46 protein-coding genes (1 of these 46 running past the window's edge) are annotated in these 57671 nt (G+C 73.8%); 17 read left to right on the top strand and 29 right to left on the bottom strand.

Features of this window, described 5'->3' with window-relative positions; translation table 11 throughout:
* The 6 genes from tkt to pgl form a co-directional block, all read left to right on the top strand.
* Window positions 1–2057, top strand: partial view of a transketolase gene (tkt, locus tag LQ51_RS29050; RefSeq protein ID WP_046571219.1) — the 3' portion only. The gene continues 82 nt to the left of window position 1, outside the view; only the last 2057 of its 2139 coding nucleotides appear in the window; its start codon lies off the left edge, out of view; the stop codon is at window positions 2055–2057.
* Window positions 2058–2073: 16 nt separating this feature from the next.
* Window positions 2074–3252 (top strand): transaldolase, encoded by a 1179-nt coding sequence (gene tal, locus LQ51_RS29045; protein ID WP_046571257.1) that lies wholly within the window; start codon window positions 2074–2076, stop codon window positions 3250–3252.
* Between the two features lie 145 nt (window positions 3253–3397).
* On the top strand, window positions 3398–5041 hold the full coding sequence (locus LQ51_RS29040) for a glucose-6-phosphate isomerase (RefSeq protein ID WP_046571255.1): 1644 nt from the start codon (window positions 3398–3400) through the stop codon (window positions 5039–5041).
* Window positions 5042–5103: 62 nt separating this feature from the next.
* A complete protein-coding gene (zwf, locus tag LQ51_RS29035) occupies window positions 5104–6654 on the top strand; it encodes a glucose-6-phosphate dehydrogenase (protein WP_046571253.1) in 1551 nt (516 codons plus the stop codon).
* A gap of 82 nt (window positions 6655–6736) precedes the next feature.
* Complete coding sequence (locus tag LQ51_RS29030) at window positions 6737–7753, top strand: glucose-6-phosphate dehydrogenase assembly protein OpcA (RefSeq protein WP_046571218.1); 1017 nt, start codon at window positions 6737–6739, stop codon at window positions 7751–7753.
* Window positions 7754–7832: 79 nt separating this feature from the next.
* Window positions 7833–8603, top strand: coding sequence for a 6-phosphogluconolactonase (gene pgl, locus LQ51_RS29025; RefSeq protein WP_046571216.1), 771 nt, complete (start codon window positions 7833–7835; stop codon window positions 8601–8603).
* A 779-nt stretch (window positions 8604–9382) separates the two neighbouring features.
* On the opposite strand, the gene LQ51_RS29020 is transcribed toward pgl, so the two are convergent.
* The 8 genes from LQ51_RS29020 to rapZ all read right to left on the bottom strand — a co-directional run bounded on the left by LQ51_RS29020 (window position 9383) and on the right by rapZ (window position 16454).
* Window positions 9383–9727, bottom strand: a complete 345-nt coding sequence (locus tag LQ51_RS29020) for an RNA polymerase-binding protein RbpA (RefSeq protein ID WP_046571214.1) — start codon at window positions 9725–9727, stop codon at window positions 9383–9385.
* Window positions 9728–9861: 134 nt separating this feature from the next.
* Window positions 9862–10122: a preprotein translocase subunit SecG gene (secG, locus tag LQ51_RS29015; RefSeq protein ID WP_046571212.1), complete on the bottom strand. Its 261-nt coding sequence runs from the start codon at window positions 10120–10122 to the stop codon at window positions 9862–9864.
* Window positions 10123–10216: 94 nt separating this feature from the next.
* On the bottom strand, window positions 10217–11008 hold the full coding sequence (tpiA, locus tag LQ51_RS29010; protein WP_046571211.1) for a triose-phosphate isomerase: 792 nt from the start codon (window positions 11006–11008) through the stop codon (window positions 10217–10219).
* The gene (gene pgk / locus LQ51_RS29005; protein WP_046571209.1) at window positions 11009–12208 is read right to left on the bottom strand and encodes a phosphoglycerate kinase; all 1200 of its coding nucleotides are present in this window, start codon (window positions 12206–12208) and stop codon (window positions 11009–11011) included.
* Entirely contained in the window at window positions 12205–13209 is a 1005-nt protein-coding gene (gene gap / locus LQ51_RS29000; protein WP_046571207.1) for a type I glyceraldehyde-3-phosphate dehydrogenase, read from the bottom strand. The genes pgk and gap overlap by 4 nt, the downstream gene beginning before the upstream one ends.
* Before the next feature lie 267 nt (window positions 13210–13476).
* The gene (gene whiA, locus LQ51_RS28995; RefSeq protein WP_043967505.1) at window positions 13477–14457 is read right to left on the bottom strand and encodes a DNA-binding protein WhiA; all 981 of its coding nucleotides are present in this window, start codon (window positions 14455–14457) and stop codon (window positions 13477–13479) included.
* Window positions 14458–14511: 54 nt separating this feature from the next.
* Window positions 14512–15546 (bottom strand): gluconeogenesis factor YvcK family protein, encoded by a 1035-nt coding sequence (locus LQ51_RS28990; RefSeq protein ID WP_046571204.1) that lies wholly within the window; start codon window positions 15544–15546, stop codon window positions 14512–14514.
* Entirely contained in the window at window positions 15543–16454 is a 912-nt protein-coding gene (rapZ, locus tag LQ51_RS28985) for an RNase adapter RapZ (RefSeq protein WP_046571251.1), read from the bottom strand. Before rapZ ends, LQ51_RS28990 begins: the two co-directional genes overlap by 4 nt.
* A gap of 349 nt (window positions 16455–16803) precedes the next feature.
* Between rapZ and recQ the strand changes: the two genes are divergently transcribed.
* Window positions 16804–18645, top strand: a complete 1842-nt coding sequence (gene recQ, locus LQ51_RS28980) for a DNA helicase RecQ (protein ID WP_046571203.1) — start codon at window positions 16804–16806, stop codon at window positions 18643–18645.
* A gap of 86 nt (window positions 18646–18731) precedes the next feature.
* On the opposite strand, the gene LQ51_RS28975 is transcribed toward recQ, so the two are convergent.
* The 5 genes from LQ51_RS28975 to rsgA form a co-directional block, all read right to left on the bottom strand.
* Window positions 18732–19382 carry a C39 family peptidase gene (locus LQ51_RS28975; RefSeq protein ID WP_046571201.1) on the bottom strand — a complete coding sequence of 217 codons (651 nt, stop codon included), beginning with the start codon at window positions 19380–19382 and terminating at the stop codon, window positions 18732–18734.
* Between the two features lie 1508 nt (window positions 19383–20890).
* On the bottom strand, window positions 20891–22831 hold the full coding sequence (gene uvrC / locus LQ51_RS28970; protein ID WP_046571200.1) for an excinuclease ABC subunit UvrC: 1941 nt from the start codon (window positions 22829–22831) through the stop codon (window positions 20891–20893).
* A gap of 278 nt (window positions 22832–23109) precedes the next feature.
* On the bottom strand, window positions 23110–23601 hold the full coding sequence (locus LQ51_RS28965) for a Rieske (2Fe-2S) protein (protein WP_046571198.1): 492 nt from the start codon (window positions 23599–23601) through the stop codon (window positions 23110–23112).
* 231 nt (window positions 23602–23832) lie between these two features.
* The gene (gene uvrA / locus LQ51_RS28960) at window positions 23833–26778 is read right to left on the bottom strand and encodes an excinuclease ABC subunit UvrA (RefSeq protein WP_046571197.1); all 2946 of its coding nucleotides are present in this window, start codon (window positions 26776–26778) and stop codon (window positions 23833–23835) included.
* A 208-nt stretch (window positions 26779–26986) separates the two neighbouring features.
* Complete coding sequence (gene rsgA / locus LQ51_RS28955; protein WP_046571195.1) at window positions 26987–28066, bottom strand: ribosome small subunit-dependent GTPase A; 1080 nt, start codon at window positions 28064–28066, stop codon at window positions 26987–26989.
* A 228-nt stretch (window positions 28067–28294) separates the two neighbouring features.
* Between rsgA and LQ51_RS28950 the strand changes: the two genes are divergently transcribed.
* Both LQ51_RS28950 and LQ51_RS28945 read left to right on the top strand, forming a co-directional pair.
* Entirely contained in the window at window positions 28295–29011 is a 717-nt protein-coding gene (locus LQ51_RS28950; RefSeq protein ID WP_046571194.1) for a maleylpyruvate isomerase family mycothiol-dependent enzyme, read from the top strand.
* Window positions 29012–29018: 7 nt separating this feature from the next.
* The gene (locus tag LQ51_RS28945) at window positions 29019–29672 is read left to right on the top strand and encodes an MBL fold metallo-hydrolase (RefSeq protein WP_046571192.1); all 654 of its coding nucleotides are present in this window, start codon (window positions 29019–29021) and stop codon (window positions 29670–29672) included.
* 55 nt (window positions 29673–29727) lie between these two features.
* On the opposite strand, the gene LQ51_RS28940 is transcribed toward LQ51_RS28945, so the two are convergent.
* Both LQ51_RS28940 and LQ51_RS28935 read right to left on the bottom strand, forming a co-directional pair.
* Window positions 29728–30351, bottom strand: a complete 624-nt coding sequence (locus tag LQ51_RS28940; RefSeq protein ID WP_046571191.1) for a DedA family protein — start codon at window positions 30349–30351, stop codon at window positions 29728–29730.
* Between the two features lie 93 nt (window positions 30352–30444).
* Window positions 30445–31119 (bottom strand): class I SAM-dependent methyltransferase, encoded by a 675-nt coding sequence (locus LQ51_RS28935; RefSeq protein ID WP_046571248.1) that lies wholly within the window; start codon window positions 31117–31119, stop codon window positions 30445–30447.
* Between the two features lie 179 nt (window positions 31120–31298).
* On the opposite strand from LQ51_RS28935, the gene LQ51_RS28930 reads away from it, so the two are divergent.
* Entirely contained in the window at window positions 31299–31502 is a 204-nt protein-coding gene (locus LQ51_RS28930) for a cold-shock protein (RefSeq protein ID WP_013287480.1), read from the top strand.
* Window positions 31503–31552: 50 nt separating this feature from the next.
* Here LQ51_RS28930 and LQ51_RS28925 read toward each other — a convergent pair whose 3' ends face one another.
* The 4 genes from LQ51_RS28925 to LQ51_RS28910 form a co-directional block, all read right to left on the bottom strand.
* A complete protein-coding gene (locus LQ51_RS28925; RefSeq protein ID WP_046571189.1) occupies window positions 31553–32827 on the bottom strand; it encodes an MFS transporter in 1275 nt (424 codons plus the stop codon).
* Window positions 32824–33399, bottom strand: a complete 576-nt coding sequence (locus LQ51_RS28920; protein ID WP_046571188.1) for an ArsR/SmtB family transcription factor — start codon at window positions 33397–33399, stop codon at window positions 32824–32826. The genes LQ51_RS28925 and LQ51_RS28920 overlap by 4 nt, the downstream gene beginning before the upstream one ends.
* A 94-nt stretch (window positions 33400–33493) precedes the next feature.
* The gene (locus LQ51_RS28915) at window positions 33494–34363 is read right to left on the bottom strand and encodes a hypothetical protein (RefSeq protein ID WP_046571187.1); all 870 of its coding nucleotides are present in this window, start codon (window positions 34361–34363) and stop codon (window positions 33494–33496) included.
* A gap of 459 nt (window positions 34364–34822) precedes the next feature.
* Window positions 34823–35365, bottom strand: coding sequence for a MarR family winged helix-turn-helix transcriptional regulator (locus LQ51_RS28910; protein ID WP_046571185.1), 543 nt, complete (start codon window positions 35363–35365; stop codon window positions 34823–34825).
* Window positions 35366–35502: 137 nt separating this feature from the next.
* Here LQ51_RS28910 and LQ51_RS28905 point away from each other — a divergent pair, with 137 nt between their 5' ends.
* Entirely contained in the window at window positions 35503–37638 is a 2136-nt protein-coding gene (locus LQ51_RS28905; protein ID WP_046571184.1) for an MMPL family transporter, read from the top strand.
* Window positions 37639–37797: 159 nt separating this feature from the next.
* Here the strand turns inward: LQ51_RS28905 and LQ51_RS28900 are convergent, their stop codons facing one another.
* On the bottom strand, window positions 37798–39240 hold the full coding sequence (locus LQ51_RS28900) for a DedA family protein (RefSeq protein WP_046571182.1): 1443 nt from the start codon (window positions 39238–39240) through the stop codon (window positions 37798–37800).
* Window positions 39241–39371: 131 nt separating this feature from the next.
* On the opposite strand from LQ51_RS28900, the gene typA reads away from it, so the two are divergent.
* Together typA and LQ51_RS28890 are read left to right on the top strand one after the other, a co-directional pair.
* The gene (gene typA / locus LQ51_RS28895; RefSeq protein WP_046571180.1) at window positions 39372–41240 is read left to right on the top strand and encodes a translational GTPase TypA; all 1869 of its coding nucleotides are present in this window, start codon (window positions 39372–39374) and stop codon (window positions 41238–41240) included.
* A gap of 219 nt (window positions 41241–41459) precedes the next feature.
* Window positions 41460–42320 (top strand): serine hydrolase, encoded by an 861-nt coding sequence (locus LQ51_RS28890; protein ID WP_046571247.1) that lies wholly within the window; start codon window positions 41460–41462, stop codon window positions 42318–42320.
* A 64-nt stretch (window positions 42321–42384) separates the two neighbouring features.
* On the opposite strand, the gene LQ51_RS28885 is transcribed toward LQ51_RS28890, so the two are convergent.
* On the bottom strand, window positions 42385–43182 hold the full coding sequence (locus LQ51_RS28885; RefSeq protein ID WP_046571179.1) for a tyrosine-protein phosphatase: 798 nt from the start codon (window positions 43180–43182) through the stop codon (window positions 42385–42387).
* 44 nt (window positions 43183–43226) lie between these two features.
* On the opposite strand from LQ51_RS28885, the gene LQ51_RS28880 reads away from it, so the two are divergent.
* Both LQ51_RS28880 and LQ51_RS28875 read left to right on the top strand, forming a co-directional pair.
* Complete coding sequence (locus LQ51_RS28880) at window positions 43227–44324, top strand: mandelate racemase/muconate lactonizing enzyme family protein (protein WP_046571177.1); 1098 nt, start codon at window positions 43227–43229, stop codon at window positions 44322–44324.
* A 6-nt stretch (window positions 44325–44330) separates the two neighbouring features.
* A complete protein-coding gene (locus LQ51_RS28875) occupies window positions 44331–45299 on the top strand; it encodes a C40 family peptidase (RefSeq protein ID WP_231605920.1) in 969 nt (322 codons plus the stop codon).
* Between the two features lie 208 nt (window positions 45300–45507).
* On the opposite strand, the gene LQ51_RS28870 is transcribed toward LQ51_RS28875, so the two are convergent.
* The 3 genes from LQ51_RS28870 to pnuC form a co-directional block, all read right to left on the bottom strand.
* A complete protein-coding gene (locus tag LQ51_RS28870) occupies window positions 45508–46506 on the bottom strand; it encodes a TerC family protein (RefSeq protein WP_046571175.1) in 999 nt (332 codons plus the stop codon).
* A gap of 489 nt (window positions 46507–46995) precedes the next feature.
* Complete coding sequence (locus tag LQ51_RS28865; protein WP_046571173.1) at window positions 46996–48075, bottom strand: AAA family ATPase; 1080 nt, start codon at window positions 48073–48075, stop codon at window positions 46996–46998.
* Complete coding sequence (pnuC, locus tag LQ51_RS28860; protein WP_046571171.1) at window positions 48072–48725, bottom strand: nicotinamide riboside transporter PnuC; 654 nt, start codon at window positions 48723–48725, stop codon at window positions 48072–48074. Before pnuC ends, LQ51_RS28865 begins: the two co-directional genes overlap by 4 nt.
* 102 nt (window positions 48726–48827) lie before the next feature.
* Here pnuC and LQ51_RS28855 point away from each other — a divergent pair, with 102 nt between their 5' ends.
* Window positions 48828–49121 (top strand): antibiotic biosynthesis monooxygenase family protein, encoded by a 294-nt coding sequence (locus LQ51_RS28855; RefSeq protein WP_046571169.1) that lies wholly within the window; start codon window positions 48828–48830, stop codon window positions 49119–49121.
* Window positions 49122–49409: 288 nt separating this feature from the next.
* Here the strand turns inward: LQ51_RS28855 and LQ51_RS28850 are convergent, their stop codons facing one another.
* The 4 genes from LQ51_RS28850 to uvrB all read right to left on the bottom strand — a co-directional run bounded on the left by LQ51_RS28850 (window position 49410) and on the right by uvrB (window position 53907).
* Window positions 49410–50324 (bottom strand): helix-turn-helix domain-containing protein, encoded by a 915-nt coding sequence (locus LQ51_RS28850; RefSeq protein WP_046571168.1) that lies wholly within the window; start codon window positions 50322–50324, stop codon window positions 49410–49412.
* A 203-nt stretch (window positions 50325–50527) separates the two neighbouring features.
* The gene (locus LQ51_RS28845; protein ID WP_046571166.1) at window positions 50528–50896 is read right to left on the bottom strand and encodes a VOC family protein; all 369 of its coding nucleotides are present in this window, start codon (window positions 50894–50896) and stop codon (window positions 50528–50530) included.
* Between the two features lie 24 nt (window positions 50897–50920).
* Complete coding sequence (locus tag LQ51_RS28840; protein WP_231605919.1) at window positions 50921–51796, bottom strand: helix-turn-helix domain-containing protein; 876 nt, start codon at window positions 51794–51796, stop codon at window positions 50921–50923.
* A complete protein-coding gene (uvrB, locus tag LQ51_RS28835; RefSeq protein WP_046571165.1) occupies window positions 51796–53907 on the bottom strand; it encodes an excinuclease ABC subunit UvrB in 2112 nt (703 codons plus the stop codon). Before uvrB ends, LQ51_RS28840 begins: the two co-directional genes overlap by 1 nt.
* A 497-nt stretch (window positions 53908–54404) precedes the next feature.
* Between uvrB and LQ51_RS28830 the strand changes: the two genes are divergently transcribed.
* Window positions 54405–56018 carry a hypothetical protein gene (locus tag LQ51_RS28830; RefSeq protein WP_156313273.1) on the top strand — a complete coding sequence of 538 codons (1614 nt, stop codon included), beginning with the start codon at window positions 54405–54407 and terminating at the stop codon, window positions 56016–56018.
* 88 nt (window positions 56019–56106) lie between these two features.
* Here the strand turns inward: LQ51_RS28830 and coaE are convergent, their stop codons facing one another.
* Complete coding sequence (coaE, locus tag LQ51_RS28825; RefSeq protein WP_046571240.1) at window positions 56107–57285, bottom strand: dephospho-CoA kinase; 1179 nt, start codon at window positions 57283–57285, stop codon at window positions 56107–56109.
* Window positions 57286–57671 lie beyond the last annotated feature (386 nt).

Genomic DNA, 57671 nt, shown 5'->3' with positions numbered 1-57671 from the left:
CCATGGACGCCGTGGAGAAATCCGGCAACGGCCACCCGGGCACGGCGATGAGTCTCGCCCCGGCGGCGTACTTGCTCTTCAACCGGGTGATGCGGCACAACCCGGCGGACCCGAACTGGCCCGGCCGGGACCGCTTCGTCCTCTCCGCCGGCCACTCCAGCCTCACCCTCTACATCCAGCTCTTCCTCTCCGGCTACCCGCTGGCGCTGGAGGACCTCAAGGCGCTGCGCCAGTGGGGCTCGCTCACCCCCGGCCACCCGGAGCACGGCCACACGCCGGGCGTGGAGACCACCACCGGCCCGCTCGGCCAGGGCCTCGGCAACGCGGTCGGCATGGCGATGGCGGCCCGCCGCGAGCGCGGCCTGTTCGACCCGGACCCGGACTTTGGGCGGTCCCCCTTCGACCACGACATCTGGTGCATCGCCTCCGACGGCGACATCGAGGAGGGCATCAGCCACGAGGTCAGCTCCCTCGCCGGCCACCAGCAGCTCGGCAACCTCTGCGTGATCTACGACGACAACGAGATCTCGATCGAGGACGACACCCGGATCGCCAAGAGCGAGGACGTGGCGGCCCGCTACGCGGCGTACGGCTGGCACGTGCAGACGGTCGACTGGCGCCGCGGCGACGCCGACCAGGGCAACTACCACGAGGACGTGGAGGCGCTGTACCAGGCGCTGCTGGCCGCCAAGGCGGAGACCGGCCGCCCCTCCTTCATCGCGCTGCGCACCATCATCGGCTGGCCCGCGCCGAACAAGCAGAACACCGGCAAGATCCACGGTTCGGCGCTCGGCGCCGACGAGGTCAAGGCCACCAAGGAGATCCTCGGCTTCGACCCGGAGCGCACCTTCGAGGTCGACGAGGAGGTGCTCAAGCACGCCCGCCAGGTGATGGAGCGCGGCGCCGAGGCGCAGGCGGAGTGGACCACCTCGTTCGACGCCTGGGCGCAGGCCAACCCGGAGCGCAAGGCGCTCTGGGAGCGGATGTCGACCCGTACCCTCCCGCAGGGCTGGGCCGACAACCTGCCGACCTTCCCGGCCGACGCCAAGGGCATCGCCACCCGGGCCGCCTCCGGCAAGGTGCTGGAGGCGCTCGCCCCGGTGCTGCCCGAGCTCTGGGGCGGCTCCGCCGACCTCGCGGAGAGCAACAACACCACCATGAAGGGCGAGCCGTCGTTCGTCCCCGCGGTGCACGCCACCAAGGACTTCCCGGGCGACGAGTACGGCCGCACCCTGCACTTCGGCATCCGCGAGCACGCCATGGGCGCGATCCTCAACGGCATCGCCCTGCACGGCGGCACCCGCCCCTACGGCGGCACCTTCCTGGTGTTCAGCGACTACATGCGCCCCTCGGTGCGGCTGGCCGCGCTGATGAAGCTGCCCGTGGTCTACGTCTGGACGCACGACTCGATCGGCCTCGGCGAGGACGGCCCGACCCACCAGCCGGTGGAGCACCTGACCGCGCTGCGCGCCATCCCCGGCCTCGACGTGGTCCGCCCCGCCGACGCCAACGAGACCGCCTGGGCGTGGAGGCAGGCCCTGGAGCACACCGACCGGCCGACCGCGCTGGCGCTCAGCCGGCAGGCGCTGCCCACCCTCGACCGCACCGAGCTGGCCGGCGCCGAGGGCGTCGCCAAGGGCGGCTACGTGCTGGCCGAGGCGTCCAACGGCAAGCCGCAGGTGATCATCGTCGGCACCGGTTCCGAGGTGCAGCTCTGCCTCACCGCGCGGGAGCGGCTGGAGGCCGACGGCACCCCCACCCGGGTCGTCTCGATGCCCTGCCAGGAGTGGTTCTTCGAGCAGGACGAGGCGTACCGGGAGTCGGTGCTGCCGCGCGGGGTAAAGGCACGGGTGAGCGTGGAGGCGGGAATCGCCATGTCCTGGCGGGGCATCGTCGGGGACAGCGGCGAGAGCGTGAGCCTGGAGCACTACGGGGCGAGCGCGCCGCACACCGTGCTGTTCGAGCAGTTCGGGTTCACCCCCGACCGGATCGTGGCCGCCGCGCACGCGGCGCTGACCCGGGTGGGCGACATCACCGGTTTCACGACCGGCAACTGAGGGGAGCGTGGACGTCATGACGGACCGGCTGAGCGAGCTCCAGGCCACGGGTGTGGCCATCTGGCTCGATGATCTTTCCCGGGTACGACTCAGCTCCGGCGGGCTGGACCAGCTCCGCCGCGAGTCCCACGTGGCCGGCGTGACCACCAACCCGACCATCTTCGCCAAGGCGCTCGCCGACGCCGACGAGTACAACTGGCAGCTGCACGACCTGGCCATCCGGGGCGTCGAGGTGGAGGAGGCGGTCCGCCTGCTCACCACGTACGACGTGCGGTGGGCCTGCGACGTGATGCGCCCGTCGTACGACGCGAGCGCCGGGGTGGACGGCCGGGTCTCCATCGAGGTGGACCCGCGGCTGGCCCACGAGACCGACCGCACCGTCGCCGAGGCGAAGTCGCTCTGGTGGCTGGTCGACCGGCCGAACCTGTTCATCAAGATCCCGGCCACCGAGGCGGGCCTGCCGGCGATCACCGCCACGCTGGCCGAGGGGATCAGCGTGAACGTCACCCTGATCTTCGGGCTGGACCGGTACTCGCAGGTCATGGAGGCCTTCCTGGCCGGTCTGGAGCAGGCGAAGGCGAACGGCCACGACCTGTCGAAGATCGGGTCGGTGGCGTCGTTCTTCGTCTCCCGGGTCGACACCGAGGTCGACAAGCGGCTGGAGAAGATCGGCTCGGACGAGGCCAAGGCGCTGCGCGGCAAGGCCGCGGTGGCCAACGCCCGGCTGGCGTACGAGCGGTACTGCGAGGTCTTCGGCTCCGCGCGGTGGCAGCAGCTGGCCGAGGCGGGCGCCCACCCGCAGCGCCCGCTCTGGGCCTCCACGTCGACCAAGAACCCGGACTACCGGGACGTCATCTACGTCGAGGAGCTGATCGCGCCCGGCACGGTCAACACCATGCCGGAAGCGGTCATCCACGCGTACGCCGACCACGGCGAGACCCGCGACGACACCGTCACCGGCGGGTACGACGAGGCGCGCAAGGTCTTCACCGACCTGGCGTCGGTGGGCGTCGACATGGCGGACGTGATCGAGACGCTGGAGCGGGAGGGCGTGGAGAAGTTCGAGGCGAGCTGGCGGGAGCTGCTCGACGGGGTGCGCAAGTCGCTCGAGGCGGCCGCGCAGGGCAGTGGGCAGCCGCGCCGCGCCGCGAAGGGCAACGCGCAGGCCGCCGCCCAGGCCGGAGGCAACGCGTGACGAACGGCGCCGGACGCGTCCCGGGGCAGCGCCCCGGGACGTGCCCCGCCGTTCCCACCCGGATCGGCCCGCACGCGGTACGGATCGCGCGCGCGGGACGTGCGCCGGTCCGGCACGCCCCGTGGTCGCCAACCGGGGTGACCCCGTGAGCGAGCCGCTCGCCGGCCCTGCGGAGAGCGCCGGCGGGCTGGCCGTACGCGGCGCCGACGCCGTCGACCGGTCCGCGCCCGCCTCCGTGCGGCAGGACCTGGTCGCCCGGGGCGTCCCGGGCCGGCTCGCCGGGCAGGACCCCACCCTCTGGGGCCCGGCCGCGGCGGCCGGGGCGAAGCTCCGGCTCGGCTGGCTGGACACCCACCGGCGCAGCCGGGAACTCCTCCCCCAGCTCGCCGAGCTGACCGCCGAGCTGGACGGGCTGGACCACGTGGTGCTCGCCGGGACGGGCGGCTCGTCGCTCGCCGCGGAGGCGACCGCCCGTACCCTCGGCCGGCCGCTGACCGTGCTGGACAGCACCGACCCCGGGCAGGTCCGCGCCGCTCTCGCCGACCGGCTGGAGCGGACCGTGGTGGTGGTCTCCGGCAAGTCCGCCGCGACGGTGGAGACCGACAGCCACCGGCGGGCCTACTGGCAGGCGTTCCTGGACGCCGGGATGACCGAGGCGGAGACCGCCCGGCACTTCGTGGTGGTCACCGACCCCGGCTCGGCGCTGGAGGCGACCGCGAACGAGCTGGGCGTGCTGACCATCCCGGCCGACCCGCAGGTGGGCGGCGGGTACGCCGCGCTGACCGCGTTCGGGCTGGTCCCCACGGCGCTGGCCGGGGTGCCGGTGGCCGATCTCCTGGACGAGGCCGACGCGCTCGCCGGGGCGCTGGGACGCGACCGGGACAATCCCGGCCTGGCCCTCGGCGCGGCGCTGGGCGCGGCGGCCACCACCGGCCGGGCCACCGTCGCCCTGGTGCCCGACGGCACCGGCGCCGAAGGGCTCGGCGACTGGGCCGAGCAGTTGATCGCCGAGTCCACCGGCAAGGCCGGGATGGGCCTGCTGCCGGTGGTCGTGGAGGCCCCCGACGCGCCCGGCGCCGCCGGCCCGGACGTGCTCACGATCAGCTACGGCGGTGCGCTCGCCCCCGGCCGGGCGCCGGCCGTCGGCGCGGCCGTGGCGGTCAACGGCCCCCTCGGCGCCCACTTCCTGACCTGGGAATACGCCACCGCGGTGGCAGCCGTGACGCTGGGCGTCGACCCGTTCGACGAACCGGACGTCGCCGCGAGCCAGGAGCACACCGCCCGGCTGCTCGGCGCCGGGGTGCCGGCGGAGACCCCCTCGTTCACCGAGGGCGCGGTCGAGGTGCACGCCCCGGACGGCTTCCCCACCGACCTGGGCGGGGTGCTGCGCCGGCTGCTCGACGGGCTCGGTGACGACGGGTACCTGGCCGTGACGGCGTACCTCGACCGGTCCGCCGACGCGGCGGTGGCCGGGCTGCGCGCGCTGCTGGCGGGGGCGACCGGCCGACCGGTCACCTTCGGCTGGGGCCCGCGGCACCCGCACGCCACCGGGCAGTACCACCTGGGCGGTCCCCCGGTCGGGAGCTACCTTCAGGTGACCGGCGCGGCCACCACCGATCTGCCGGTGCCCGGCCGCCCGTACACCTTCGGAGAGCTCCAGGCGGCCCAGGCCGCCGGCGACCGGCAGGCGGTGGCCGGTCGTGGGCGAGCGGTGCTACGACTGCACCTGACCGAGCGGGCGGCGGGCGTCGCCCAGCTGCTGGATGCGGCCGGACGGACACGGACGTGACGATGAACGATGTGGATTCGGCGGAGCGAGGAGGCACCGTGAGCGCGAGCAGTGAGCCGGACCTGCGGGACCCGCAGTCGTCGGGCGAAGCGGCCACGGGGAACCCGTTGCGCGACCCGCAGGACCGGCGGCTGCCCCGGATCCCGGAGCCGTGCGCCCTGGTGATCTTCGGGGTGACCGGTGACCTGGCCCGCAAGAAGCTGTTGCCGGCGGTCTACGACCTGGCCAACCGGGGACTGCTGCCGCCCGGTTTCGTGGTCCTGGGCTTCGCCCGGCGCGACTGGGGCGACGGCGACTTCGAGTCGCTGGCCCACGACGCGGCGAAGAAGCACGCCCGCACCCCCTGGCGGGAGGAGGTCTGGGCCCGGCTCGCCGGCAACATCAAGTTCGTCGGCGGCTCGTTCGACGACGACGCCGCGTTCGACCACCTCGCCGCCACCCTCGACGAGCTGCGCGACTCGCACGGCATCACCGGCAACGCCGCCTTCTACTTCTCCATCCCCCCGGCGGCCTTTCCCGTGGTGCTCAAGCAGCTCGCCCGCACCGGCATGGCGGACAACGCCAAGTCCGGCGGCTGGCGCCGGGTGGTGGTGGAGAAGCCGTTCGGCAACGACCTGCCCTCGGCCAAGGCGCTCAACGACCTGGTCGACGACGTCTTCACCCGGCAGGACGTCTTCCGGATCGACCACTACCTGGGCAAGGAGACGGTCCAGAACATCCTCGCCCTGCGGTTCGCCAACAACCTGTTCGAGCCGCTGTGGAACTCCAAGTACGTCGACTCGGTGCAGATCACCATGGCCGAGGACGTCGGCATCGGCACCCGGGCCGCCTTCTACGACTCGGTGGGCACCGCCCGCGACGTGCTGCAGAACCACCTGCTCCAGCTGCTCGCCCTGGTCGCCATGGAGGAGCCGACCAGCTTCGACGCCGACGAGATCCGGGCCGAGAAGCTGAAGGTGCTCAAGGCGATCACCGTGCCGCAGGACGTCGCCCGGGACACCGTGCGCGGCCAGTACCTGCCCGGCTGGGTGGGCGGCGAACGCGCCGTCGGGTACCTGGAGGAGGAGGGCGTCCCCGCGGACTCCACCACCGAGACGTACGTGGCGGTCAAGCTCGGCATCCAGAACCGGCGCTGGGCCGAGGTGCCGTTCTACATCCGGGCCGGCAAGCGGCTGCCGCGGCGGGTCACCGAGGTGGCCATCATGTTCAAGAAGGCGCCGCACCTGCCGTTCAACGCGGCCGACATGGAGTCGCTCGGCCCCAACCAGCTCGTCATCCGGGTGCAGCCCGACGAGGGCGTGGTGCTGAAGTTCGGCTCCAAGGTGCCGGGCACCACCATGGAGGTCCGGGACATCGCGATGGACTTCCAGTACGGCGAGGCGTTCACCGAGTCCAGCCCGGAGGCGTACGAGCGGCTGGTGCTGGACGTGCTGATCGGCGACCGGACGCTCTTCCCGGACGCGGCCGAGGTGGAGCAGAGCTGGCAGGTCGTGGACCCGCTGGAGCACGCCTGGGTGGGCACCAAGCCGGAGCCGTACCGGGCCGGCGAGTGGGGTCCGCGGGCCGCCGACGAGATGCTGGCCCGCGACGGCCGGGCCTGGCGGCGGGCGTGACTGGCATGAGCGAGCGGACCAACGGGCACAGCAACGTGGCGGCGTCGCGCGGCGGCGCGGGCCGACGGACCAGGAGGCTCCCGTGATCGGGCTGTGGGACACGACCGGCAACGAGGTGGTCAAGGCGCTCGCCGCCGAGCGGCGCAGCGCGGGCGGGGTGGCCAGTGGCATGGCCCTCAGCCTGATCGTGGTGGTGGACGAGAAGCGGGTCCGGGAGGCGGAGGCGGCGGCGACCATCGCGGCCGCCGCGCACCCCTGCCGGCTGCTCGTGGTGGTACGCAGCGACGTCGAGCGGGAGCGCAACCGGCTGGACGCGGAGATCGTCGTCGGCGGCCGGCTGGGCCCGTGCGAGGCGGTGGTCATGCGGATGTACGGCCGGCTCGCGCTGCACGCCGAATCGGTGGTAATGCCGCTGCTGGTGCCCGACGTGCCGGTGGTGACCTGGTGGCACGGTGAGCCGCCGCAGGAGATCGCGACCGACTTCCTCGGCGTGGTGGCGGACCGGCGGATCACCGACGCGGCGCAGGCCGCCGACCCGATCGCCGCGCTGCGGCAGCGGGCCGCCGACTACGCCCCGGGCGACACCGACCTGGCCTGGACCCGGATCACCCCGTGGCGCACCCTGGTGGCCGGCGCGTTCGACACCGCCCAGGCCAGGATCACCGAGGCGACCGTGGTGGCACCCCGGAGCGACCCGACGGCGGCGCTGATGCGCGGTTGGCTCGCGGCCCGGCTCGGCATCGACCCGGTCCGCAAGGAGACCGACGAGTACCCCCGGATGCGGGAGGTGCAGCTGCGCTGCGCCAACGGCGACTCGCTGACCCTGACCCGGGACGACAGCGTGGCGGTCTTCCGGCGTACCGGGCAGGAGGACCGGACCCTGCCGCTGGTCCGCCGCCCGCTCGGCGACGAGCTGGCCGAGGAGCTGCGCCGCCTCGACGCCGACCAGGTGTACGCGGAGGCGCTCGGCGCCACCGCCGGCCTCTCCGGGTTGGACCAGCGGCCCAGCCAGCGGGTGCACGTGTGGAAGGATCCGGCGACCGCCGAGCGGGCCGAGGCCGGGATCTCCGCGCACGCGGGCGCGACCGCCAACGGGTGACCGGCGGTGGCCCGGTCGCACCGCGGCCGGACAGCACAGGTGACCGCCGTGGGGCGGTCGGAACGCGAAGGCGCGATGGATGAGTGAGGCGAGTGTCGCCGTACACGCCGATCCCGACCTGCTGGCGCAGGCCGTGGCGGCCCGGCTGGTGGTGAAGCTGCTCGACGCACAGGCGGACCGTGGCCAGGCGTCGGTGGTGCTGACCGGTGGACGGATCGCCGCGGCGGTCTACCGGGCGGTGGCCGGGCTGCCGGCCCGGGACGCCGTGGACTGGTCCCGGGTGGATGTCTGGTGGGGTGACGAGCGGTTCCTGCCGGCCGGCGATCCGGAGCGCAACGAGACCCAGGCCCGGGCGGCGCTGCTGGACGTGGTGCCGCTGGACCCGGCGCGGATCCACCCGATGCCGGCCTCCGACGGACCGGCCGGCAACGACCCGGAGACCGCCGCCGCCGGGTACGCCGAGGAACTGGCCCGGGCCGCCCGGCCGGGGCATGCCGCGCTCCCCCACTTCGACGTGCTCCTGCTCGGTGTCGGCGAGGACGGGCACGTCGCCTCGGTCTTCCCGGAGCACCCGGTGCACCACGACAACCGCCCGGTCAGCGCGGTCCGCGGCAGCCCGAAGCCACCCCCGGTACGCACCACGCTCACCCTGCCGGCGATCAACACGGCCGAGGAGGTCTGGCTGGTGGCGGCGGGCAGCGACAAGGCCCGGGCGGTGGGCATGGCCCTGGCCGGGGCCGGTCCGGTACAGCTGCCGGCGGCCGGGGCGCACGGAGTGACCCGTACCCTCTGGCTGCTGGACCGGGCCGCGGCCGCCGACGTACCGCACCGGCTGCGCAGCCTGCGCTGAGCGGGCCCCACCGGCCCGGGCTCACCGCGACGGCGGTTGCCGCTGACCGCGACGGTGGTGGCTCCGGCTCACCGCGACGGTGGTGGCTCGGGCTCACGGCGACGGTGGCGGCTCGGGCGCAGCGCGACGGTGGCGGCTCGGGCCCAGCGCGACGGCGGCGGCTCGGGCCCAGCGCGACGGTGGTGGCTCGGGCTCACGGCGACGGTGGTGCAGCGCCGCACCACCAGGGTGGCGCTGGCCTCCTCAGCCTGGACAGGTCGAGATCTTTCACGATTTCAGCGCCTGCGGGGGCCAGAACTTGCCAAGATCCCCTTACCGAAGGTGCGGACCGGACCGGCGGGTGAACCGTTCGGCGCCTGACGACTTGATGACGCAGACGAATCACGGCACTGACGCCGACGCCGGTCGCAACGCCGACGGTGGCGGTGGCGGTGGTCGCAACGCCAACGGTGGCGGTGGCGGTGGCGGTGGCGGTGGCCGAGAGTGATTCATTCACGTCATCAAGTCGGTAGCGGGTCAAAACCACCCGCCGTCGTGAGCGAACCGGGCCGCCGATGTGCGAGCGAACCGGGCCGCCGGCAGCGTGTGCGAGCGAACCGGGCCGCCGGCAGCGTGCGCGAGCGAACCCGGCGCCGGCAGCGTGCCGAATCCGCTCAGCTCCGACCGCGACGGCGACGGCACCCGCCGCACCCGAGCGGCGGACGCGCCGAGCGCCGGCTCAGCCCTTGAGCGCGACGCGGGTGCCGCACCCACAACCAGGGCGGACGTGCCGAACCCGCTCAGCCCCGACCGCGACGGCGGTGCAGCGCGTCGAGTGCCTCGGCGAGCAGTGCCTCGGCCTGCTCGGGCGTGCGCCGCTCCTGCACGTACGCCAGATGGGTCTTGTAGGGCTCGGTGCGGGCCTGACCCGGTGGGTTGTCGGGGTCGGGGCCGGCCGGCTCGCCGCAGCGCGGGCAGTCCCAGACCGCGGGGGCCTCGGCCTCGGCGGCGATGAGAAACTCGACCCGGTGGGCGTTGCGGCACCAGTAGGCGACCGGGCGGCGCGGGGCCGGCTCGGTGCGCTGGTCGAAGCGTTCGGGGGCGGACCCGATCCGGGAACCCCGGATGACGTTGCCACTCGGCACGGCTGCTCGCTCCTGTCGTCGGAGGGGACCACCGCCGGGGGGTGGGCGGCGGGCGACGCGGTGCACAGCGGAAAACAAAACTGCGCGCGGTCCGTGACGGACCGCGCGCAGATTGTACGCCTCTGAGTGCCGACTCAGGTGGCGCTGTTGAGCTGGAGGCGGAGCCAGAGCCCGATCCCGACGATGCACGCGAACCAGACGATCCCGACCAGCACGGTGTAACGGTCGAGATTCTTCTCCGCCACCGAGGAGCCGGCCAGGCTGGAGCTGACGCCGCCGCCGAACATGCTCGACAGCCCGCCACCCTTGCCGCGGTGCAGGAGGATCAGCAGGGTGAGCAGGATGCTCGTGATGACCAGCAACACGATCATCGTGTAGGCGAACCAGATCGGCATGGCGGGGGTCAGTCCTCTCGTTGCGATCACTGCCCGTCCTGTCGGGCACGGTGGCACCGACCGGTGGACGGGCAGCGTCAAGGATAGCGAGCGATCAGCGGGAGATGTGCTCCGGGAACCGGCAGATCTGCGCGAATTCCTCGGCGTCCAGGCTGGCGCCGCCGACCAGAGCGCCGTCCACGTCCGGCTGGGCCATGATCGCGGCGACGTTGGACGACTTCACCGAGCCGCCGTAGAGGATCCGGACCTGGTCCGCGGTGTCCTGGCCGAAGGTCTCCACGAGCCGCTTGCGCACCTCGCCGCAGACCTCCTGGGCGTCCTCCGGCGTCGCCGTCTTGCCGGTGCCGATCGCCCAGACCGGCTCGTACGCGACGACGACCTTGGTGACCTGCTCGCCGGTGAGCCCGCGGAGCGCGCCGTCGAGCTGGTCGCAGCAGTGCGGCACGTGCCGCAGCTGCTCCCGGACCTCCAGGCCCTCGCCGATGCAGAGGATCGGGGTCAGGCCGTTCGCCAGCGCGGCGGTCACCTTGTCGTTGACCAGCGCGTCGTCCTCGTGGTGGTACTGCCGCCGCTCGGAGTGGCCGACCACCACGTAGGTGCAGCCCAGCTTGGCGAGCATCGGCCCGGAGATGTCCCCGGTGTACGCGCCCGACTGGTACGGCGACAGGTCCTGCGCGCCGTAGCCGATCAGCAGCTTGTCGCCGTCCACCGCGGTCTGCACGGTGCGCAGGTCGGTGAAGGGCGGCAGCACCACGCACTCGACGTCGGTGAGCTGCTTCTCGTTGAGGCTCGCGGCCAGCTTCTGCACCAGCAGGTTGGCCTCGAGGTGGTTCAAGTTCATCTTCCAGTTGCCGGCCATCAGCGGCCGGCGGGTCGAGCTCGCCATTCAGTTCTCCAGGGCCGCGATGCCGGGGAGGGTCTTGCCCTCGAGGTATTCCAGGGACGCGCCGCCGCCGGTCGAGATGTGCCCGAACGAGGACTCGTCCAGCCCCAGCGCGCGGACCGCCGCCGCGGAGTCACCGCCACCGACCACGCTGAACGCGTCGGCCTTGGTGATCGCCTCGGCCACCCCGCGGGTGCCGTTCGCGAACGCGGCCATCTCGAACACGCCCATCGGGCCGTTCCAGAAGATGGTCTTCGCCTGGGACAGCGCCGCCGCGAAGCCGGCCACCGTCTCCGGGCCGATGTCCAGGCCGAGCCGGTGGCTGGGAATGCCGTCGGCGCGGACGGTGTCGTGCGCGGCGTCCGGCGCGAACGCGTCGGCGGCCACCACGTCGACCGGGAGCATGATCTTGCCCGGCGCGCGCTCCATCAGGTTGCGGCAGGTCTCGACCATCTCCTTCTCCAGCAGCGACGTGCCCACCTCGTGACCCTGCGCCTTGAGGAAGGTGAAGCACATGCCGCCACCGATGAGCAGCCGGTCGACCGTCGGCAGCAGGGCCTCGATCACCGCCAGCTTGTCGGAGACCTTGGACCCGCCCAGCACCACCACGTACGGCCGCTCCGGCTCGCCGGTGAGCCGGCTGAGCACCTCGACCTCGCGCAGCACCAGCCGGCCCGCCACGTGCGGCAACCGGGCCGGCACGTCGTACACGCTGGCGTGCTTGCGGTGCACCGCGCCGAACGCGTCGTCGACGTACACGTCGCCCAGGGCGGCGAGCTGGTCGGCGAAGGCGCCCCGCTCGGCGTCGTCCTTGCTGGTCTCGCCCTTGTTGAAGCGCAGGTTCTCCAGCAGGGCGACCTGCCCGTCGGCCAGGCCCGCCACCGTGGCGCGCGCCGAGTCGCCGACCGTGTCCTCGGCGAAGTGGACCGGCGCCCCGAGCAGCTCACCCAGCCGCCCCGCCACCGGACGGAGGCTGAACTGCGGGTCCGGCGCGCCCTTGGGGCGGCCCAGGTGCGAGCAGACCACCACCTTGGCGCCGGCCTCGACCAGCGCGCTCAGCGTCGGCAGCACGGCCCGGATCCGGCCGTCATCAGTGATCGCCCCGGACTGCTTGTCGAGCGGGACGTTCAGGTCGGCGCGCACCAGCACACGCCGACCCGACACCCCCTCGGCGAGCAGGTCGTCGAGGTTGCGGATGCTCACAGCGACGAACCGACCAGCTTGACCAGGTCGACCAGGCGGTTCGAGTAGCCCCACTCGTTGTCGTACCAGCCGACGACCTTGACCTGGTTGCCGATCACCTTGGTCAGCGGCGCGTCGAAGATGCACGACGCCGGGTCGGTGACGATGTCGGCGGAGACGATCGGGTCCTCGTTGTAGACCAGGATGCCCTTGAGCGGGCCGTCCGCGGCGGCCTTCAACGCGGCGTTGACCTCGTCCACGGTGGTCTCCCGGCCGACCTCGACGGTCAGGTCGGTGGCCGAGCCGGTCGGGATCGGCACCCGCAGCGCGTAGCCGTCCAGCTTGCCCTTCAGGTCCGGCAGCACCAGGCCGATCGCCTTCGCGGCGCCGGTCGACGTCGGCACGATGTTCAGCGCGGCGGCGCGGGCCCGGCGCAGGTCCTTGTGCGGCGCGTCCTGCAGGTTCTGGTCCTGCGTGTACGCGTGGATGGTGGTCATCAGACCCTTGGTGATGCCGAACGTGTCGTGCAGGACCTTCGCCATCGGGGCGAGGCAGTTGGTGGTGCAGGACGCGTTCGAGATGATGTTGTGCTTGGCCGGGTCGTACTGGTCCTGGTTGACGCCCATGACCACGGTGACGTCCTCGTTCTTCGCCGGCGCGGAGATGATGACCTTCTTGGCCCCGCCGTCGATGTGCGCCTTCGCCTTGGTGGCGTCGGTGAAGAAGCCGGTGGACTCGATCACGACGTCCGCGCCGACCTCGCCCCACGGCAGCTTGGCCGGGTCCTTCTCGGCGTACGCCTTGATGGTCTTGCCGCCCACGGTGATCTCGTCGGCGGTCGCCTTCACCTCGTGCGGGAGGCGGCCCAGGATGCTGTCGTACTTGACAAGGTGGGCGAGCGTCGCGTTGTCGGTCAGGTCGTTCACCGCCACGACCTCGATGTCCGCACCGGACGCCAGCACTGCCCGGAAGAAGTTACGGCCGATCCGGCCGAAACCGTTGATGCCAACCCGGATGGTCACAGGTCCCATCTCCTCGCGTTCTGGTCCGCCGGCGTCAGACCACTGCCGGCGGAGGTGTGTGCGCCGACCGTAGGAGCCGGCCGTTGACGATGTCATCTCGGCCACCCCGCCGCGGTCTGTCCCAGACCTGACCGCCCGAGGCGGTGAGTACGGCGAGGAATGCCTGTGCCGGCCCCCTTGCCGTACGCAGCGACCCTATCCGAGCGTGCGCCACCGCGCTGCGGCGGGTGGTGATCCCGCCCGCACGCGAACAGCCGCACGGTCCTATCAGACCACGAGCATGTCGGGCGTGACGGCCGCTTCGGTATCCGGGATGCCCAGGTCGCGGGCCCGCTTGTCGGCCAGCGCGAGCAGCCGCCGGATCCGGCCGGCGATGGCGTCCTTGGTCAGCGGCGGGTCGGCGAGCGCGCCCAGCTCCTCCAGCGAGGCCTGCCGGTGCTCAAGCCGCAGCCGGCCGGCCGAGGTGAGGTGGTTGGGGGCGTCGTCGGCAAGGATCTCCAGCGCGCGGGTGACCCGGGCGGCGGCGGCCACCGCGGCGCGGGCCGAGCGGCGCAGGTTGGCGTCGTCGAAGTTGGCCAGCCGGTTGGCGGTCGCCCGGACCTCCCGGCGCACCCGCCGCTCCTCCCAGGCCAGCACGCTGGAGTGGGCGCCGATGCGGGTGAGCAGGGCGGCGATCGCGTCGCCGTCCTTGACCACGACCCGGTCCACCCCGCGTACCTCTCGGTTCTTCGCGGTGATGCCGATCCGGCGGGCCGCGCCGACCAGCGCCAGCGCGGACTCCGGGCCCGGGCAGGTGATCTCCAGCGCGCTGGAGCGGCCCGGTTCGGTGAGCGAGCCGTGCGCCATGAAGGCGCCCCGCCAGGCGGAGACCGCGCAGCACACGTTCGCGGCCACCACGTGCGGCGGCAGCCCGCGCACCGGACGGCCCCGGACGTCGAGCAGGCCCGTCTGCCGGGCGAGGGCCTCCCCGTCCTTGACCACCCGGACGATGAAGTGGCTGCCCTTGCGCAGCCCACCGGAGGCGAGCACGTGGATCTCGCTCGAGTAGCCGTAGACCTCGGCGATCTCGCGGCGCAGCCGCCGGGCGACCGCGCCGGTGTCCAGCTCCGCCTCGACCACCACCCTGCCGGACACGATGTGCAGGCCACCCGCGAAGCGCAGCAGGGCGGCCATCTCCGCGCGCCGGCAGCACGGCTTGGGTACGTCGACCCGACTCAGCTCGTCCTTGACCGCGGCCGTCATCGCCATAGTGCGCCCCCTCACGGACCGGTACCGGCGTGTCGCCGGTGATTACGTACGTGTCTAACGATCGGCGCCCAGGACCGGCACCAGTGCGGCGCCCAGCGCGGCTGGATCATGACGGGGCGTGCCGTCGGTGACGGCGACGGGGGCGAGGACCAGCCGGGCACCCAGCGATTCTGCCGCACGTTCGACCGCCTCGGGATCACCCACCGCCGTGGAGTCCGCCAGCACCATGTCCACCTTCAGCTCGGGCAGATAGCGCCCGAGGGTGTCCAGATGGTCGGGCAGGGAGAGCCCCAAGGTCTCCTTCTCCGCCACCAGGTTGAGGGTCACCAGACGGCGGGCCGGGCTGGACACGATCGCGTCGGCCAGCCCGGGCACCAGCAGGTGGGGCAGCACGCTGGTGTACCAGCTGCCCGGCCCGAAGATCAACCAGTCGGCGGCGCGGACCGCGGCGACCGCCTCCGCGCAGGCCGCCGGCGCGGCCGGGGTGAGCCGCAGCGACTCCACCCGCCCCGTGGTGACCGCCACCTGGTGCTGGCCACGCAGCACGCGTACCTCGTCGGGGTGGTCCGGGTCGGCGCCGCGTACCCGGGCCTCGATGCCCACCGGCTGGCACGACATGGGCAGCACCCGGCCGACCGCGCCGAGCATCGCCCCGGCGTGGTCGAGCGCGGCCACCGGGTCACCGAGGAGTTCCATCAGCCCGTGCAGCAACAGGTTGCCGACGGCGTGTCCGGCGAGCGGGTCGGCCGCCGTCGCGCCGGCCCCGGCGCTCACCGCGGCGCCGCCGGGCGGCGGTCCCACGGTGACGCCCGCCTGCCGCGCCGCGGCGGCGAAGCGGTGCTGGAACAGCGCGGCGCTGCGCCGGGTGGCCGGGTGGTCGCCGGCGAGGGCGACCAGCGCCTGCCGCAGGTCACCGGGGGGCAGGCCGCCGCGCTCGGCGCGCAGCCGCCCGCTGGAGCCGCCGTCGTCGCCCACCGTGACCACCGCGGTGATGTCCAGGTCCAGCCCGGGTACGCAGTGCCGCAGCGCCCGCAGCGACGCCGAGAGCCCGTGCCCGCCGCCGAACGCGACCACCCTGGTCGGGATCATTCCCGCCCCAGGTCCCGGTGCTGGGCGTTGGCCGCGATGCCGGACTGGCGCAGCCGCGCGGCCAGCTCCTCGGCGATGGCGACGCTGCGGTGCTTGCCGCCGGTGCAGCCGACCGCGACGGTCAGGTAGCGCTTGCCCTCCCGCTCGAAACCGCCGGTGGTGGCGTTGACCAGGTCGGCGTAGCCGGCCACGAAGCCCTCCGCGCCCTCCTGGCCCAGCACGTACGCGCTGACCGCCTCCTCCCGGCCGGTGTGCTCGCGCAGCTCCGGCACCCAGTACGGGTTGGGCAGGAACCGGGCGTCCATCACGAAGTCGGCGTCCGGGGGCAGGCCGTACTTGAAGCCGAAGGAGAGCACGGTGATCCGCAGCCGGCGGGCGTCCTCGCCGCCGAAGAGCTCCTCGACCCGGCGGCGCAGCTGGTTGACGTTCAGGTGGCTGGTGTCGATGATCACGTCGGCCTGGTCGCGGGCCTCCTCCAGCAACGCCCGTTCCACCGCGATCCCGTCGGCCAGCCGCCCCTCGCCCTGCAACGGGTGGGACCGGCGGACGCTCTCGAAGCGGCGGATCAGCACCTCGTCGTCGGCGTCGACGAAGACCACCCGGGGGTGGAAGCCGCGCTCGCGCAGCTCCCGGATCGCTCCGGCCAGGTCGGTGGAGAAGGCGCGGGAGCGCACGTCCAGCACCATGGCGGTACGCCGGGCCGCGCCGCCGGCCTTGAAGGCCAGCTCGGCCATGTCGAGCATCAGCGCCTGGGGCAGGTTGTCGACCACGTAGAAGCCGACGTTCTCCAACGCCCGGGCGACCGTGCTGCGGCCACCGCCGGAGAGGCCGGTGACCACGACCAACGTGGTGTCCGCCTCGGCCGGCGCCGGCCGGCCGAGGGCCGGCTCCGTACCGGCCGTCGACACCGGGTCTCCCGTCCGCGCCTCGCTCACCCGCTACCCCCAAGCTGTGGCGCCGCGGCCGGTCGGCCGCGCCTGGTCAGTCAGCGACTCTAACGGCTCCGACCCCGCCCGGGATTCCACGGGGTGACGACGGGAACAGGTACTTGTCCGGTTTGCCGGATCCGGCCCTCCACCCGGGTCGTCCTTCCGACACGCCGGTACGTCGGCGTCCCGTACCTCCGGGGGCCGGCGACGCCGCCGGCTTCCGCGCCGTCCCCGGCCCTGGGTCGGCCCGGGACGGCGGTTCCCGCTCGGGTGCCGACGCGCCCGCCGGCGGCCGGGTGGTGTCGGGGGACGATCGTAGACTGCGCGGATGGTCTCCCCCACCGATCAGCGGACCGAGGACGCGCTGCGGGTGCTGCGCCGGGTGTTCGGTTACGACGCCTTCCGCGGTTTCCAGCAGGAGGTCGTCGAGCACGTGGTGGCCGGCGGCGACGCGCTGGTGCTGATGCCCACCGGCGGCGGCAAGTCGCTCTGCTACCAGATCCCGGCGCTGGTCCGTGACGGCGTCGCGGTGGTGGTGTCGCCGCTGATCGCGCTCATGCAGGACCAGGTCGACGCGCTCACCGCCGTCGGTGTCCGGGCCGGTTTCCTCAACTCGACGCAGGACCTCACCGAGCGACGCCGGGTGGAGGCCGCCTTCCTCGCCGGCGAGTTGGACCTGCTCTACCTGGCCCCGGAGGCGCTGGCGGTGCGCGCCACCCTCGGCCTGCTGGAGCGGGGCCGCATCGCCCTGTTCGCGATCGACGAGGCGCACTGCGTGTCGCAGTGGGGGCACGACTTCCGCCCGGACTACCTCAACCTGTCGATGCTGCACGAGCGCTGGCCGGCGGTGCCGCGCATCGCGCTGACCGCCACGGCCACCCGGGCCACCCGCACCGAGATCGCCACCCGACTCCAGCTCACCGACGCCCGGCACTTCGTGGCGAGCTTCGACCGGCCCAACATCCAGTACCGGATCGTGCCGAAGCGGGAGCCGCGCAAGCAGTTGCTCGCCCTGCTGCGCGACGAGCACCCGGGCGAGGCGGGCATCGTCTACTGCCTCTCCCGCGCCTCGGTGGAGAAGACCGCCGAGTTCCTGGTCCAGCAGGGCATTGCGGCGCTGCCCTACCACGCCGGGCTGGACGCGGCGACCCGGGCGACCAACCAGCAGCGCTTCCTACGCGAGGACGGGCTGGTCATGGTCGCCACCATCGCCTTCGGCATGGGCATCGACAAGCCCGACGTGCGCTTCGTCGCCCACCTCGACCTGCCCAAGTCGGTGGAGGGCTACTACCAGGAGACCGGCCGCGCCGGGCGCGACGGGCTGCCGTCGACCGCCTGGCTGGCGTACGGGCTGCAGGACGTGGTGCAGCAGCGCAAAATGATCGAGACGTCCGAGGGCGACCTGGCGCACCGGCGCAACCTGGCCACCCACCTGGACGCCATGCTGGCGCTCTGTGAGACGGTCCGCTGCCGCCGGGCGCAGCTGCTCGAATACTTCGGCGAAGGCGGCACGGCCAACTGCGGCAACTGCGACACCTGCCTCGAACCGCCGGAGTCCTGGGACGGCACGGTCGCCGCCCAGAAGCTGCTCTCCACCGTCTTCCGGCTGGACCGGGAACGCAATCAGCGCTTCGGCGCCGGGCACAGCATCGACATCCTGCTCGGCAAGCACACCGACAAGATCGACCAGTACGGTCACGACGCGCTGAGCACGTTCGGCATCGGCACCGAGCTGCGGGAGGCCGAGTGGCGGGGGGTGGTGCGGCAACTGCTCGCCGAAGGGCTGCTCGCCGTGGAGGGCGACTACGGCACCCTCGCGCTCACCGAGGCCAGCGCCGAGGTGCTGGGCCGCCGCCGTACGGTCACCCTGCGGCGCGAGCCGGAGCGGCCGACGGCCGGCCGGTCGGCGAAGCCACGCGGGGCGGCCACCGTCGTCGCCGACCTCACCCCGGCCGCCGCGTCGGTGTTCGAACGGCTGCGCGCCTGGCGCGCGGCCACCGCCAAGGAGCAGGGCGTCCCCGCGTACGTGGTCTTCCACGACGCCACCCTGCGGCAGATCGCCACGGAGGCCCCCGCCTCGCTGGCCGAGCTGTCCCGGATCAGCGGCGTCGGCGAGAACAAGCTGGCCAAGTACGGCGACGGCATCCTCGGCGTCCTCGCCGAGCCCTGAGACCAGGTCCGTCCGCGGACACGACGAAGGGCCGACCCCTTGTGAGGGCCGGCCCTTCGTGTTCGCTCCTGTCAGCGGATGGCCGGTCAGGAGGCGCTGTAGCCGCGGGTGGCGATCCAGTCGGCGAGGTTGTCGATGCTGATGTGGTAGGAGGCGGTGTTCGGGTTGGCGCTGTCAGCGATGGTGACGGTGTGGCCGTTGTCGCGGTAGCCGACGACGCTGATGTAGTGGCCGCCTTCGAAGGAGTGGGTGTTGCCGTCGGTGTCGGTGGTGGTGCCGGCGATGTTGGCGACCACGGCGCGGCCGTCGTCGATGGTGCGGACGATGTCGGTGCGCAGGGTGTCGGTCTGCTTGTCGTCGGCGTTGCTGTTCTTGATCTCGACCGACCGGTAGTGCTTGCCGGTTTCCTTGTTCAGGACGGGGGTGATGTCGTTGATGCTGTTGGTGCCGTTCTCGGTGGTGCCCATTTCCTTGGCCATGGCGTCGACGTCGATGTTCTTGCCGAGCACGGACAGGGCGTTGCGGGTGGCGGCGGGGCCGCAGTAGTAGAAGTTGGGCTGGGCTTCGTAGCGCACGTCGAGTTCGCGTTCGCCGTGGCCCTTGCGGTCGGTGCTGACCTGGGTGGTCTTCTGCGCGGGGGCGGCGTGTGCGGCGATGGCGGGGCCGGCGATTCCGGCGGTGGTGGCGGCGAAGCCGGCGGCGGTCAGGACGGTGTTACGCAGCAGAGTGGTACGCATGATGAGTGCCTCTCTGGTCGGGGGTTGGCGGCGCGCGGGCGCGGGGGTGCGCGAGGCGCCGCCGAAAAAGGGGGGAAAGTCTGGGTGCCTGGCGGTCGGGGGTGACCTGCTCGGGCGTCCGGGGGGTGTAACCATCGGTGGCGGGGAAGTGATTCCCTCGGCCTGGATCCGATGCCCCCCGGGGGGTGGACCGGTGGTGCGCGGTCCGGGGGGGTGTAACGACGGGGGCCGGGACGTCATTCCCCTGGCTCACCCGGGAGTGGTGGTGCGTGGTGGCGGGGGATGTAACGACGGAGGCCGGGACGTCATTCCCTGGCTTCCCCGGCGTCACCCGGGGGTGGACCGGTGGTGCGCGGTGCGGGGGATGTAACGACGGCCGGTGGCCGATCATTTCCGACCGGGGGCCGCTCACCCTGGGGTGGGGCTGCTCCGCGGTCTGCCATGTTCAACGACCCCGGCCCCGGCATGATTCCGCCCTGCGGGTGGCCCCGACCACGGGACGCCAGCCCCCAAATCTGCGGGTGGCCCCGACCACGGGACGCCAGCCCCCAAAACGGGCACTCGGGCACCCGGGCCTTCCGCGTTGCCGGAGTGTCCTCGACGCGAAGGTGAATCTCGTCCGGCCGCGTGGGGTTTCCGGGCGCTACCGACTTGATGGCGGAAACGACTCACGGGCGGAAGGACTCGCGGCGGCGGAGGCAGCGGCTGTGGTGGCGGCAGCTGTACGGCCCAGGCGCGGCGACGCGGACCGACAAAACGGGGCATTCGAACGCCCGAGCGCCTGCGCAAGCCCTCAAGGCGCGGCATCCCCGGCTTCTAGCACCGCCCCGGGTGCGCGGTTCGCTCAGGATGCTGTCAATCGGTAGCCTCCCTGACCTGGGATACGCCTGCTTGCCGCATCCCGAGTCGATCACCAGCCCCGGAAAGTCGCGGCCGTCCCCCGGTCCCGGTTCGTCGCCCCGCCCCGCCGAACCGAGCCGGTATCGACACTCACCCCCAGCCGCCCTCCTCTGCCTCCCCCGTGAGTCGTTGCCGTTATTGAGTCGGCACGGTCACGCCGCCCCGCCTGAGTCGTTTCCGCCATCAAGTCAGTAGCACCCCGCCGTGGGTCGTTTCCGTCAGTGAGTTCGGCAGCGCCACGCGCATCACGTCGTAAGTCGTTTGCGCCATCAAGTCAGTAGCACCCCGCCGTGGGTCGTTTCCGTCAGTGAGTTCGGCAGCGCCACGCGCATCACGTCGTGAGTCGTTTGCGCCAGCCAGTCAGTAGCATCCGGCCTGAGTCGTTTGCCGGCGCGAGTCGGTACCGTCCCGCGTTGAGTCGTTTCGTCATTGAGTCGGTAGCGTCCCACCTGTGAGTCGTTCCCGTCATCAAGTCGGTAGCGTGCGGAAACCAGGCCGTGAGCCGAACGCCGGACACCCACAGCCGCCAAAACCCAAGCAAGCGGGACGCGAGGCAGTTCTGCTCCGCCCGCCACCGGGCCGCTACCCGGCAGCCCACCGGCCCTGCCTCAGGAGTGGGTCTTGGCCGAGCCCGACTCGTCGAGGGCGGCGAGGATCGCCTCGGCGGTCCGCCGGCCCACCCCGGGCACCTCGGTGATCTCCTCGACGGTGGCGGCGGAAAGCCGCTTGAGCGAGCCGAAGTGCCGCAGCAGCGCCTTGCGGCGTACCTCGCCGAGGCCGGGGATGTTGTCGAGCGCCGATTCGGTCATCCGCTTCGAGCGGCGCTGCCGATGGAAGGTGATGGCGAACCGGTGCGCCTCGTCGCGTACGCGTTGCAGCAGGTAGAGCGCCTCGGAGGTGCGCGGCAGGATGACCGGGAACTCGTCGTCGGGCAGCCAGACCTCCTCCAGCCGCTTGGCCAGGCCGCAGAGCGCCACGTCGTCGATGCCCAGCTCGGCGAGGGCCTGCGCGGCGGCGGCCACCTGCGGCGCGCCGCCGTCGACCACGACCAGCTGCGGCGGGTACGCGAACCGGCGCGGCCGGCCGGTGGTCGGGTCGATGCCGGGCCGGTCCGGGTCACCGGCGGTCTCCTCGCCGATCTCACCGGTCTCGGCGCGGGCGTCGAGGTAGCGGGCGAAGCGCCGGCGCAGCACCTCGGACATGGCGGAGAGGTCGTCGGTGGCGCCGCGGACGATGAACCGCCGGTACTCGCTCTTGCGGGGCAACCCGTCCTCGAAGACGACCATGCTGGCCACCACGTCGGTGCCCTGGATCTGGGACACGTCGAAACACTCGATCCGCAGCGGCGAGGTACGCATGCCGAGCGCCTCGGCGATCTCGTCGAGCGCCTGGCTGCGGGTGGTGAGGTCGCCCGCCCGCTTGAGCTTGTGCCGGGCGAGCGCGTCCTTGGCGTTGCGCTCGACGGTCTCCAGCAGCGCGCGCTTGTCGCCGCGCTGCGGCACCCGCAGGGACACCCGGCTGCCCCGTCGGGTGGAGAGCCAGTCGGCGAGCGCCTCGGCGTCGCCGGGCAGCTCGGGAACGAGCAGCTCGCGGGGCACGTCGGCCTCGCCCTGCTCGCCGCCGTAGACCTGGGTGCAGAAGTGGTGCACCAGGTCACCGGTGGTCAGCTCCTCGGTCTTCTCCACCACCCAGCCGCGCTGGCCGCGGACCCGACCGTCGCGGACGTGAAAGACCTGGACCGCGGCCTCGAGCGGGTCGTCGGCGAAGGCCACCACGTCGGCGTCGGTGCCGTCACCGAGCACCACGGTCTGCTTCTCCATGGCGCGCCGCAGCGCGGCCACGTCGTCGCGCAGCCGGGCGGCCCGCTCGAACTCCAGCTGCTCGCTGGCCTCCAGCATCTCCTTCTCCAGCCGCCGGACCATGGTGTCGGTGCGGCCGGCCATGAAGTCACAGAAGCCGTTGACGATCTCCCGGTGCCGCTCGGCGGTGACGCTGCCGACGCAGGGCGCGGAGCACTTGCCGATGTAACCGAGCAGGCAGGGCCGGCCCACCTGGCCGGCCCGCTTGAACACTCCGGAGGAGCAGGTCCGCGCCGGGAAGACCCGCAGCAGCAGGTCCAGCGTCTCGCGGATCGCCCAGGCGTGGGAGTACGGCCCGAAGTAGCGCACCCCCTTGCGCTTGGCGCCGCGCATCACCTGCAGGCGCGGGTATTCCTCGTCGAGGGTGACCGCGAGATAGGGGTACGACTTGTCGTCGCGGTAGCGGACGTTGAACCGCGGGTCGTACTGCTTGATCCAGGTGTATTCCTGCTGGAGCGCCTCGACCTCGGTGGCCACGGTGATCCAGTCCACCGACTCGGCGGTGAAGACCATCTGCCGGGTGCGCTGGTGCAGGTTGACCGGGTCGGCGAAGTAGGAGTTGAGCCGGCTGCGCAGGTTGCGCGCCTTGCCCACGTAGATCACCCGGCCGGTGCCGTCGCGGAAGCGGTAGACCCCTGGCGACTCCGGGATGGTGCCGGTCGCGGGACGGTAGGTCGAGGGGTCAGCCACGCCGCAAGCCTAGTCCGCACCCCCGACAGCGCCCGTCACCGCGCGCCCCCGACCACCGTCACCACGCGCCCCCGGCCACCGTCACCACGCGCCCCCGGCCACCGTCGCCAGGCGCTCCCGGCCACCGTCACCACGCGCCCCCGGCCACCGTCGCCAGGCGCTCCCGGCCACCGTCGCCGCGCGCGCCCAGCCACCGTCGCCGCGCCCCCGGCCACCGTCGCCGCGCGCCGCGCGCCCCCGGCCACGGCCGCGCGGGCGGGGGAACGCGGCGGTACGGCTCAGGCCAGGGTGATCTGCTCCCCGGTGACCTTGATGTTCTTCGGCGCCAGTGGCCTGGTCGCCGGGCCCTGCTTCACCGAGCCGTCGGTGATCGAGAACCGGCTGTTGTGGCAGGTGCAGTTGATCGTGCCGCCGTCGACGTTCGACACCGGGCAGCCCTGGTGGGTGCAGATCGGGTCGAAGGCCTTGAACTCGCCGGCCACCGGCTGGGTGATCACGACGCCCTTGGTGGCAAACACGGCCCCGCCGCCGACCGGGATGTCGGTGGTCCGGGCGAGCGGGCCGCTGCTGTCCCGCTGGCCGCCCTCCGGATCGCCGGCGTTGGTGGCGCCGGGAGGACCGGCGCTGGTCGGCGCCGAACCGCCGGCGGTGTCCCCCGCGTCGTCGCCACAGCCCGCCAGCACCACCGCGGCCCCGACCGCGCCGGCGCCCGCCAGCAGGGTGCGCCGGGTCTGCCCACCCGGTCCGGTCAGCTCCTGATCGTCACTCAATGTCCGGCCCTTCTCTCGGCTGCCGCCACTCGCCATGATCCCGTGGCCCCGCTTCGCAACACGGACCAGGGTGCCGCACGGTTCATACCGGCACGTCACCAATCGGATATCCGAACAGACGTCGTGCCGACCCGGGACCCGGGGCCGCAGCCGGCGTGGAGTGGGCGCGGCGTGGAGTGGGCGCGGCACGGGCGGGCCGCTGCGCGGCGGCCCGCCCGTCGTACGCCCGGGTCAGCGCGCCCCGGCGGGAACCTTGCGGCTGGCCCGCGGGCGGGTGGCGCCGTTGGCCTTGGCCGCCCGCGAGGTGGCCGCCGCGGCGCCCTTGGCCGCGCCGTCGAGCTTGAGCATCGGCCGCAGGAACTGGCCGGTGTGGCTCTCCGGCACCTCGGCGACCTCCTCCGGCGTGCCGGTGGCGAGCACGGTGCCGCCCCGGTGGCCGCCCTCCGGACCCATGTCGATGATCCAGTCGGCCGACTTGATCACGTCGAGGTTGTGCTCGATGGTGATCACCGTGTTGCCCTTGTCGACCAGGCCCTCGAGGACCATGAGCAGCTTGCGGATGTCCTCGAAGTGCAGACCGGTGGTCGGCTCGTCGAGCACGTAGACGGTCCGGCCGGTGGACCGCTTCTGCAGCTCGGAGGCGAGCTTGACGCGCTGCGCCTCACCGCCGGACAGCGTCGGGGCGGGCTGGCCCAGCCGGACGTAGCCGAGGCCCACGTCCACCAGCGTCTTGAGGTGCCGGTGGATGGCCGGGATCGCGGAGAAGAACTCGGCGGCCTCCTCGATCGGCATGTCCAGCACCTCGGCGACCGTGCGGCCCTTGTAGTGCACCTCCAGGGTCTCCCGGTTGTACCGGGCGCCCTTGCACACCTCGCACGGCACGTAGACGTCGGGCAGGAAGTTCATCTCGATCTTGATGGTGCCGTCACCGGAGCACGCCTCGCAGCGGCCACCCTTGACGTTGAAGGAGAACCGGCCCGGACCGTACCCCCGGACCTTGGCCTCGGTGGTCTCGGCGAAGAGCTTGCGGATGTGGTCCCAGACGCCGGTGTAGGTGGCCGGGTTCGACCGGGGCGTGCGGCCGATCGGCGACTGGTCCACGCCGACGACCTTGTCCACGTTCTCCAGGCCGGTGATCCGGGTGTGCCGGCCGGGGACCAGCCGGGCGCCGTTGATCTGGTTGGCGAGCACCGCGTGCAGGATGTCGTTGACCAGGGTCGACTTGCCGGAGCCGCTGACCCCGGTGACCGCGATGAGCTGGCCCAGCGGGAAGCTGACGGTGAGGTTGCGCAGGTTGTGCTCGCGCGCCCCGTGCACCACCAGCTCCCGGCCCGCGGTCTGCGGCCGGCGGACGGCCGGCGTCGGGATCTGCCGGCGCCCCGACAGGTACGCCCCGGTGACCGACTCCTCGTTCGCCAGCAACGCCGGCACCGACCCGCTGTGCACGATCTTGCCGCCGTGCTCGCCGGCCCCGGGCCCGATGTCGACGATCCAGTCGGCGACCCGGATGGTGTCCTCGTCGTGCTCGACCACGATCAGCGTGTTGCCCAGCCCGCGCAGCCGCAGCAGCGTCTCGATCAGCCGGTGGTTGTCCCGCTGGTGCAGGCCGATCGACGGCTCGTCCAGCACGTAGAGCACCCCGACCAGGCCGGAGCCGATCTGGGTGGCGAGCCGGATCCGCTGCGCCTCGCCGCCGGAGAGGGTGCCCGCCGGGCGGTCCAAAGAGAGGTAGTCCAGCCCGACGTCGAGCAGGAACTTCAACCGGGCGTTGATCTCCTTGAGCACCCGCTCGGCGATCATCTTCTGCCGGTCGGTCAGCTCGATGCCGGCGAGCAGGTCGGCCGCCTCGCCGACGGAGAGGTTGCAGACCTCGGCGATGCTCTTACCGGCCAGGGTGACCGCGAGCACCTCCGGCTTGAGCCGGGTGCCGCCGCAGGCCGCGCAGGGCACGTCGCGCATGTAGCCCTCGTACTTGTCCCGCGACCACTCCGACTCGGTGTCGCTGTGCCGGCGCTCGATCCACTGCATCACGCCCTCGAAGCCCGTGTAGTAGGAGCGCTCGCGGCCGTACTTGTTGCGGTAGCGGACGTGCACCTGGTCGTCGGAGCCGTGCAGGATCGTCTTCTGCGCCCGCGACGGCAGCGCCCGCCACGGGGTGTCCACGTCGAAGTGCTCGGCCTCGCCGAGGGCCTCCAGCAGGCGCAGGAAGTATTCCAGGTTGTGCCCGGTGGCCCAGGGCTGGATCGCGCCCTCGCGCAGGGTCCGCTCCGGGTCCGGGATGACCAGCTCCGGGTCGACCTCCTTCTTGGTGCCCAGGCCGGTGCACTCGGGGCAGGCGCCGTACGGGGCGTTGAAGGAGAAGACCCGGGGCTCCAGGTCCTCGATCGCGAGCGGGTGGTCGTTGGGGCAGGCCAGGTGCTCGGAGTAGCGCCGCTCCCGGTCCGGATCGCCCTCGGCCAGGTCGACGAAGTCGAGCAGCACGATGCCGCCGGAGAGGCCGAGCGCGGCCTCGACCGAGTCGGTCAGCCGCTGCTTGGCGCTGGGTTTGACGCTGAGCCGGTCGATCACCACCTCGATGGTGTGCTTCTCCTGCTTCTTGAGCTTCGGCGGCTCGGTCAGCGGGTGCACCACGCCGTCGACCCGGGCCCGCGCGTAGCCCTTGGCCTGCAACTCGGCGAAGAGGTCGACGTACTCGCCCTTGCGGCCGCGCACCACCGGGGCCAGCACCATGAACCGGGTGCCCTCGGCCATGGCGAGCACCCGGTCGACGATCTGCTGCGGGCTCTGCTTGGAGATCCGCTCGCCGCAGACCGGGCAGTGCGGCTCGCCGATGCGGGCGAAGAGCAGCCGCAGGTAGTCGTAGACCTCGGTGATGGTGCCGACGGTGGAGCGCGGGTTGCGCGAGGTGGACTTCTGGTCGATGGAGACCGCGGGGCTGAGGCCCTCGATGAAGTCGACGTCGGGCTTGTCCATCTGGCCGAGGAACTGCCGGGCGTACGAGGACAGCGACTCGACGTAGCGCCGCTGGCCCTCGGCGAAGATGGTGTCGAACGCCAGGCTCGACTTGCCCGAACCGGAGAGCCCGGTGAAGACGATCAGGGCGTCCCGGGGCAGGTCGAGACTGACGTCACGCAGGTTGTGCTCGCGCGCGCCACGGATGATCAGTCGGTCGGCCACAGTGCCTGTGCTCCCGGAGAAAGAATGGAGGCGGATCTGTCCGCTCGGAGCGTGCTCTGAGCGGTTTTCGAAGGTTGTCGAGGCGCACGGAAGACGCCCGGGCAACTCTAGCCCCGAGGTATGACAAGTTTCCGCGCGCGCACATTCCCCCAGGTCAGCTCGGTCGGGCGGGGCGCGCTCGCCCCACCCGACCGCCGCCGTCCTCCGGTCAGAATCCGCCCGGCGCCGGCGGCGCCGTCGGACGCCCCGTCCGGCGCCGGCCACCCCGCCAGTTGCCCCGCCGTTCGGCCGCGAGCCGGGACTCCCGGCGGCCGCTCTCGAAGGCCACCTCGCGCTGGAGTCGGCGCCAGCTCTCCCAGCGCCGGGCCGGCAGCTCACCGCTGTCCAGCGCGGCGCGCACCGCGCACGCCGGCTCGGCGTCGTGCGCGCAGTCGGCGTACCGGCAGCCGCTGGCCAGCTCGGCGATGTCCGCGAAGGCCCAGTCCAGGCCGGCCGCGCCGTCGAGCAGGCCGACGGCCCGGACGCCGGGGGTGTCCAGCACCGCGCCGCCGCCGGGGATCGGCACCAGGGCCCGCCAGGTGGTGGTGTGCCGGCCCTTGCCGTCGGAGCGGCGGATCGCCTGGGTACGCATCACGTCCGCCCCGGCCAGGGCGTTGACCAGGCTCGACTTGCCCGCGCCGGAGGGCCCGAGCAGCCCGAGCGTCCGCCCCGCGGCGACGTGGCGGCGCAGCGGGTCCAGCCCGGTGCCCCGCTCGGCGCTGACCGGCAGCACCGGCACCCCGGGGGCGAGCGCGGCGAGTTGCCGGGCCACCGCCACCGGGTCGGCGGCCAGGTCCGCCTTGGTGAGCACGAGCAGCGGCTCGGCCCCGGACTCGTGGGCCAGGGAGAGCAGTCGTTCGATCCGTTCGGCGTCCGGCGCGGGGTGCACCGGCTCGACCACCGCGGCGGCGTCGAGGTTGGCGGCGAGCACCTGCCCGCTGGCGTCCTTGCCGGCGGTGCGGCGGATCAGGGCGGTACGCCGGGGCAGCACCGTCTCGACCGTCACCGGCCCGTCCGGCCAGGTGGCGAGCAGCACCCAGTCGCCGGCGCAGGGCAGCGCGGTCAGGTCGCGGGCGGCGGCGGCCAGTACGGCCCCGCCCAGGCTGGCCCGGACCGGCCCGTCCGGGCAGAGCACGGTGCAGACGCCACGGTCGACGCGGGCCACCCGGCCCGGCCGGCGGTCGGCGTGCCGCGGTAGGTGGGCCGCCCGGTCGGCGTCCCAGCCGAGGGCGGTCAGATCCAGTGTCATGGTGTCCTCATCGGTGTCGAGGGGGTTCAGGGCGGAACACGGGTGCTGCGACCGGCATGCTCACCACCTCCCCCCGACTCCCGGCTGCCGCGTCCGGCGACGACGCCGACCGGGCGCGTCGAACCGGCGCCGCGACCGAAGCCGTCGCCCAGACGGTAGGGGGCGCGACGGCGCGCCGAAAGCTATTTCCCCGGCGACGTCGCCAGGCCGTACCGCTAGGGTCGTTTCGTGACCAGCGATCCCCTCCTGCTGACCGGCGAGCTGGACGAGGCCATGGCGCGGCTGCTGCGTACCGTGTCCGGCTTCGGCCCGGCGGACGTCGCCGCCGCCTCCCTGCTCCCGGGTTGGACCCGCGGCCACGTGCTGACCCACCTGGCCCGCAACGCCGACGGCTTCGTCAACCTGCTCACCGCCGCCCGCACCGGCGAGCCGATCCCGATGTACGCCAGCCCGCAGGCCCGCTCGGCCGACATCGAGACCGGGTCCGGGCGGCCGGCCGCCGACCTGCTGGCGGACCTGCGGGACAGCGCCGAGCGGTTCACCGCGGCGGTGGCGGCCATGCCGGTCGAGGCGTGGGCGGCCACCGTGCAGGCCCGGCGCGGCCCGTGGCCGGCCGCGATGCTGGTCTGGGGGCGGCTGCGGGAGATCGAGGTGCACCACGTGGACCTGGCCGCCGGCTACCGGCCGGCGGACTGGCCGGACGCGTTCGCCCAGCGGTTGCTGCACGAGGTGGCCACCGGCCTGGCCGGCAACCCGGCGGCGCCGGCCATGGTGCTGCGCTTCGACGGCGTCCGGCACGAACTCGTCGTGGGTGACCCCGAGGGGGCGCCCACGATCACCGGCCCCGCGCCGGAACTCGCCGCCTGGCTGACCGGGCGCAGCACCGGCGAGGTGCTCACCGTCACGCCCGACGGTCCCCTGCCGATCCCACCGGAATGGATATAGAAGCCGCATGACCTACACCGGAGACGTCACGCCCGGCGGCACGCCGGACGTCCGCGACCTCGACCGGCTCACCATCACCAAGGTTTCGGTGGGGCCGATGGACAACAACGCGTACCTGCTGCGCTGCCGGGAGACCGGCGAGCAGCTGCTGATCGACGCCGCCAACGAGGCGCCGCGGCTGCTCGAGCTGATCGGCGACGGCGGGCTGGCCACCGTGGTCACCACCCACCAGCACATGGACCACTGGGTGGCGCTGGAGGAGGTGGTGGCGAAGACCGGTGCCCGCCCGCTGGTGGGCGCCGAGGACGCCGAGGGTCTGCCGATCGACGCCGCCCCGCTGCGCGAGGGCGACACCGTGCCGGTGGGCGCCTGCGCCCTGGAGGTCATCCACCTGCGGGGGCACACTCCGGGCTCGATCGCGCTGCTCTACCGCGACCCGTCCGGCGTCCCGCACCTGTGGACCGGCGACTCGCTCTTTCCCGGCGGCGTCGGCAACACCAACCAGGACCCGGAGCGGTTCGGCCAGCTCCTCGACGACGTGGAGAACAAGCTCTTCGACCGGCTGCCCGACGAGACCTGGTTCTATCCGGGCCACGGCAAGGACAGCACGCTCGGTGCCGAGCGCCCGGCGCTGCCGCAGTGGCGGGCCCGCGGCTGGTGAGCCGCCGCCGGCGCGGGTCGTGGACCCGCGCCGGCGCACCCGTCCCCCCGGGCGGTCAGCCCGCCGACCCCACCCCGGTCAGCGCGCGCAGCGGGCGCCGCGCGCCGTAGAGCATCGCCCCGGCGAGCAGCAGCCCGACCAGCATGGTGAGCAGCGCCGGGCTGGGCGCGCCGGGCAGCAGCCCCGACACCGTCCGGGCCGCGGTGCCGAGCCCCACGTAGAGGCCCGCCCAGAGGGTCGCCCCGGGCGCGGCCGCGGCCAGGAACCTCGGGTACGACATCCGCAGCCCGCCGGCGGCCAGCGGCAGCAGCGCGTTGAACACCGGCAGGAACGGCGCGACCAGCACCATCCGGCCGCCGCCGCGGCGCAGCACCGTCTCCGCCGCGGCCCACCGGGACTCGCCGATCCAGCCGCCCAGCCGGCTGCCCCGCAGCGCCACCCCCCAGCGCCGCCCGGCCAGGAAGCTCAGCGACCAGCCGGCCAGGCAGCCCAGCACCACCGTCACCACGGTGGCCACCGCGGTCGACGGCCGGCCCGCCCCCACCGCGGCGAGGACCGCCGCGTCACCGGGCACCAGCACCCCGACCAGCGGTACGGCGTCGGCGAGCATGACCAGGCCGAGGGCCGCCATCAGCGACTCGACGGGCAGCTCGCCGAGGTGGGCCAGTAAGTCGATCACGGCTCGAACGCTATGGCCGCGACCCACCCGGCACATCCGGCCCGATCCCCCACCCGACCCTGACTACGCCCTCGGGGTCGACCCCCGGTCCACTCAGTGCGGTCGCAGCACCTGGACCCGGCGGACCGGGGAGTCGACCGCCGGTTCGGTGGTGGGCACCCGGTAGCTGGCCACCACCTCCAGCCCGTCCGCCGGCAGGTGTCCCCGGTCCGGATCGCCGACCAGCACCTGCGCGCCGCGCGCGGCGGACCGCTGCAGGAACGGCAGCACCCGGGCGGCCAGCGCCGCGTCGTAGAACACGTCACCGGCGACCACGAGGTCGACGTCGGCGGTGCCGTCCAGCAGGTCGCCGCCGGTGGCGACCACGCTCACCCGGTTGGCCCGCGCGTTGACGGTCACGGCGGCCACCGCGTACGGGTCGACGTCGTTGGCGACCACCAGCTCGGCGCCGGCGAGCGCGGCGGCGACGGCGACCAGCCCGGATCCGGCGGCCAGGTCGAGCACCCGCCGCCCGGTGACCAGCTGGGGGTGGTCGAGCAGGTGCCGGGCGATCGCCTGCCCGCCCGCCCAGACGGACGCCCAGTACGGCGGCGGCAGGGACCGGCCGGCGGCCGCCTCCATCCGGGCCCACCAGAGGATGGCGTCCTCGGCCAGGTGCAGCCGCACCTCCGGCACGAACGGGGTGTCGACGAGCCGGAGACCGTCCAGGCCACCACCGTCGCCCGCGATCTCCCGTTCCAGGTCGGCCAGCGCCGTCCGGGTGCTCATCGGGGCAAGCATGCCCCGCAGCGGCCCTCGGCGGAGGGATTTCCCGCCGGCGACGTATTCGTGGGCGCGCCCGGGCACTTCCGCCAGCGGATCCCCGTCCGGGCGGTTACTGTCGGGACAGCACAGGGCGATCACCGGCAGCGACCGGTGCTCACCCGCATTGGAACAGGGAGAGACGCATGGCAACCGGCACGGTCAAGTGGTTCAACTCGGAAAAGGGCTTCGGCTTCATCGAGCAGGACGGCGGAGGTCCGGACGTGTTCGTCCACTACTCGGCCATTCAATCCAGCGGCTACCGCGAGCTGAACGAGGGCCAGAAGGTCGAGTTCGAGGTGACCCAGGGCCAGAAGGGCCCGCAGGCGGACAACGTCCGTCCGATGTAGCTACGTGCCGGTGGCGGCGGTCGGAGCCCGACCGCCGCCGCAGCGCATTCTCATGCCGGGGCGGCCGGCAGGTCACGGCGTCGCCGCAGCGGCCCGGCCAGCAGGATCAGCGGGGTCAGCGCCAGCCAGGCGGTCATCGTCCGGATCGCTCCGGCCGGCCCCCACACCGCGCCCAGCGCGCCGGCCAGCACGGCCGCGGCCGGGATCGTGCCGTAGTTGAGCAGCTGCATGCTCACCGTCACCCGGCCGAGCAGCCGGTGCGGGGTGTACGTCTGCCGGAAGCTGCCCTTGATCACGTTGCCCACCGCGACGCCCAGGCTGACCAGCGTGCCGCCCAGGACCAGCCAGGCCACCCGCACCCCGGGGCCGGCCAGCGGGACGAGCAGCGCCGGCGGCCCGGTGAGCGCACCGGCGAGCAGCAGCGCGCGGGCCGAGCCGAGCCGCCGGGCGAGCCGGGTGGCGAGCGTCGCGCCGACGATCCCGCCCACGCTGGACAGCCCGATCAGGACGCCGACCGGGCCGGCCGCCAGCCCCGCCGAACGGACCAGGAAGACCACCAGCACGGCCTGGTAGCCGACCAGCCCGATGTTGCTGGCCGCGCCGAAGAGCGTGAGCACCCGCAGGTACGGGTCGCGGGCGACGAACCGGAGCCCGTCGGCCACCTCCCGGCGCAGCGAGGGCGCCGTCGCCGGCCGCCCGGGTCGGGGCTCGACCGCCCGGATGCCGCGCAGGCACAGGGCGGAGAGCAGGAAGCTCAGCGCGTCGAGCAGCACCGCGGTGACCGCGCCGGCGAGTTGGGCGATGAGGCCGGCCAGCCCGGGGCCGACGAGATAGCTCGCGGTCTGGGTGACGTGCAGCCTCGCGTTGCCCTCCGGCACCTCCTCGGGTCGCAGCAGGGTGGGCAGGTAGACCTGGTCGGCGGTCTCGAAGAAGACCCGGGCCAGGCCGGCGGCGAACGCCACGGCCACCAGCTGGGCGACGGTGAGCAGGTGCAGCACAGCGGCCACCGGGACGCTCAGGAACAGCCCGGCCGAGATCAGGTCGCAGGCGATCATCAACGGCCGGCGGCGGACCCGGTCCACCCAGGCCCCGGCGGGCAGGCCGGCCAGCAGCCAGGGCAGCCAGGCGGCCGCGGTGAGCATCGCGACCTGGAAGGTGGTCGCGTCCAGCGCGGCGACCGCGACCAGCGGCAGCGCCACCGTGGTCACGTTGCTGCCGACCGCGCTGACCGTCTGCCCGGCCCAGAGCAGCCGGAAGTCGCGGTGCCGGAGCAGGCCACCGGGCCGGCGGGTCGCCGGATCGGGCGTACGGGTGGGTGCGCTCACGGTCGGGCCGGGACGCCGTGGGCGAACAGGAAGACCGGTTCGCGCTGTCGGCCGTCCGATGGCGCCGGCCGGTCGGCCCAGCGGGCGAAGAGCTCGGTCACCTCCCGTCCGAGCTGGGCCAGCTCCTCCGGGGTGAGGTGCAGCCACCGGTCGGTGCTGAACGGTCCCTCTCCCCAGCTGGCGTGGGCCTCGTCATCGGCGGCGTTCCAGGCCCGGACCAGCTCGACGTGCCGGTCGAGGTTGAGCGAGCTGGCCGCGTCGGCCACGGCCAGGGCGGCCGGATCGTCGTCGAAGTCCGAACGGGACCAGCGCACCGCCCGGTCGCGCAGCCGCCACCACCGCTCCCGGCGGTCGCGGGCCAGCTCGGGCGCCTCGGCGACCAGGTCGGCGGCGCCGAGCACCTTGAGGTGGTGACTGACGTTCGCCGGTGCCTGCCCGGTCCGCTCGGCGAGCTGGCCGACGGTGGCCGGGCCGTGCACCTTCAGCACGTCCATCAGCCGGCGGCGCAGCGGGTGGGCGAGCGCGGCGAGCACCCGGGAGTCGCTCACCTGCCGGACATCGGGTCGCTGCATGGGTCAGATCGTCGCATGCGCAAGAGTTGTTGCGCAATAACTGTTGCCTATTCTTGTGGTCGGTGCGGCGGCGGGTGCCGCCGCACCGACCGGGTCAGGCGACCATCCGCCGGGCCAACTCGTCGGCCACGTTCTTGGCCAGCTGGGGTGGGATGGCGGCGGCGATCTTCTCCGGCGGCAGGCCGGCCAGGACACCGGTGACGATCGCCTGCTCGTCGGTCGTATCCTTGCTGGCCAGCGCGGTCACCTGCGCGGCGAGCGCGTCCACCCGGAGCATCAGGTAGTCGAGCTTCGCGACCAGACTGTTCCCGGCCGCGCTCGGGCCGGAGCCGTCCGGATCGACGCTGCGACCCATGCTCGGGCCGCCATGGAACAGTCCCTGGTAGATGTTGGCGACCTGCCGCTCGCTGGTGGCGCTCATGTCGTTCTCCTTCAGAAGTCCGATGGTGGTGAGGTAGCGGCGGAACAGCGGGGTCTGGTCCCGGCCCGCCTTGGTGGAGTCGCGGAAGAAGCTGAAGTGGGTGTGGAAGAGGTGGCTGGAGTCGCCGGTACTGCGCTTACCCAGCCGGTCCCACCGCCGCACGGTCCGCCCGTCCGGCGAGTAGATGATCTCCCTGATGTCGCCGGTGCCGGCCGCGCCCGCCGCGCACTGGGCGACGCACCAGGTGGAGAACGTACGCAGGTTGTGGGTGGCACCGCCGGACTGCACGGTGAAGTCACCGACGTCCAGCGCGGACGCGTACAGGGTCAGCCCGGAGGAGTCCCGGGTGGACTCCACGACGGAGTAGTCCCGGGTCACCACCCGGTCCGAGCCACAGTGGTAACCGCCGCGATGGCCGGCGTCGCCGACGATGCCGACCTCGGCGGGTTCGAGGTCCGCGGCGCGCACGGCGCCCTTGTCGATGTTGAGGTGGGTGAGGAGCAGGTTGCGGACTGCCAGCAGATTGGGTGGAGCTGTGGTCATACGGAACCGCCTTCCGGGTCGTTCGCCGACCGGACAGGGCAATCACTGCCCGTGAGGCAAACGACGCGGGGACACGTCCGGCCGGGATGATGCACAGCGCCGGGCACTTGCACCGAGAATATCCACGCGAACGACTAAATGCCCAGGTCAGAGGCACTATCTGGAACTATGGGCCGGCTGTGGACGGTGCCACGACGCGGTTCGGGACCAGCCACGAAGGACACTCGCGAATCCGGGGTGCCCTCGGCGATCCAGCACGCAGAGTCACGACTATGTCCGGCGGTCCGCCGACATCGCCCGGTGGGTCTCCCGGCCGACGGCCGGTCCGCGCTCCGGCGCCCGCGGCGACACTCAGTCCGCCGCCCGATCCGCCACCCCGGCGCCCGCGGCAACGCTCAGTCCGCCACCCCGGCGCCCGCGGCGACGCTCAGTCCGCCACCCCGGCGCCCGCGGCGACGCTCAGTCCGCCGCGCGGTCCGCCGCCCCCGCCTCCGCGGCGTGCTTCGGCGGCTCGCCCCGGGCGGCGCGCATCGCGTTGCGGTGCTCGCGCATCGAGGTCACCATCTCGGCCATGAACCGGTGCACGGTCTCCAGCTCCTCGTCGCTGAACCGGGCCATGACCTGGTCGTTGCGGCGCCCGAGCGGGGCGAAGAAGCTGCGGGCCAGTTCCGCGCCCCGGTCGGCGTAGCGCAGGAACACCTTGCGCCGGTCGGCGGTGTCCCGGTCCCGGCGGATGTGCCCGGCCCGCTCGAGGCGGTCGATCAGCGCGGTCACCGAGCCGGAGGAGAGGTTCAGCCGCTCGCCGAGCCGGCCGGGGGTGATCGGCTCACCGACCAGTTCGGCGTCCATCACGGCGATGAGGGCCTGCAGGTCGGTGGCGTTGAGCCCGTGCAGGCCGGCGAACGCGTGCCCGACGTGCTGGGCGTCCGCCGCGTAGCGCCGCAGGTCGTTGGTGATGTCCGCGATCATCCGGGCGCGCCGGTCGTCCCGCCGCCGGTACATGCTCTGCGCTGCCACGTCTCGCTGCCGCCCCCTGTCCGACCGGTCCGGTTGCAGCATAGAACCCCGGCGGATAATCTCGGTTGTCAAGATACTAGGTGACCGAGTAACCCGGCACCCGATAACGTGAGGGCACCCCGATGTCTCTGTTCACCCGCGTCGCCCGGGGCCGGCTGGCCGCCTGGCTCACCGTGGCCGCCGCGCTCGTCGTCAGCGCGCTCGTCTTCGGCCTGCCCCAGCCTGACAACCCCGCCCCGGTCTCCGCCACCGGCCTCTCCGTGGAGTGGCAGTCGACCCAGGTCGAGCGCCTCCAGGAGCAGTTGCCGGCGAGCGACGTCCAGCCGGCGGTCGTGGTGGTCTCCCGGGCCGACCGGGCGCCGCTGTCGGAGTCCGACCGGGCGGCGCTCGACGGCGCGTCGGCCACCCTGGGCGGGCTCGCCGCCGGGGGCCGGGTCGCGCCCGCCCAGTTCTCCCCCGACGGCACCGTGGCGCTGGTGGCCGTGCCCCTGTCCGCCGCCGGCGGCCGGGACGCCCTGGTCCACGAGGTGACCTCGCTGCGCGAGACGCTGGCCGACCTGCCCGACGCGCTGACCGTCGAGGTGACCGGGGCGCCCGCCTTCACCGCCGACCTCGCCCAGGTCTTCGACGGTGCGGACATCACCCTGCTCGCGGTCACCGCCGGCGTCGTGGCGGTGCTGCTGTTGATCACCTACCGCAGCCCGTTCCTCTGGATCGTGCCGCTGCTGGTGGTCGCCGCCACCGAACAGGTCACCCTGCGCGCGGTCGACACGCTCGTCCCGGCGCTCGGCATCCACCTGCAGGACGGCCAGGTCACCGGCATCGCCAGCGTCCTGGTCTTCGGCGCCGCCACCGACTACGCCCTGCTGCTGATCGCCCGATACCGGGAGGAGCTGCGCCGCGAGGAGAACCGGTTCACCGCCATGCGGGCCGCGCTGCGCCGGACCGCCGAGCCGATCCTGGCCAGCGGCGGCACCGTCGTGCTCGGCGTGCTCACCCTGCTGCTGTCCGAGCAGGAGACGAACCGGGCGCTCGCGGTGGCCTGCGCCACCGGTGTGGTGTTCGCCATGCTCTCCGCGCTCTTCGTGCTCCCCGCCGCGCTGGTGCTCTTCGGCCGAGGGCTGTTCTGGCCCTTCGTACCCCGGGTCGGCAGCCCGGCCCGCGAGGGCCGGCTCTGGGGCCGGCTCGGCGCCGCGGTGGTCCGCCGGCCGGCGCCGGTCGCCGCGCTGGCCACGCTGCTCCTCGCCGGCCTGGCGCTCGGCGGCCTCGGCATCCGCACCGGCCTGTCCGAGACCGAGCAGTTCCGGGTGAAGCCGGAGGCGGTCGCCGGGGCGGAGACCCTCGCCCGCGCCTTCCCCGCCGGCACCACCCAGCCGCTGGCCGTGCTCACCAACCCGGGCGCCGCCCCGGCCGTGCTGGCCGCCGCCGGCGCGGTCGACGGGGTCGCCTCCGCCCGGCCCGGCGCCGCCGGGGACCGGGTCGCCCAGATCGACGTGGTGCTGACGGCCGAGCCCGGCACCGCGGCGGCCGACCGGGCAGTGACGGCGCTGCGGGACGCGGTCGCCGCGGTGCCGGACTCGGCGCCCCCGGCGGCGGCCGGCGCGGACCGCCCGGACGGCGCGCTGGTCGGCGGCACGGTCGCCGCCAGCTACGACTCGGAGCGGGCGAACACCAAGGATCTGCGCCTCATCCTGCCGATCATCCTGCTGCTGGTCGGGGCGGTGCTGGTCCTGCTGCTCCGCGGCCTGCTCGCCCCGGTCCTGCTGGTGCTCACCGTGATCGCCTCGTTCTTCGCCAGCCTGGGCGCGGCGTGGCTGCTCTTCGACCACGTGCTGGGCTTCCCGGCGCTGGACAGCGGGGTGCTGCTGCTCGCCTTCGTCTTCCTGGTGGCGCTCGGGGTGGACTACAACATCTTCCTGGTCACCCGGGCCCGGGAGGACGCCCGCCGGACCGGCACCCGGGACGGGATGCTCTCCGCGCTGCGGGTCACCGGCGGGGTGATCACCAGCGCCGGGGTGCTGCTCGCGGCGGTCTTCGCCGTGCTCGGCGTGCTGCCGTTGCTCACCCTCACCCAGATCGGGATCATCGTCTGCGTCGGCGTGCTGCTGGACACCCTGCTGGTCCGCACGGTCCTGGTCCCAGCGCTGGCCTTCCTGCTCGGCGACCGGTTCTGGTGGCCGGGCCGGATCACCCGCGAGCCCGACACCCCGGCCGGCACGCCCCCGGCACCCGCCGAGCCGGTCGGTGCCCGGAACTGACCTGGCGGCGGGGGCCCGGTACCCGACCACCGCTCCCCCGCCTGGGGCCGGCCGGCCCCAGGCGCTGCCGGCGCAGCCGAGTTGCCGCACCGCGGCCCCTCAACGGCCCGGGAAACCCCCACCTGCCGCAACTCGGGGTCGGTCCCGGGCCGGTGGGCGTCACCCCGGGTCGGTGCTGCCCCGGCGGGCCCGGGACGCCGGTCGGGAGCGGCGCGGGCGCGGCGGCTGGCTCCGGGCCGGGGCGGCCGGCGCCGCGGTGCCGTCGAGCGCCCGGTCCCGGGTGGCCCAGGCCACCACGAACACGGTCACCCAGGCCGCCCCGAGCAGCACCGAGGTGGCCGTACCGCTGGCCGTGCTCAAGCCCAGATAGAGCCGGGCGCCGCCGACCGCGACGACGCCGGCCAGGGCGGCCGTCCACACCGCCACCGCCACCGGCCAGCGCGCCCCCCGGGACAGCAGCCAGGCCAGCGTGCCGAAGCTCGCGGTCGCCACCGCGTTCTGCCCGGGCAGGTACTCCGCGGCCGGCGCCGGGCCGCCCGGACCGGTCAGGTCGGCGACCACGGCCAGCACCACCAGCGGCACGAACGCCCCCGCCGTGCCGACCACGCTGAGCGGATCGGCCCGCCACGGCCGGTGCCGCCAGGCCAGCACCGCGGCGACCAGGGCCACCGCCAGGATCAGGAACGACCCGCGCAGCACCGACACCACGGCCAGCGCCGCGTCGGACACCCCGGGGGTACGCCGGGCGGCGAACCACTCGGCCAGCAGGCCGTCGAGCACGCCGAGCCCGCTGTGCCGGACCACCGCCTCCAGCACCGCGGCGACGGCCAGCCCCGCCGCGAAGAGCAGCAGCAGCCCGGCCGCGAGGCTCAGCAGCAGCGTCCAGGCCGGCCCGACCCGCATGACGACCAGGAAGAACAGCACCCCGTACCGGGCTCGCAGCCAGCGCAGGGGCGGCAGGGCGGCGGCCCGGGCGGCCAGCGCGCGCGCCGGGTCCGGGTTGCGGCCCAGCCAGCGCCCGGCCAGCACCACGGCGGTCAGGCAGAGCAGCAGCACCAGCACCGCGCCGGTGGCCCGACCCAACAGCCGGGAGACCCGCTCGTAGGACTCCCCGGCGGCGTACCCGACCAGCACCGAGGCACCGACCCAGCTCACCACCCCGGCCAGGTTCCACGGCGCGAACCGCCGGTACGGCAGCCCGGCCGCCCCGGCCAGCCGCGGCGCGAGCGTGCGGGCGAAGGCCACCCACCGGGCGGCCAGCACGCCCCGACCGCCGAGCCGCTCGAGCAACGAGTCGGCCCGCCGCCAGCGGTACGGGCCCACCCGGGCGCCCAGGCCCGAGGCGCGCAGCCGCGGCCCGTACCGGCGGCCGGCCCGGAAGGCGAGTGTGTCTCCGATCACGGCGGCCGCCGTCATGGCCAGCAGCGCGGGCGCGAGCCGTAGCGTCCCCGCGTACGCTAGGAAGCCGACCAGCAGCAGGGTCGCCTCGCCCGGCACCAGCAGTCCGAAGATCACCGCGGTCTCCCCCGCGACGATCATCGCGGCGACCAGGTAGATCAGCAGGGCCGGCAGGCCTTGTAGCCAGCTCAGCAGGTCAGGCATCCGGTCCCCCGCACGGGAGCCAGCATGCCAGTCGCTGCGACGGTCGGGACAGCAGTTTCGCCAGAGATCCGGGCCATCTCGGGGTCACCCCGAGGCGTGCCCCGGCAACCGCAGACAGGAGTATGGAGGGTATGCAGCTACGCACCGACCTCCGCAACGTCGCCATCATCGCCCACGTCGACCACGGCAAGACGACCCTGGTCGACGCCATGTTGCGGCAGGCCGGCGCCTACGGCGCCCGCGGTGAGGACACCGAACGGGTCATGGACTCGATGGACCTCGAGCGGGAAAAGGGCATCACCATCCTGGCCAAGAACACCGGCGTGCGGTACCTGCCGGCGGACGGGTCCGCGCCGGTCACCATCAACATCATCGACACCCCCGGGCACGCCGACTTCGGCGGCGAGGTCGAGCGCGGCCTGACCATGGTCGACGGTGTGGTGCTGCTGGTCGACGCCAGCGAGGGCCCGCTGCCGCAGACCCGGTTCGTGCTCCGCAAGGCGCTGCACGCCCGGCTGCCGATCATCCTGGTGATCAACAAGGTGGACCGTCCGGACGCCCGGATCAAGGAGGTCGTGGACGACACCTACGAGCTCTTCCTCGACCTGGACGCCGACGAGGAGCAGATCGACTTCCCGATCGTCTACGCCTGCGCCCGCGACGGCATCGCCTCGCTGACCCAGCCCGCCGACGGCGCGGTCCCGGACGACAGCCACAACCTGGAGCCGCTGTTCCGCACCCTGCTGGACACCATCCCGCCGCCCGCGTTCGAGGAGGACGCGCCGCTGCAGGCGCACGTCACCAACCTCGACGCCTCGCCGTTCCTGGGCCGGCTGGCGCTGTGCCGGGTCCGCCAGGGCACGATCAGCAAGGGCCAGACGGTGGCCTGGTGCCGCACCGACGGCAACACCCAGCGGGTCCGCATCTCCGAGCTGCTGATGACCGAGGGCCTGGAGCGCAAGCCGGCCGACAGCGCCGGACCGGGCGACATCATCGCCGTCGCCGGCATCCCGGAGATCATGATCGGTGAGACCCTCGCCGACGCGGAGAACCCGATCCCGCTGCCGCTGATCACCGTCGACGAGCCGGCCATCTCGATGACCATCGGCACCAACACCTCGCCGCTGGTCGGCCGGGTCAAGGGCGCCAAGGTCACCGCCCGCATGGTCAAGGACCGGCTCGACAAGGAACTGGTCGGCAACGTGTCCCTGCGGGTGCTGCCCACCGAGCGCCCGGACGCCTGGGAGGTGCAGGGCCGCGGCGAGCTGGCGCTGGCCATCCTGGTCGAGCAGATGCGCCGGGAGTCCTACGAGCTGACCGTCGGCAAGCCGCAGGTGGTCACCAAGGAGATCGACGGGAAGACCTGCGAGCCGGTGGAGCGGCTGACCATCGACGCCCCCGAGGAGTACCTGGGCGCGATCACCCAGCTCCTGGCGACCCGCAAGGGCCGGATGGAGCAGCTGGTCAACCACGGCACCGGCTGGATCCGGATGGAGTGGCTGGTCCCGGCGCGCGGCCTGATCGGCTTCCGCACCGAGTTCCTCACCGAGACCCGCGGCACCGGCATCCTGCACCACGTCTTCGAGTCGTACGAGCCGTGGTTCGGCGAGCTGCGTACCCGCAACAACGGCTCCCTGGTCGCCGACCGCTCGGGCAGCGTCACCGCGTTCGCGATGACCAACCTGCAGGAGCGCGGCCAGCTCTTCGTGGAGCCCGGCACCGAGGTGTACGAGGGCATGATCGTCGGCGAGAACTCCCGCTCCGACGACATGGACGTCAACATCACCAAGGAGAAGAAGCTCACCAACATGCGGTCGTCCACCGCGGACGAGACCGAGAAGCTGATCCCGCCGCGCAAGCTGTCGCTGGAGCAGGCCCTCGAGTTCTGCCGCGAGGACGAGTGCGTCGAGGTGACCCCGGCCGCGGTGCGGATCCGCAAGGTGGTGCTGGACCAGACCCAGCGCGGCCGGATGGCCGCCCGGCGCAAGCACGCCGGCTGACCCGACCAGGCCCATCCCGGAGCCCGGCCCGCCCACCGGCGGCCGGGCTCCGCCCTTTCCCCCGTTGATCGCAGGTCAGGCGGCTCGGGACCGGAGGCGTACTCCTCGTACCAGTCGGCGATGGCGTCGTACGCGGCGGTCGGCATTCCGGGACCGTAGACCGCCGCGCGGGTGGACCGCAGCCCCTCGCCGGCCGCGATGATCCGCTACGGTCACCGCATGACCTGGGATGATCTCGACGCGCACCTGGACAGCGTGCCCGGCACCGTCTCCGCGTACGTGGGGCGGCTGGACGCGGCGCCCACCTGGACCCGGCTGCCCGACGCCACCCACTACGCGGCGAGCACCATGAAGGTCGCCGTGCTGGTGGCGCTGCACCGCGCCGCCGAGGCCGGCCGGCTCGACCTGGACCAGCCGATCCCGGTGCACAACGCGTTCGACTCCGCGCTGCCCGGCGCGCCCCGGTACGCCAACGCCCAGCACTACGACAACGACGACGCGGTCTGGGCCCGGGTCGGCGGCACGGCGTCCACCCGCTGGCTCGCCGAACGCATGATCATCCGGTCCAGCAACCTGGCCACGAACATCTGCCTGGCCCAGGTGGGGCTGCCCGCGGTCGCGCAGGCGTGGGCGCTGGCCGGCGCGCGGCACAGCCTGACCGGCCGCGGCATCGAGGACTTCGCCGCCCGGGACGCCGGAATCGACAACCTGGTGACCGCCGCCGACCTGGCCGCGCTCCTCGGCGAACTGGCCCTCGGGGCGAGCCGGCCAGGGCCGCTCGCCTCCCCGGCCGGCTGCGCGGCCATGCTGGACGTCCTGTTCGCCCAGGAGCACCGCGAGGACCTCGCCGCCGGCCTGCCCGAGGGCACCCGGATCGCGCACAAGAACGGCTGGGTGCGGGGGGTCCGGCACGGGGCCGGGGTGGTCTTCCCCGACGACGCCCCGCCGTACGCGATTGTGGTCTGCACCACCACCGAGCTGGCCGACGGCGGGCCCACCGGCGAGGAGGACGAGGACGACGCCTGCCGGCTGATCGCCGGCATGTCCGCCCGGGTGTGGCAGGCCCGGCACGACCTCTGACCGCGGCGGACGGACCGCGCTGTGGCAGGCGGTCGACGACGCCCCCGCCACGGGGGCGCGGCGCTCAGTCGAGCAGGTTCGCGCGCAGCGCCGCCAGCACGTCGTCGTCCAAGCCCAACCCGTCGCGCAGGTACGCCCCGAACGACCCGTGCACCCGCCGCACCTCGTCGTACGCGGCGTCCAGGTAGGCCGCCCGCACCTCCAGCAACGGGCGTGCGGCGGCCGGGTCCAGCTCCGGGCGCCGGCGGCTCATGGCGGCCAGCAGCACCTCGCGCAGGCTCTCGGTCAGCTCGTTGTGCCGCAGGTAGTCGGCCCGGATCGCCGCCTCGTCCACACCGAGCGCGGTGAGCAGCACCACCGCCAGCCACCCGGTGCGGTCCTTGCCGGCCGAGCAGTGGAACAGCAGCGGCAGGTTCTCCGCCTCGGCGGCCAACCGGACCGCCGCCCCGAACCCGGCCCGCGCCGACTCCCCGGTGACGAACCACCGGTAGATCGCCGCCATCGCCGCCGGCATGCCCTCCCGGGCCAACTCCTCGTACGCGTCCACGTCGTGGCCGAGCAGCACCGCCGAGACGTAGGTGAAGACCGGGTGCGCCGGGTCGTACACCGGCAGGTGCACCACCCGGGGCTCGCCGACCAGCCGGTCCGGCGGGGCCAGCCCCTGCTCGCCGGCGTGCCGCAGGTCGACCACGCACGCCGGGGCCAGCTTGCCCAGCACCGGCAGGTCCTCGTCGGTGAGCCGGCCCAGCGCGGCGCTGCGCAGCAGCCGCCCGGCGCGTACCCGCCGGCCGTCCGCGGTGGGCAGCCCACCCAGGTCACGGGCGTTCGGCGCGCCCACCAGCTCCCAGTCCCGTACCGCCATCGGCCCTCCCCTGTCGCCGGCTCTCTGCGTATAGGGTGCCGCACATGACGATCGCCGCGGTACGCACCCACCGGCTCTCCGCCCCCTTACACACCCCGTTCGTCACCGCGCTGCGCCGCACCACCACGGTGGACACCCTGGTCGTCGAGCTGGTGGACAGCGACGGGCGGTCCGGGTTCGGCGAGGCCCCGCAGGTGTGGCAGGTGACCGGCGCGTCGATCGCCGGCGCCGAGGCGTGCGTGCGGGAGCTGCTCGGGCCCGCGCTGGCCGGCCGGGACGCCGACGACCTGCAGGCCCGGTGCGCCGAGGTGCGCCGCGCGGTGGCCGGCAACGAGTCCGCCAAGGCGGCCGTCGACGTCGCCCTGCACGACCTGGCGGCGCGGCGGCTCGGCGTACCCCTGGTGCGCCTGCTCGGCGGCACCGCGCTGCGCGTGCCGACCGACGTCACGCTCGCCGCCGGCGACGCGGTGGACCTGGCCGCGGCGGCGAAGCAGCGCCGCGCGGAGGGCTTCACGGTGCTGAAGCTGAAGGTCGGCACGGACGCCCGGGGCGACCTGGACCGGGTCCGGGCGGTCCGCGCCGCGGTCGGCCCGGACGTGCGGATCCGGCTCGACGCCAACCAGGGCTGGACGCCCCGCGAGGCGGTCCGGGTGATCCGCGGCATCGAGGACGCCGGGCTCGACGTGGAGCTGGTCGAGCAGCCGGTGCACCGCCGCGACCTGGACGGGCTGGCCTGGGTCAGCGACCGCGTCGACCTGCCGATCCTCGCCGACGAGTCGGTCTTCGACCTGCGTGACCTGGTGGAGGTCATCCGCCGCCGGGCCGCCGACATGGTCAACGTGAAGCTGGCCAAGAGCGGCGGACTGCACACCGCCCGGACGCTGCTCGACCTGGCCACCGCGCACGGCATGGGCACCATCGTCGGCTCGATGATGGAGAGCCAGGTCGGGGTGGGCGCCGCCGCGAGCCTGGTCGCCGCGTACGGCACCAGCGCCGTCTCGGACCTCGACGCCGCCTGGTGGCTGGCCTGGTCGCCGGTCACCGGCGGCATCCGGTACGACGGCTCGACCGTGCTGCTCCCGGACGCGCCCGGGCTGGGCATCGCGAACGTGAGTGAAGTAAAAGTTCAGCGCCATGGTTGAGCGACGTTGGAATTTTTCATAGGGTCGCGGGGCGGGAAGCACAAGCTGGGGGTGGACGTGGAGTTGCAGCCGGGCCACGAGGCCATCGTCCGGGTCCCGGTGGCGACCCTCTGGGCCGCGCCCGAGGCGGTCCGGCCGGTCGACGGGCCGGCCCTGACCGACGCGCCGGACATCGCCGCCTGGGTCGCCGGGATGGACCGCGACCAGCAGGTCGGCGACTGCGTGCTCAGCCAACTGCTGCTCGGCGAGCGGGTGCTGATCACCGACCTGCGCGCCGACGGCTGGGCACACGTGGTCGCCGCCGGGCAGCCCGCCGCCAAGCTCGACCGCCGCGGCTACCCCGGCTGGCTGCCCGTCGGGCAGCTCAGCGCGCCGGCCCCGGCGGCGCCCGCGGGCGTACCGCTGGTGGTCGACGCCACCCGGACCACGCTGCGCGCCGCTCCCGACGGCGCGCCGGTGCTGCGCGACGTCGTGCTCGGCACCCGCCTCGCCCCGGCCGGACGGCCGGCGGACGGGTGGCGTCCGGTCCACGTGCCCGGCCGTCCCGAGCCGCTCTGGGCCCCCGAGGGGGACCTGGTCCCGCTGCCCACCGAGCGGCCCGAGGCCAAGGAGGTCCTGGCCGTCGCGGAGCGGCTGCGCGACCTCCGCTACGTCTGGGGCGGCCTCTCCCCGGACGGCATCGACTGCTCCGGCCTGGTCAACCTCTCCTGGCGGCGGTACGGGGTGACGCTGCCCCGCGACGCCGACGACCAGGCCGAGGCGACCACGCCCCTGGCGCTGGACGAGGAGCGCCCCGGCGACCTCTACTTCTTCGCCCGGCCCGGCCGGCGGATCCACCACGTCGGGATCGTCAGCGCCGAGCCGCACGCCGGCCGCCGACGCATGCTGCACGCCTGCTACCTGCAGCGCCGGGTCCTCGAGGAGCAACTCCCCGAGGACCGGCTCGCCACCCTGGTCGGCGCGCACCGGGTCTGACTCCCGGACCGCACGCGTCCCGTCCCGGCCCGGCCGGCCGGCGACCCCGCCCTGCCGAAGCCGGACCTTCGTCGCGACAACGCTGCGGACCGGCCCGGCGGGGCTGCGGGAGGCCGTCCGCCTGCTGCGGCCCGTCCGCCCGACCGGCCCGTTGGGCCAGCCCGCCCCACCAGCCGCGTCGGGCCGGCCGGCCCTGCGGAGCGGTCCGTCAGCGCCGGGTGTCGGCCAACTCGCGGCGCCGGTCCCGGGAGGACTTGACCAGGCTCGCCGCGGTGGCCACGGCCAGCGTGCCCAGGATGACCGTGAGCGACAGCCAGATCGGGATGTGCGGCGCCCAGGCCACGTGCCGGCCACCGTTGACGAACGGCAGGTTGTTGTCGGCGAGCGCCTCCAGGACCAGCTTGACCCCGATGAAGCCGAGCACCACGGCCAGGCCGTAGCTGAGGTAGATCAGCCGGTCCAGCAGGCCGCCGAGCAGGAAGTAGAGCTGGCGGAGCCCCATCAGCGCGAAGACGTTCGCGGTGAAGACCAGGTACGGCTCCTGGGTGATGCCGAAGATCGCCGGGATCGAGTCCAGCGCGAAGATCAGGTCGGTGGTGCCGATCGCGATCATCACGATCAGCATCGGGGTGAACAGCCGCCGGCCGTTCTCGTGGGTGGTCATCCGCGCCCCGTCGTAGTCCCGGGACAGCGGCAGTGCCTTGCGGCTCCACCGGATCAACACGTTCTCGCTGAACTCGTCCTCGTCCGGCTCCCCCTGCCGGGCCAGGTTGACCGCGGTGTAGATGAGGAAGGCGCCGAAGATGTAGAAGACCCAGGAGAACTGGGAGATCAGCGCCGCGCCCGCGGCGATGAAGCCGCCCCGCATCACCAGCGCCAGCAGGATGCCGATGAGGAGCACCTTCTGCTGGTACTGCCGGGGCACCCCGAAGCGGCCCATGATGATCACGAAGACGAAGAGGTTGTCCACCGAGAGGCTGTACTCGGTGAGCCAGCCGGTGTAGAACTGGCCGGCGATGCTCGCCCCCGAGGTGAGCCACAGCCCGGCGCCGAAGAGCAGGGCCAGGCCAACGTAGAAGCCGACCCAGAGGCTCGACTCACGGACGCTGGGCTCGTGCGGGCGCCGACCGATGATGAGCAGGTCAGCGAGCAGAACCGCGGTCATCACGACCAGGGTTCCGGCCCACACCAGTGCGGACACGTTCAATCCATCCTCCGGCAGACACACAGCGTCGGGCACACCGTACGCCGGGCGGGTGGCCGGGGTGCGTCGACGCTGACTCTGGTGACTGTCGGAGGTCTCTTCCGCCACCGCCCCGAGGTGCCGGGCCGCTGACCGACGGAGCCGGGTCGGGCTGCCGAGGATCCGGCGCTCTTCCGTGCTGACGACTCCGTCGCGAGGGAATACTCCCCTCCTCGGCCGCCATTCTTCACCATCCGGCCCAGGCACCGCATCTCCAGGGGTCGGTATTGGCGTGGAGGCCGGGTTCCGGCGTGCGGCACGCCGTGCGGCATGGCACGTCGCGTAGGGCATCCTAGGAGGCTAGGTGTCCATGGATGACCGGCCCGGTCCGGCTGCGGGAACGGCCCGCCCGGCAGCCGGAACGGCCCGGCCGTCCCCGGCGACCAAGCCCGACGGGCGGGTCCTCACCGTCCTGCTCCGGCGGCGGGAACGGCCAGCCGGAACGGCCCCCGCTCAGGCGGGCAGCAGCGGGTCCGCGAAGAACCAGCCGGCGGCCAACAGGGCGTCGCAGGCGGCGACCGCGGTGGCCAGGCGCGCCTCGTGCGCCCCGTGCAGCTCCACCACCGGAACCCCGCAGCCGGCCAGCTCCGCCCGGAACCGCCCGGTCATCCAGGCCCGCAGGTGCTCCCCGTCGCGCAGTCCGTCGTCGTCGAACGGCACGCCCACGTGGTCGGTCAGCAGGTAGAGCGCGGGGCGGCGGGCGGCCGCCCGGACCGCCGCCGAGGAGGAACCCAGGTAGCGCTCCTCCCAGATCGCGGTGGCCCGGGCATCGGTGTCGCAGAACAGCAGCGGGCCGCTCGCCCGGGCCGCGGCGTCCTCGGCCGCCTGCTGCTCGCGGACCACCTCGGCGAAGTCCGCCCGGTCCCAGACCACGTCGAACACGGTCGCTCCCGGCCGACCGCGACGCAGCTCGGCCAGCTTGCGGGCGGTCAGCTCGCGGCCGTACTCGGGGACCCAGCCGGTGCCGTAGTGCCCGGCGAGCGCCGCGGCCATCGTCGTGGTGCCGGTGGACTCCGCGCCCACCACCACGACCCGCCGGACCAGCCACGCGCGCACCGCCGGGCTCAGCCAGCGCCAGTGCGCCGCCGGGTCCGCGCGCACCGCGGTTCCGGAAACCGGCACGGTACGCCGCTCCGGGTCCACGCAGACCGGCACCGCGCCGAACCGCCGGGCCAGCTCGGCCCCGTACGCCTCGGAGGAGAAGACCGCGTCCACCGGCACCCCGCCGAGCGCGTCGGCGAAGACCGCGCAGTGCAGGTCCCAGACGGCCGGGTCGGCGTAGTCGACGGGGTGGTCGTCGTACCGGCCGACGACCCGGACCCACGGGGTGCCGGCGTGCGCCTCGCGCAGCCACCCGACGCGCTCGGCCAACGGGATCGACTCCCGGCGGGACGGGGCCACCACCACGGTGACGGCCGCGCACCGGGCGGCGGCCGCCTCGATCAGCGCGTGGTGCCCGGCGTGCGGCGGGTAGAACTTGCCGACCACCATCCCGTGCCGGAACTCCGCCCGGCGCCGGTCCGGTCCGCTCATGCCGCCACCGGGGCGGGGCCGGGCGGCAGCAGGGTCGCCGCCGACCGCCGGCGCAGGTCCGCCCGCCAGGCCCGCAGCCCGAGCACGCAGAGCGCCAGGAAGATCAGGTACAGGCCACCGGTCAGCCAGAGTCCCTTGTACGCGTAGAGCGGGATGTAGATCAGATCCGCCGCGATCCACAGCCACCAGCTCTCCACCAGCTTGCGGGTCTGGCCGTAGGTGGCCAGCAGCGACAGCGCGGTGGTGAGCGCGTCGGCCAACGGCACCGTCGAGTCGGTGGCCCGGTCCAGCAGCACCCAGAGCCCGCCGGTGAGCAGCACCCCGGCGACGGCCAGCGCCCACCACTCGCGCCGCCCGGTGCGGGCCACGACCAGCCGGCTGCGCCGCTGGCCGCCGAAGAGCCAGTGCCACCAGCCGTAGAGGCCGAGCAGGACGTAGACGATCTGGAGGCCGGCGTCGGCGTACAGGCCGGCGGTCCAGAAGAGCACCATCAGCAACAGCACGTTGGCGATGCCGAGCGGCCAGTTGGCGATGTGCTGCCGCGCCACCAGCCAGACGTTGACCACGCCGGTGCCGAAGCCGAGCAGCTCCGCCCAGGTGGTGCCGGTTCCCGCCACCGTGAACGCCGTGGCGGTGAGCCAGTCGAGCATCTGTCCCTCCCCCTGTCCCGCGCGCCCACCCTAGAGGGACGCGGTGGGACGGACCAGCCCCGCGTGGCAGCGCGTGGAGGCGGCCGTGCGAGGCTGCCGGACATGGTTCTTGAGGTCGCGCTGATCGATGTGATTCCCGGGCACGAGGACGCCTTCGCCGCCGCGTACGCGCAGGCGCGTCCGATCCTGAGCGGCACCGAGGGGTGCCGTTCGGTGCGGATGACCCGCGGCGTGGAGTCGCCGTCGCGGTTCGTGCTGCTGGTGGAGTGGGACGCGGTGGCGGCACACGAGACCAACTTCCGGCAGACCGAGCGGTTCACCCGGTGGCGGGAGCTGATCGGACCGCACTTCGCCAACCCGCCGCTGGTCGAGCACTTCACCGACGTGCCGGCCTGAAGTGTCGTACCGCTGACCTAACGTGCCTCTCGACGCGCCAGCCGCCGGCCCCGACGGGCATCGGGGCCGCCGGGCCCGGCGGCGGCGCGCAGCCGGCGTGCCGGACGCCGCCCGCGGGGGTGGCGGCGGGTGATGGCCGTGCTCCGGCGGCTGGTTGCGCTCCGGCAGCCAGGCGCGTTCCGGCTGGCGGCGGGTGATGGCCGCGCTCCGGCAGTCAGGTGCGCTCCGGCAGTCGGTGCGGAGCCGGCCGCCGATTGCCGGGTCGGCGGATGATCGCGGGTCGCGGTGTTAGCTGGGTTGCGGGAGCGGGGCGTCGGCGGCCTCTCGCGGGCGCGGCACCGGTGGCCCGCCGAGCCGCCCGGCCAGCAGCTCGGCCGACTTCTCGGCCGGCAGCGCCGCCGCGGACAGCCAGTCGATGAGCCGCTCGTACCGGGCGATGTCGGTCTCGTCGACCAGGCGCAGGTCGGCGGTGAGCGTCTCCACCAGGACGGTGCGCGGATCGGCCGGGTCCGGGTGCGCGAAGTAGGAGAAGGCGGCCAGCGGGTGCACCCCGCCGTGCGGGGCGGCGTCGCGGGGCAGCAGCCGGACCTCGACGTTCGGCAGCTCGGCTGCGGCCAGCAGGTGACTCAGCTGCTCCCGCCAGACCTCGTCGGGCAGGCCGCCGGGATCGCAGACCCGCTCGTCGAGCAGGGCCGTGTAGTGCGGCGCGTTCGGCCGGCGCAGCACCTCCTGGCGCACCGCCCGGGCCCGGATGTCGGCCTCCACGTCCACCCCGTCGGCGAGCAGCGACCCGGCGGTGACCCGCAACCGGGCGTACCCCGGCGCCTGGAGCAGGCCGGGCACGACCGCCGGCTGGTACTCGACGATCCGGGCCGCGCTCGCCTCCAGCTCCGCGTACGCCCGCTGCCGCTCCCCCATCTCGCCGAGGGCCTTGGACCAGCCGCGCCCGGTGGCGGCGTCGCGGGCGATGACGATGAGCGCGTCCCGCCGGTCGGGGGGCACCGCGTAGACGTCGAGCAGGTCGAGCACGTCGGCCAGGTCGGGCCGGCTCTGCCCCAGCTCGATGCGGGACAGCTTGGACGTGGACGCCCAACCGAGCCGGCCACACACCTGCTCCAGGGTGAGCGACTCCCGGTGCCGCAGCCGGCGCAGCTCCACGCCCAGCCGCACCCGCCGCACCACAGGACTTGCTGACGATGGCATGCGCGCCTCCCACCGACGGAGCGTACGCAGTACCGTCACGCAGGGCAATACCTTGCTCGCTCAGCGCTATCGCGGCCTGCTCCCTACCGTCGGCGGCCCGCCGGCCCGGCAGCCCTGGCGGCACGCCGGTGCTGGCGGCACGCCAGGGCTGGCGCCGTCGACGGCGACCCGGCGGCGCACGGTCAGCCCACGCAGCACCCCGGTCAGGGGCGGTACGTGCCGAAGGACCAGACCAGCCCGGCCGGATCCCGGGCCACGTAGTCGCGGGAGCCGTAGTCCGTGTCGAACGGCGGCTGGACGATCTCCGCGCCCGCCGACCGGGCCCGCTCGTGGTGGCCGTCGATGTCGTCCACGGCCACGTAGACGCGGTAGTCGTCGTCGGCGGGCCGGGTGGCCGGTGCGGGCCCGGTGCCGAGCATGATCAGGCCGTCGCCGTACCCGAGCTGGGCGTGCCGCACCTCGCCGTCCGGACCCGCGTGCACCTCGTGCACGGTGAAGCCGAAGGCGGAGCGGAGGAACTCGATGGCGGCGGAGGCGTCGGGGTACCGGAGAACCGGGTAGATGCTTCGCATGCCGCCAGTCTGCCGCCGCGGCGGTCAGCCGGGATTGGACGAATGTGACCCCGCGCGGAGCAGCGCCGTCGGGGTTCGCCCGGCGAACTGCCGGAAGTCACGGATCAGGTGTGACTGGTCGTAGTAGCCGCAGCGGACCGCCAGCTCCGCCCACCCGGGCCCGCCACCGGCGACGGTCACGCCGCTCGCCCCGCCGTCGTCGAGCGGCGCGGTGACCAGCTCCCGGCCGAGCGTCGCGTACGCCCGCTGGAAGCGGACCAACCGGGCCACGGTCTTCGGCGGCTGGCCGAACTCCCGCCGGAACGCCACGGCCAGGTGCCGCCGACTCCAGCCCAGCTCGTCGGCGACCGCCCCCACGCCGACCCGGCCGGCCGCCAGCGACCGCCAGGCGCCCAGCAGCCGCGGGTCGACCGGCCCGTTCCCGGTCAGCCGGCTGGTCAGCGCCGCGTCGAGCCGGGCGAACCGGCCCGGCCAGTCGGGTGCCTCGGCCAGTTCCTCGCGGAGCCGGGCCAGCCAGCCACCGATCCGGTCCACCGGGAGGACCCGGTTGGCCAGCTCGCCGAGCGGCAGGCCGAGCAGCCGCCGGGCGGCGGGCGGCGTCAGCAGCACCTGCACCCCGACGCCCTCCCCCTCGGTACGGGTCGTGCAGCAGCCGTCGAACGGACCGGCCACGAAGGCGTTCACGCCGGACGCGCCCCGCCCGGCCGCCCGCGGATCGGTCACGTCCAGCGCGGCGCCCCAGCCGAGGATCAGCACCACGAAGGCACCGGCGACCTCCTGGCGTACCAGGGGCGCGGCGGTGTGCTCCCGGTAGCCGAGGTAACGGTCCACGTACGGGCGCAGCCGGGGATCCGGCCGGCCGAGGACCGCCTCGGTCAGCACGCCGACGCCCTCCGGCATCACTTCACCCCGGCGGCGTCCATTCCGCGCAGCTCCTTCTTGAGGTCGGCGACCTCGTCGCGGATCCGCGCGGCCAGCTCGAACTGCAGCTCCCGCGCGGCGGCCAGCATCTGGTCGTTGAGCTCCTGGATGAGGTTGGCCAGGTCGGCCCGGGCCATCCCCTCGCGGGACGGCGTCGCCGCGCCGCCCCGCCCACCACGGCTGCGGGTCTCCTTGACCGGCGCCTTGCCCCGGGACAGCTGCCGGACGGCCCCGCCGACGTTGCTGGCCTCGGTGTCCTCCGCCTCGCGGTAGATGTCGTCGAGGATGTCGTGGATCTTCTTACGCAGCGGCTCGGGGCTGATCCCGTTGGCCTCGTTGTGCGCGATCTGCTTGGCCCGGCGCCGGTTGGTCTCGTCGATCGCGTCGGCCATCGACGGGGTGATCTTGTCGGCGTACATGTGGACCTGGCCGGAGACGTTACGGGCCGCCCGGCCGATGGTCTGGATCAGCGACCGGCCGCTGCGCAGGAAGCCCTCCTTGTCGGCGTCCAGGATCGCCACCAGGGAGACCTCCGGCAGGTCGAGACCCTCGCGGAGCAGGTTGATGCCGACCAGAACGTCGTAGTCGCCCTTGCGCAGCTCGCGCAGCAACTCCACCCGGCGCAGCGTGTCGACCTCGGAGTGCAGGTAACGGACCCGGATGCCGTTCTCCAGCAGGTAGTCCGACAGGTCCTCGGCCATCTTCTTGGTCAGCGTGGTGACCAGGACCCGCTCGTCGCGCTCGGTGCGCAGCTTGATCTCGTGCATCAGGTCGTCGATCTGGCCCTTGGTGGGCTTGACCACCACCTCCGGGTCGATCAGGCCGGTCGGGCGGATCACCTGCTCGACGAACTCGCCCTGGGCCTGCTCCAGCTCCCAGGGGCCGGGGGTGGCGGAGAGGAAGACCATCTGGCCGACCCGCTCCAGGAACTCGTCGAAGCGCAGCGGCCGGTTGTCGGCCGCGCTGGGCAGCCGGAACCCGTGGTCGATCAGCATCCGCTTGCGGGACGCGTCGCCCTCGTACATGCCGCCGATCTGCGGGATGGTCACGTGCGACTCGTCGACAACGGTGAGGAAGTCGTCGGGGAAGTAGTCGAGCAGGCAGTGCGGCGGGCTGCCGGGCAGCCGGCCGTCGATGTGCATGGAGTAGTTCTCGATGCCGGAGCAGAAGCCGACCTGGCGCATCATCTCGATGTCGTAGGTGGTGCGCATCCGCAGCCGCTGCGCCTCCAGCAGCTTGCCCTGCCGCTCCAGCTCGGCCAGGCGCTCGCCCAGCTCGGCCTCGATGTCGCGGATCGCCCGCTCCATCCGCTCCGGGCCGGCGGCGTAGTGCGTGGCCGGGAAGATCATCAGTTGGTCGACCTCACGGACCACGTCACCGGTCAGCGGGTTGAGGTAGTAGAGCTTCTCGATCTCGTCACCGAAGAGCTCGATCCGGACGGCCAGCTCCTCGTACGCCGGGATGATCTCCAGCGTGTCACCCCGGACCCGGAAGGTGCCGCGCTGGAACGCCATGTCGTTGCGGGTGTACTGGATGTCGACCAGGCGCCGCAGCAACTGGTCGCGGTCGAGCTCCTGGCCGACAGCGACCCGGACCGCGCGGTCGAGGTATTCCTCCGGGGTGCCCAGGCCGTAGATCGCCGAGACGGTGGCCACCACGATCACGTCGCGGCGGGTGAGCAGCGACATGGTCGCCGAGTGCCGCAGCCGCTCGACCTCCTCGTTGACCGACGAGTCCTTCTCGATGTAGGTGTCGGTCTGCGGGATGTACGCCTCGGGCTGGTAGTAGTCGTAGTAGGAGACGAAGTATTCCACCGCGTTGCGCGGCAGCAGCTCACCGAACTCCTTGGCCAGCTGGGCGGCGAGGGTCTTGTTGGGCGCGAGCACCAGGGTGGGCCGTTGCAGCCGCTCGACCAGCCACGCCGTGGTGGCGCTCTTGCCGGTGCCGGTCGCGCCGAGCAGCACCGTGTTACGGTCGCCGCGCCGCACCCGACGCTCAAGCTCGTCGATGGCGGCCGGCTGGTCGCCGGCCGGCTGGAACTCGCTGACGACCTGGAAGCGGCCGTCGAGCCGGGGAATGTCGAGCGCCATACCCACAACGGTACGCCGGAGGTCCGACAGTTCCGGGCCAGCACGGAGGGTCCGTGATCGGCTTCGATATTCCCATTGTGTGCCACATCTCACGCCGCTACGCTCGTACCGTAGGCCGCTCGCGGCGGCCGACCGGGCCGGGTGGCCGCCCTCCGGGGCCAGGCCGCCCCCGGCACCGACGGTCGCAGCACCCGGGACGACCGGCGTGCGCACCCTCGGTGGTCGCGCCGACGGCGCAGACCGGCCGCCGCGAGCGCCCCTGCCCGTCGCGGCGCATCCCGAGGCCCTCCGTTCCCACCCCGGCCACACCGCCGCTTCCAGCCGCGCCTCCACCCCGGCACGTCACCCCACCGCGCCACCTTCCGGCCCGCGGCACCCCGGCAGCGCCTCCACCCCGGCACGCCACCCCCACCGCGCCACCCTCCCGGCACACGGCACCCCGGGCCGCGCCTCCGCCCGGGCACGTCACCGCAGCCGCGTCGGGGCGTTCTCCACTCGTGGAGACCTCCCCCGGACCCCGCCCCACCCCACCACCCGATACCGCTCCGCACGCCGCCGTCGACGCCCCCACGGACCCGCTGTTCCCCGCCACCGCCGGGCACCGCTCCCCCTCCCGGGACCGGCAGCCGGTCCCCGGCCGCGGCCGGCGGCGGGCCCGGCCCGCGACCGAACCGCCCGGCCGGCGGCGGACCGGTCCGGCACCAGCCGGACGGGCTGATCCGGCGGGTGCCGCCGCCCGCACACCGGCCCCACCCGCCTCGGACGGCACCGCTGATCCGGCCGAACGGTCCAACCGGCGCCGGGCGCTCCTGATCGCCCTCGGGCTCACCGCGGCCGGTTCGGCGGCCGCCCTGGTCACCGGGTTGCTGAGCTGGTCGCCCGAGCCGGCCGACCCGGCCCGCCCGCTCAGCCCCGCCGAGACCGACCGGCTTGCCGCGATGCGGGTCACCAATCAGCGCGACGTCCGGGCCGGGGTCCGGGTCTCGATCGGTACCGGCCCGGACCGCACCGAACTGGTCGGCTGGGTGGACTGGGCTCGGCCCCTGGTCTACCTGGACGTGAGCGGCCCGGGCGCGGGGGCCGAGCGGGGCCTGGTCCAGGCCACCTCCACGGTGGTGGTGCAGCGCCCACAGCCGCCCGCCGGGCCCGTCCCGACCCCTCCGCCGCTGGTGCCGCCGGCCGACGGCTGGCGGCTGCGCGAGCCGCCGGCCGGGGGCGGCATTGCGGCCGTCCGGGACCTGCTGCTCGGCCTCGGCGCGGCGCAGCCCGACCCGGTCCCCGCCGGGGCCCGCTGGCTGACCCGGGAGACCAGGGACGGCATGCCGATGGACGTCCTCCGCGCGCCCCTGCCGGCCGATCCGGACCCGGCCCGGCAGCCACGCCTGTGGCTCGACCGGGACGCCCGGCTGCACCGGCTCGACGGGCGGCTGCCGGACGGCCGGGCGGTCAACCTCGAGCTGGCCCGGACCGACCGGCCCACCCTGCGCCCGGTGGACGCGCTGGGCGGATGGCCCGGCCTGCCCCGCGCGCTCGCCGACGAGGAGGTGGACCGGCTGGCCCGGCTGCCCGGCCGGCTGCGCGCCACCGGCGGCGCGGCGCTGACCCTCAGCGCCCCGCTCGGCCCGGCCGCCAACCTGACCGGCGCGGGCTGGCTGAGCTGGACCGGCGCCGGCGCGTACCTGGCGACCGGCGAGGACGACAACCCTGGACGGCGCACCCTCCGGCGGACGCTGGACGGGCGGGTGGCCCGCGCCGAACTGCCCACCGCCGACGCCGCCGGCGCGCCGCCACCCCTGCCGGTGCCGGCCGGAACCCGCTGGTCGGCCCCCGGCCCGCCCGGCGACGACGTGGACCGGCTGCTGGCCGCCGCGCTGCGGGCCGGCGCCGCGCCCGTGCCGGCCGGCGCGGCCGTCCGGGTCCGCGACGACCGGCTGGCCGACCGGCCGGTGGACGTCATCGAGGTAACGGCCGGACGGGCGACGCTGCGCTACTGGATCGACCATGGCGGCCTACTACGCCGGCTGGAGCTGCGCACCGGGCGGGGCGTCTGGTCCCGGCTGGACCTCCGCCCCGGGCCGGTGCCGCGACTGCCCGCACCGCAGCGCCGCTAGTCACCGTCCGAACTCGAACGGGCGCCGGCACCGGTTGTGCCCAGGTGGGGCAGGCGGCCGGGGTCAGGGGCCGGCCAGGCGGCCTGGGTCAGGGCCGCCAGCCGGTCCGCGCGGCCCACTCCTCGGCGCGCAGGTGCTCCTCGTCGAACCACGGGTCCTTCAACGTCCCGTACGTGGCGCTGTCCGGTGCGGCGGCCGCCAGCTCCCGCTTCACCTGCAGGTACGCGGCCCGCTGCGCCGGGTCGGCCCGCAGGTGGTCGCGCATGAGCAGCGCGTACCGCCAGCCGGGCGAGCCGTCCACCCGCAGGTGCAGGTGGACCGGGCGGCCGGGGTCGGCGCTGCCGTGCAGCCGCTTCGCCCAGCGGGTGCTGCCCGGCGGGCGCGGGTTGTCCCACCAGTCGCCGGGCAGGCGGGGGAAGCCGGCGTCGGCGAGCCGGTCGCCGAGCGCCCCGTCCGCCTCGGCCAGCGAGGAGACGGTGAGCTGGATGTCGATGACGTCCTTCGCGGCCAGCCCCGGCACGGCGGTGGAGCCGATGTGGTCCACCCGCAGGTCGGCGCCCGCGGCGTGGCGGATCCGGGCGGCCAGCCGCGCGTACTGCTCGGGCCAGGTCGGGTCCGGCTCGGTGAGCACCAGCTCGGCACGGTGCACCGCGCGCCGCTCGCGGACATTGCGCTCGTAGGGCAGCAGACGGTCGTGCCAGAGCGCGTCCACCGCCGCGGCCAGGTCGTCCAGGGTGCCGTCGTTGTCGAGCAGCACGTCGGCCGCCGCCTCCCGGCGGGCGTCGTCGGCCTGCGCGGCGATCCGCCGCTCGGCCTCCGCGCGCTCCATGCCCCGGTGCCGCGCGAGCCGCTCCAGCCGGGTCGCGACCGCCGCCCGCACCACGACCACCAGGTGGTACGTCGGGGCGAGCCCCACCTCGACCAGCAGCGGCACGTCGTTCACCACCACGGCGTCCGGCGGCGCCGCGGCGATCAGCTCGGCGCTGCGCGTCCGGACCCGGGGATGGGTGATCGCCTCCAGCCTGCGGCGGGCGGCCTCGTCGCCGAAGACCAGCGCGCCCAGCGCCGCCCGGTCCAGGGCGCCCCGCTCGTCGAGGACCCGCTCGGAGAAGGCGGCGACGATCTCGGCCAGCCCGGCGGAGCCCGGCGCGACCACCTCCCGGGCGATCCGGTCGGAGTCGACGATCACCGCGCCGAGCGCGGCCAACCGGTTCGCCACGGCGCTCTTGCCCGACCCGATCCCGCCGGTCAACCCCACGATCAGCACCCGACCAGTCAACCCGATCAGCGCACCACCCGCCAAACCGGTCGCCCCTGCCTCCGGCGCCAGCCGCGCCGCCCGTCGCCGCCCGTCGCCGCCCGTCGCGCTGTGGGTGTTGATCAACACAGGTTGCGGCAAACCGGCCCATCCCCCAGCCCGGACACCACGACATGCCGCAACCCGAGTCGATCAACGGCGACGAGGCACGGCGGCCCACCCGCCTTGATCAACCCAGGCTGCGGCAAACCGGCCCATCCCCAAGTCCGGACAGCACGACATGCCGCAACCCGGGTCGATCAACGGCGGCGAGACCTGACAGCCGTTGTCCGGCCACCCTGATCAACTTCGAACTGCGGCAAACTGGGCCATCCCCCCGTTACCTTTTTGATCGT

The organism is Micromonospora sp. HK10 (genome assembly GCF_000982955.1).
Lineage (GTDB): Bacteria > Actinomycetota > Actinomycetes > Mycobacteriales > Micromonosporaceae > Micromonospora.
This window is presented reverse-complemented; position numbering and strand designations above follow the sequence as displayed.

Bases quoted from the DNA above. Each gene is read 5' to 3' on its own strand.
- tal (WP_046571257.1), top strand. From the start codon at position 2,074: ATGACGGACCGGCTGAGCGAGCTCCAGGCCACGGGTGTGGCCATCTGG.
- pgl (WP_046571216.1), top strand. From the start codon at position 7,833: ATGAGTGAGGCGAGTGTCGCCGTACACGCCGATCCCGACCTGCTGGCG.
- secG (WP_046571212.1), bottom strand. From the start codon at position 10,122: ATGCCGATCTGGTTCGCCTACACGATGATCGTGTTGCTGGTCATCACG.
- tpiA (WP_046571211.1), bottom strand. From the start codon at position 11,008: ATGGCGAGCTCGACCCGCCGGCCGCTGATGGCCGGCAACTGGAAGATG.
- whiA (WP_043967505.1), bottom strand. From the start codon at position 14,457: ATGGCGATGACGGCCGCGGTCAAGGACGAGCTGAGTCGGGTCGACGTA.
- LQ51_RS28990 (WP_046571204.1), bottom strand. From the start codon at position 15,546: ATGATCCCGACCAGGGTGGTCGCGTTCGGCGGCGGGCACGGGCTCTCG.
- recQ (WP_046571203.1), top strand. From the start codon at position 16,804: ATGGTCTCCCCCACCGATCAGCGGACCGAGGACGCGCTGCGGGTGCTG.
- LQ51_RS28975 (WP_046571201.1), bottom strand. From the start codon at position 19,382: ATGCGTACCACTCTGCTGCGTAACACCGTCCTGACCGCCGCCGGCTTC.
- rsgA (WP_046571195.1), bottom strand. From the start codon at position 28,066: ATGACACTGGATCTGACCGCCCTCGGCTGGGACGCCGACCGGGCGGCC.
- LQ51_RS28945 (WP_046571192.1), top strand. From the start codon at position 29,019: ATGACCTACACCGGAGACGTCACGCCCGGCGGCACGCCGGACGTCCGC.
- LQ51_RS28935 (WP_046571248.1), bottom strand. From the start codon at position 31,119: ATGAGCACCCGGACGGCGCTGGCCGACCTGGAACGGGAGATCGCGGGC.
- LQ51_RS28930 (WP_013287480.1), top strand. From the start codon at position 31,299: ATGGCAACCGGCACGGTCAAGTGGTTCAACTCGGAAAAGGGCTTCGGC.
- LQ51_RS28920 (WP_046571188.1), bottom strand. From the start codon at position 33,399: ATGCAGCGACCCGATGTCCGGCAGGTGAGCGACTCCCGGGTGCTCGCC.
- LQ51_RS28915 (WP_046571187.1), bottom strand. From the start codon at position 34,363: ATGACCACAGCTCCACCCAATCTGCTGGCAGTCCGCAACCTGCTCCTC.
- LQ51_RS28910 (WP_046571185.1), bottom strand. From the start codon at position 35,365: ATGTACCGGCGGCGGGACGACCGGCGCGCCCGGATGATCGCGGACATC.
- LQ51_RS28905 (WP_046571184.1), top strand. From the start codon at position 35,503: ATGTCTCTGTTCACCCGCGTCGCCCGGGGCCGGCTGGCCGCCTGGCTC.
- LQ51_RS28900 (WP_046571182.1), bottom strand. From the start codon at position 39,240: ATGCCTGACCTGCTGAGCTGGCTACAAGGCCTGCCGGCCCTGCTGATC.
- typA (WP_046571180.1), top strand. From the start codon at position 39,372: ATGCAGCTACGCACCGACCTCCGCAACGTCGCCATCATCGCCCACGTC.
- LQ51_RS28890 (WP_046571247.1), top strand. From the start codon at position 41,460: ATGACCTGGGATGATCTCGACGCGCACCTGGACAGCGTGCCCGGCACC.
- LQ51_RS28885 (WP_046571179.1), bottom strand. From the start codon at position 43,182: ATGGCGGTACGGGACTGGGAGCTGGTGGGCGCGCCGAACGCCCGTGAC.
- LQ51_RS28880 (WP_046571177.1), top strand. From the start codon at position 43,227: ATGACGATCGCCGCGGTACGCACCCACCGGCTCTCCGCCCCCTTACAC.
- LQ51_RS28865 (WP_046571173.1), bottom strand. From the start codon at position 48,075: ATGAGCGGACCGGACCGGCGCCGGGCGGAGTTCCGGCACGGGATGGTG.
- pnuC (WP_046571171.1), bottom strand. From the start codon at position 48,725: ATGCTCGACTGGCTCACCGCCACGGCGTTCACGGTGGCGGGAACCGGC.
- LQ51_RS28855 (WP_046571169.1), top strand. From the start codon at position 48,828: ATGGTTCTTGAGGTCGCGCTGATCGATGTGATTCCCGGGCACGAGGAC.
- LQ51_RS28850 (WP_046571168.1), bottom strand. From the start codon at position 50,324: ATGCCATCGTCAGCAAGTCCTGTGGTGCGGCGGGTGCGGCTGGGCGTG.
- LQ51_RS28845 (WP_046571166.1), bottom strand. From the start codon at position 50,896: ATGCGAAGCATCTACCCGGTTCTCCGGTACCCCGACGCCTCCGCCGCC.
- LQ51_RS28840 (WP_231605919.1), bottom strand. From the start codon at position 51,796: ATGCCGGAGGGCGTCGGCGTGCTGACCGAGGCGGTCCTCGGCCGGCCG.
- uvrB (WP_046571165.1), bottom strand. From the start codon at position 53,907: ATGGCGCTCGACATTCCCCGGCTCGACGGCCGCTTCCAGGTCGTCAGC.